At 71.5% G+C, this 55,501-nt stretch carries 55 protein-coding genes (1 of these 55 running past the window's edge); 33 read left to right on the top strand and 22 right to left on the bottom strand.

Going from position 1 to position 55,501, the window contains the following annotated elements:
* The 6 genes from ACZ66S_RS06430 to ACZ66S_RS06405 all read left to right on the top strand — a co-directional run.
* Window positions 1-988, top strand: the 3' portion of a protein-coding gene (locus ACZ66S_RS06430) for an ABC transporter ATP-binding protein (RefSeq protein ID WP_469900072.1). It extends 143 nt beyond the left edge of the window; 988 of the gene's 1,131 nt are visible here — the last part of the coding sequence; its start codon lies off the left edge, out of view; the stop codon is at window positions 986-988.
* 201 nt (window positions 989-1,189) lie between these two features.
* On the top strand, window positions 1,190-2,833 hold the full coding sequence (locus tag ACZ66S_RS06425) for a peptide ABC transporter substrate-binding protein (RefSeq protein ID WP_469900071.1): 1,644 nt from the start codon (window positions 1,190-1,192) through the stop codon (window positions 2,831-2,833).
* Window positions 2,834-2,840: 7 nt separating this feature from the next.
* Window positions 2,841-3,764, top strand: coding sequence for an ABC transporter permease (locus ACZ66S_RS06420; protein WP_469900070.1), 924 nt, complete (start codon window positions 2,841-2,843; stop codon window positions 3,762-3,764).
* Window positions 3,757-4,725, top strand: coding sequence for an ABC transporter permease (locus tag ACZ66S_RS06415; protein WP_469900068.1), 969 nt, complete (start codon window positions 3,757-3,759; stop codon window positions 4,723-4,725). Before ACZ66S_RS06420 ends, ACZ66S_RS06415 begins: the two co-directional genes overlap by 8 nt.
* Window positions 4,726-4,731: 6 nt before the next feature.
* Window positions 4,732-5,706 (top strand): ABC transporter ATP-binding protein, encoded by a 975-nt coding sequence (locus tag ACZ66S_RS06410; RefSeq protein WP_469900067.1) that lies wholly within the window; start codon window positions 4,732-4,734, stop codon window positions 5,704-5,706.
* Window positions 5,699-6,736: an ABC transporter ATP-binding protein gene (locus tag ACZ66S_RS06405; RefSeq protein WP_469900066.1), complete on the top strand. Its 1,038-nt coding sequence runs from the start codon at window positions 5,699-5,701 to the stop codon at window positions 6,734-6,736. The genes ACZ66S_RS06410 and ACZ66S_RS06405 overlap by 8 nt, the downstream gene beginning before the upstream one ends.
* A 122-nt stretch (window positions 6,737-6,858) precedes the next feature.
* Here the strand turns inward: ACZ66S_RS06405 and ACZ66S_RS06400 are convergent, their stop codons facing one another.
* Window positions 6,859-8,979, bottom strand: a complete 2,121-nt coding sequence (locus ACZ66S_RS06400; protein WP_469900065.1) for a S9 family peptidase — start codon at window positions 8,977-8,979, stop codon at window positions 6,859-6,861.
* A 188-nt stretch (window positions 8,980-9,167) separates the two neighbouring features.
* Between ACZ66S_RS06400 and ACZ66S_RS06395 the strand changes: the two genes are divergently transcribed.
* From ACZ66S_RS06395 to ACZ66S_RS06360, 8 genes are all read left to right on the top strand, one after another.
* Window positions 9,168-9,362 carry a hypothetical protein gene (locus ACZ66S_RS06395; RefSeq protein WP_031041890.1) on the top strand — a complete coding sequence of 65 codons (195 nt, stop codon included), beginning with the start codon at window positions 9,168-9,170 and terminating at the stop codon, window positions 9,360-9,362.
* A 46-nt stretch (window positions 9,363-9,408) separates the two neighbouring features.
* Window positions 9,409-10,266, top strand: a complete 858-nt coding sequence (gene mshB / locus ACZ66S_RS06390) for an N-acetyl-1-D-myo-inositol-2-amino-2-deoxy-alpha-D-glucopyranoside deacetylase (protein ID WP_469900063.1) — start codon at window positions 9,409-9,411, stop codon at window positions 10,264-10,266.
* Window positions 10,263-10,673: a DUF6113 family protein gene (locus tag ACZ66S_RS06385; protein ID WP_469900062.1), complete on the top strand. Its 411-nt coding sequence runs from the start codon at window positions 10,263-10,265 to the stop codon at window positions 10,671-10,673. The genes mshB and ACZ66S_RS06385 overlap by 4 nt, the downstream gene beginning before the upstream one ends.
* A gap of 158 nt (window positions 10,674-10,831) precedes the next feature.
* On the top strand, window positions 10,832-13,210 hold the full coding sequence (locus tag ACZ66S_RS06380; protein ID WP_469900061.1) for a hypothetical protein: 2,379 nt from the start codon (window positions 10,832-10,834) through the stop codon (window positions 13,208-13,210).
* Window positions 13,211-13,313: 103 nt separating this feature from the next.
* Window positions 13,314-14,225, top strand: a complete 912-nt coding sequence (locus tag ACZ66S_RS06375) for an ABC transporter ATP-binding protein (RefSeq protein ID WP_469900059.1) — start codon at window positions 13,314-13,316, stop codon at window positions 14,223-14,225.
* On the top strand, window positions 14,222-14,977 hold the full coding sequence (locus tag ACZ66S_RS06370; RefSeq protein WP_469900058.1) for an ABC transporter permease: 756 nt from the start codon (window positions 14,222-14,224) through the stop codon (window positions 14,975-14,977). Before ACZ66S_RS06375 ends, ACZ66S_RS06370 begins: the two co-directional genes overlap by 4 nt.
* Window positions 14,974-16,140 carry a sensor histidine kinase gene (locus ACZ66S_RS06365; protein ID WP_469900057.1) on the top strand — a complete coding sequence of 389 codons (1,167 nt, stop codon included), beginning with the start codon at window positions 14,974-14,976 and terminating at the stop codon, window positions 16,138-16,140. The genes ACZ66S_RS06370 and ACZ66S_RS06365 overlap by 4 nt, the downstream gene beginning before the upstream one ends.
* Window positions 16,137-16,754 (top strand): response regulator, encoded by a 618-nt coding sequence (locus tag ACZ66S_RS06360; RefSeq protein ID WP_469900055.1) that lies wholly within the window; start codon window positions 16,137-16,139, stop codon window positions 16,752-16,754. Before ACZ66S_RS06365 ends, ACZ66S_RS06360 begins: the two co-directional genes overlap by 4 nt.
* Before the next feature lie 72 nt (window positions 16,755-16,826).
* Here ACZ66S_RS06360 and ACZ66S_RS06355 read toward each other — a convergent pair whose 3' ends face one another.
* Window positions 16,827-17,678, bottom strand: a complete 852-nt coding sequence (locus ACZ66S_RS06355; protein WP_469900054.1) for a transglutaminase-like and tetratricopeptide repeat-containing protein — start codon at window positions 17,676-17,678, stop codon at window positions 16,827-16,829.
* Window positions 17,679-17,710: 32 nt separating this feature from the next.
* The gene (locus ACZ66S_RS06350) at window positions 17,711-18,718 is read right to left on the bottom strand and encodes a GNAT family N-acetyltransferase (RefSeq protein WP_469900052.1); all 1,008 of its coding nucleotides are present in this window, start codon (window positions 18,716-18,718) and stop codon (window positions 17,711-17,713) included.
* Window positions 18,719-18,858: 140 nt separating this feature from the next.
* On the opposite strand from ACZ66S_RS06350, the gene fdxA reads away from it, so the two are divergent.
* Both fdxA and ACZ66S_RS06340 read left to right on the top strand, forming a co-directional pair.
* Window positions 18,859-19,176 carry a ferredoxin gene (gene fdxA, locus ACZ66S_RS06345; RefSeq protein WP_020136779.1) on the top strand — a complete coding sequence of 106 codons (318 nt, stop codon included), beginning with the start codon at window positions 18,859-18,861 and terminating at the stop codon, window positions 19,174-19,176.
* A 121-nt stretch (window positions 19,177-19,297) separates the two neighbouring features.
* The gene (locus ACZ66S_RS06340; protein WP_469900050.1) at window positions 19,298-20,392 is read left to right on the top strand and encodes a bifunctional succinyldiaminopimelate transaminase/glutamate-prephenate aminotransferase; all 1,095 of its coding nucleotides are present in this window, start codon (window positions 19,298-19,300) and stop codon (window positions 20,390-20,392) included.
* A 66-nt stretch (window positions 20,393-20,458) separates the two neighbouring features.
* Here ACZ66S_RS06340 and ACZ66S_RS06335 read toward each other — a convergent pair whose 3' ends face one another.
* Window positions 20,459-20,914, bottom strand: coding sequence for an ATP-binding protein (locus tag ACZ66S_RS06335; RefSeq protein ID WP_280849497.1), 456 nt, complete (start codon window positions 20,912-20,914; stop codon window positions 20,459-20,461).
* Between the two features lie 274 nt (window positions 20,915-21,188).
* Window positions 21,189-22,154, bottom strand: a complete 966-nt coding sequence (locus ACZ66S_RS06330) for a VldE C-terminal domain-containing protein (protein ID WP_469900049.1) — start codon at window positions 22,152-22,154, stop codon at window positions 21,189-21,191.
* An 84-nt stretch (window positions 22,155-22,238) separates the two neighbouring features.
* Between ACZ66S_RS06330 and dapE the strand changes: the two genes are divergently transcribed.
* Both dapE and ACZ66S_RS06320 read left to right on the top strand, forming a co-directional pair.
* A complete protein-coding gene (gene dapE / locus ACZ66S_RS06325) occupies window positions 22,239-23,318 on the top strand; it encodes a succinyl-diaminopimelate desuccinylase (RefSeq protein ID WP_469900048.1) in 1,080 nt (359 codons plus the stop codon).
* Window positions 23,319-23,427: 109 nt separating this feature from the next.
* Complete coding sequence (locus tag ACZ66S_RS06320; protein WP_053850239.1) at window positions 23,428-24,186, top strand: LOG family protein; 759 nt, start codon at window positions 23,428-23,430, stop codon at window positions 24,184-24,186.
* Between the two features lie 155 nt (window positions 24,187-24,341).
* On the opposite strand, the gene folP is transcribed toward ACZ66S_RS06320, so the two are convergent.
* Window positions 24,342-25,202, bottom strand: coding sequence for a dihydropteroate synthase (folP, locus tag ACZ66S_RS06315; protein ID WP_469900047.1), 861 nt, complete (start codon window positions 25,200-25,202; stop codon window positions 24,342-24,344).
* 152 nt (window positions 25,203-25,354) lie between these two features.
* Between folP and ACZ66S_RS06310 the strand changes: the two genes are divergently transcribed.
* Window positions 25,355-25,708 carry a DivIVA domain-containing protein gene (locus ACZ66S_RS06310; RefSeq protein ID WP_469900866.1) on the top strand — a complete coding sequence of 118 codons (354 nt, stop codon included), beginning with the start codon at window positions 25,355-25,357 and terminating at the stop codon, window positions 25,706-25,708.
* Complete coding sequence (locus tag ACZ66S_RS06305; protein ID WP_469900045.1) at window positions 25,705-26,283, top strand: DNA-3-methyladenine glycosylase I; 579 nt, start codon at window positions 25,705-25,707, stop codon at window positions 26,281-26,283. The genes ACZ66S_RS06310 and ACZ66S_RS06305 overlap by 4 nt, the downstream gene beginning before the upstream one ends.
* Before the next feature lie 3 nt (window positions 26,284-26,286).
* Here ACZ66S_RS06305 and chcB read toward each other — a convergent pair whose 3' ends face one another.
* The gene (gene chcB / locus ACZ66S_RS06300) at window positions 26,287-27,078 is read right to left on the bottom strand and encodes a 2-cyclohexenylcarbonyl CoA isomerase (protein WP_469900043.1); all 792 of its coding nucleotides are present in this window, start codon (window positions 27,076-27,078) and stop codon (window positions 26,287-26,289) included.
* Window positions 27,079-27,436: 358 nt separating this feature from the next.
* Between chcB and ACZ66S_RS06295 the strand changes: the two genes are divergently transcribed.
* Window positions 27,437-27,604, top strand: coding sequence for a DUF3117 domain-containing protein (locus tag ACZ66S_RS06295; RefSeq protein WP_003966491.1), 168 nt, complete (start codon window positions 27,437-27,439; stop codon window positions 27,602-27,604).
* 143 nt (window positions 27,605-27,747) lie between these two features.
* Here the strand turns inward: ACZ66S_RS06295 and ACZ66S_RS06290 are convergent, their stop codons facing one another.
* On the bottom strand, window positions 27,748-28,446 hold the full coding sequence (locus ACZ66S_RS06290; protein WP_469900865.1) for an O-methyltransferase: 699 nt from the start codon (window positions 28,444-28,446) through the stop codon (window positions 27,748-27,750).
* 235 nt (window positions 28,447-28,681) lie between these two features.
* Here ACZ66S_RS06290 and sigE point away from each other — a divergent pair, with 235 nt between their 5' ends.
* From sigE to ACZ66S_RS06270, 4 genes are all read left to right on the top strand, one after another.
* Window positions 28,682-29,380 (top strand): RNA polymerase sigma factor SigE, encoded by a 699-nt coding sequence (sigE, locus tag ACZ66S_RS06285; protein ID WP_125194850.1) that lies wholly within the window; start codon window positions 28,682-28,684, stop codon window positions 29,378-29,380.
* The gene (locus ACZ66S_RS06280; RefSeq protein WP_469900042.1) at window positions 29,377-30,336 is read left to right on the top strand and encodes an anti-sigma factor family protein; all 960 of its coding nucleotides are present in this window, start codon (window positions 29,377-29,379) and stop codon (window positions 30,334-30,336) included. Before sigE ends, ACZ66S_RS06280 begins: the two co-directional genes overlap by 4 nt.
* Window positions 30,337-30,646: 310 nt before the next feature.
* Window positions 30,647-31,075, top strand: a complete 429-nt coding sequence (locus ACZ66S_RS06275) for a sec-independent translocase (protein ID WP_469900040.1) — start codon at window positions 30,647-30,649, stop codon at window positions 31,073-31,075.
* Between the two features lie 282 nt (window positions 31,076-31,357).
* Window positions 31,358-32,023, top strand: a complete 666-nt coding sequence (locus ACZ66S_RS06270) for a hypothetical protein (protein WP_280895678.1) — start codon at window positions 31,358-31,360, stop codon at window positions 32,021-32,023.
* Between the two features lie 53 nt (window positions 32,024-32,076).
* Here ACZ66S_RS06270 and ACZ66S_RS06265 read toward each other — a convergent pair whose 3' ends face one another.
* From ACZ66S_RS06265 to ACZ66S_RS06250, 4 genes are read right to left on the bottom strand one after another with little or no spacing between them, the layout of a single operon-like run.
* Complete coding sequence (locus tag ACZ66S_RS06265; RefSeq protein WP_469900039.1) at window positions 32,077-34,008, bottom strand: glycosyltransferase family 2 protein; 1,932 nt, start codon at window positions 34,006-34,008, stop codon at window positions 32,077-32,079.
* Between the two features lie 48 nt (window positions 34,009-34,056).
* Window positions 34,057-35,190, bottom strand: coding sequence for an Mrp/NBP35 family ATP-binding protein (locus tag ACZ66S_RS06260; RefSeq protein WP_469900038.1), 1,134 nt, complete (start codon window positions 35,188-35,190; stop codon window positions 34,057-34,059).
* Between the two features lie 43 nt (window positions 35,191-35,233).
* Window positions 35,234-35,857: a DUF1003 domain-containing protein gene (locus tag ACZ66S_RS06255; protein ID WP_469900037.1), complete on the bottom strand. Its 624-nt coding sequence runs from the start codon at window positions 35,855-35,857 to the stop codon at window positions 35,234-35,236.
* Window positions 35,847-37,133 (bottom strand): magnesium transporter MgtE N-terminal domain-containing protein, encoded by a 1,287-nt coding sequence (locus tag ACZ66S_RS06250; RefSeq protein ID WP_469900036.1) that lies wholly within the window; start codon window positions 37,131-37,133, stop codon window positions 35,847-35,849. The genes ACZ66S_RS06255 and ACZ66S_RS06250 overlap by 11 nt, the downstream gene beginning before the upstream one ends.
* Window positions 37,134-37,371: 238 nt before the next feature.
* Here ACZ66S_RS06250 and ACZ66S_RS06245 point away from each other — a divergent pair, with 238 nt between their 5' ends.
* A complete protein-coding gene (locus ACZ66S_RS06245) occupies window positions 37,372-38,115 on the top strand; it encodes a hypothetical protein (protein ID WP_469900034.1) in 744 nt (247 codons plus the stop codon).
* On the opposite strand, the gene ACZ66S_RS06240 is transcribed toward ACZ66S_RS06245, so the two are convergent.
* Both ACZ66S_RS06240 and ACZ66S_RS06235 read right to left on the bottom strand, forming a co-directional pair.
* Window positions 38,112-38,621, bottom strand: a complete 510-nt coding sequence (locus tag ACZ66S_RS06240) for a hypothetical protein (RefSeq protein WP_469900033.1) — start codon at window positions 38,619-38,621, stop codon at window positions 38,112-38,114. The genes ACZ66S_RS06245 and ACZ66S_RS06240 overlap by 4 nt on opposite strands.
* A 10-nt stretch (window positions 38,622-38,631) precedes the next feature.
* Window positions 38,632-39,750 (bottom strand): magnesium and cobalt transport protein CorA, encoded by a 1,119-nt coding sequence (locus tag ACZ66S_RS06235; RefSeq protein ID WP_469900031.1) that lies wholly within the window; start codon window positions 39,748-39,750, stop codon window positions 38,632-38,634.
* Window positions 39,751-40,263: 513 nt separating this feature from the next.
* Here ACZ66S_RS06235 and ACZ66S_RS06230 point away from each other — a divergent pair.
* Window positions 40,264-40,848, top strand: a complete 585-nt coding sequence (locus ACZ66S_RS06230) for a suppressor of fused domain protein (RefSeq protein ID WP_469900030.1) — start codon at window positions 40,264-40,266, stop codon at window positions 40,846-40,848.
* A gap of 41 nt (window positions 40,849-40,889) precedes the next feature.
* On the opposite strand, the gene ACZ66S_RS06225 is transcribed toward ACZ66S_RS06230, so the two are convergent.
* Complete coding sequence (locus tag ACZ66S_RS06225; protein ID WP_469900028.1) at window positions 40,890-42,113, bottom strand: MFS transporter; 1,224 nt, start codon at window positions 42,111-42,113, stop codon at window positions 40,890-40,892.
* A 172-nt stretch (window positions 42,114-42,285) separates the two neighbouring features.
* On the opposite strand from ACZ66S_RS06225, the gene ACZ66S_RS06220 reads away from it, so the two are divergent.
* The 3 genes from ACZ66S_RS06220 (at window position 42,286) to ACZ66S_RS06210 (ending at window position 44,616) form a co-directional block, all read left to right on the top strand.
* Window positions 42,286-42,927 carry a DUF6758 family protein gene (locus ACZ66S_RS06220; RefSeq protein ID WP_469900027.1) on the top strand — a complete coding sequence of 214 codons (642 nt, stop codon included), beginning with the start codon at window positions 42,286-42,288 and terminating at the stop codon, window positions 42,925-42,927.
* Between the two features lie 135 nt (window positions 42,928-43,062).
* Window positions 43,063-43,920 (top strand): PHP domain-containing protein, encoded by an 858-nt coding sequence (locus tag ACZ66S_RS06215; RefSeq protein ID WP_469900025.1) that lies wholly within the window; start codon window positions 43,063-43,065, stop codon window positions 43,918-43,920.
* 90 nt (window positions 43,921-44,010) lie between these two features.
* Window positions 44,011-44,616 carry a MarC family protein gene (locus ACZ66S_RS06210; protein WP_053851370.1) on the top strand — a complete coding sequence of 202 codons (606 nt, stop codon included), beginning with the start codon at window positions 44,011-44,013 and terminating at the stop codon, window positions 44,614-44,616.
* A gap of 97 nt (window positions 44,617-44,713) precedes the next feature.
* Here the strand turns inward: ACZ66S_RS06210 and ACZ66S_RS06205 are convergent, their stop codons facing one another.
* Window positions 44,714-44,866 carry a hypothetical protein gene (locus ACZ66S_RS06205; protein ID WP_007384531.1) on the bottom strand — a complete coding sequence of 51 codons (153 nt, stop codon included), beginning with the start codon at window positions 44,864-44,866 and terminating at the stop codon, window positions 44,714-44,716.
* Window positions 44,867-45,061: 195 nt separating this feature from the next.
* On the opposite strand from ACZ66S_RS06205, the gene ACZ66S_RS06200 reads away from it, so the two are divergent.
* Window positions 45,062-45,955: an NYN domain-containing protein gene (locus ACZ66S_RS06200; RefSeq protein ID WP_469900023.1), complete on the top strand. Its 894-nt coding sequence runs from the start codon at window positions 45,062-45,064 to the stop codon at window positions 45,953-45,955.
* Between the two features lie 22 nt (window positions 45,956-45,977).
* Here the strand turns inward: ACZ66S_RS06200 and ACZ66S_RS06195 are convergent, their stop codons facing one another.
* Together ACZ66S_RS06195 and ACZ66S_RS06190 are read right to left on the bottom strand one after the other, a co-directional pair.
* Window positions 45,978-46,847 (bottom strand): alpha/beta fold hydrolase, encoded by an 870-nt coding sequence (locus ACZ66S_RS06195; RefSeq protein WP_469900021.1) that lies wholly within the window; start codon window positions 46,845-46,847, stop codon window positions 45,978-45,980.
* Window positions 46,848-47,045: 198 nt separating this feature from the next.
* Complete coding sequence (locus ACZ66S_RS06190; RefSeq protein WP_469900020.1) at window positions 47,046-49,514, bottom strand: DEAD/DEAH box helicase; 2,469 nt, start codon at window positions 49,512-49,514, stop codon at window positions 47,046-47,048.
* Between the two features lie 486 nt (window positions 49,515-50,000).
* On the opposite strand from ACZ66S_RS06190, the gene ACZ66S_RS06185 reads away from it, so the two are divergent.
* Window positions 50,001-50,768, top strand: a complete 768-nt coding sequence (locus tag ACZ66S_RS06185; protein WP_053852936.1) for a ferritin-like fold-containing protein — start codon at window positions 50,001-50,003, stop codon at window positions 50,766-50,768.
* A 615-nt stretch (window positions 50,769-51,383) separates the two neighbouring features.
* Here the strand turns inward: ACZ66S_RS06185 and ACZ66S_RS06180 are convergent.
* The 4 genes from ACZ66S_RS06180 to ACZ66S_RS06165 all read right to left on the bottom strand — a co-directional run bounded on the left by ACZ66S_RS06180 (window position 51,384) and on the right by ACZ66S_RS06165 (window position 53,378).
* Entirely contained in the window at window positions 51,384-51,650 is a 267-nt protein-coding gene (locus ACZ66S_RS06180; protein ID WP_037720124.1) for a hypothetical protein, read from the bottom strand.
* A 184-nt stretch (window positions 51,651-51,834) separates the two neighbouring features.
* Window positions 51,835-52,062, bottom strand: coding sequence for a DUF3107 domain-containing protein (locus ACZ66S_RS06175; RefSeq protein WP_020119766.1), 228 nt, complete (start codon window positions 52,060-52,062; stop codon window positions 51,835-51,837).
* Window positions 52,063-52,246: 184 nt separating this feature from the next.
* A complete protein-coding gene (locus ACZ66S_RS06170) occupies window positions 52,247-52,888 on the bottom strand; it encodes a TetR/AcrR family transcriptional regulator (RefSeq protein ID WP_053852937.1) in 642 nt (213 codons plus the stop codon).
* A 256-nt stretch (window positions 52,889-53,144) separates the two neighbouring features.
* Window positions 53,145-53,378, bottom strand: coding sequence for a hypothetical protein (locus ACZ66S_RS06165; RefSeq protein ID WP_469900018.1), 234 nt, complete (start codon window positions 53,376-53,378; stop codon window positions 53,145-53,147).
* Between the two features lie 203 nt (window positions 53,379-53,581).
* Between ACZ66S_RS06165 and ACZ66S_RS06160 the strand changes: the two genes are divergently transcribed.
* Window positions 53,582-54,664, top strand: coding sequence for an alpha/beta fold hydrolase (locus ACZ66S_RS06160; RefSeq protein WP_469900017.1), 1,083 nt, complete (start codon window positions 53,582-53,584; stop codon window positions 54,662-54,664).
* Window positions 54,665-55,501 lie beyond the last annotated feature (837 nt).

Genomic DNA, 55,501 nt, shown 5'->3' with positions numbered 1-55,501 from the left:
GGTCGACGGTGTGGACCTGTCGGTCGGCGTCGCCGAGAGCGTCGGCCTGGTCGGCGAGTCCGGCTGCGGCAAGTCGACGACCGGCCGGCTGATCACGCGGCTCCTGGAGCCCACGGCCGGCAGGATCACGTACTCCGGCCAGGACATCACGCACGCCTCGCGCCGGCAGTTGGCGCCGGTGCGGTCCGAGATCCAGATGATCTTCCAGGACCCGTACTCCTCGCTCAACCCGCGGCAGACCGTCGGCGCGATCATCAAGTCGCCGATGGAGGTCAACGGGATCGAGCCGCAGGGCGGCCGGGAGAAGAAGGTCCGGGAGCTGCTGGAGCTCGTCGGCCTCAACCCGGAGCACTACAACCGCTTCCCGCACGAGTTCTCCGGCGGTCAGCGCCAGCGCATCGGCGTGGCCCGCGCGCTCGCCCTGAACCCGAAGCTGATCGTGGCCGACGAGCCGGTCTCCGCGCTCGACGTGTCCATCCAGGCGCAGGTCGTCAACCTGCTCAAGAAGGTCCAGGACGAGCTCGGCATCGCGTTCCTGTTCATCGCCCACGACCTCGCCGTCGTGCGGCACTTCTCGCAGCGTGTCGCGGTGATGTACCTCGGCAAGGTGGTCGAGGTCGGCGACCGGGACTCGATCTACAACCGGCCGCGGCACCCGTACACCCACGCCCTGCTCTCCGCGGTCCCCGAGGTCGAGCTGGACGAGGAGGGCGAGGGCCGGGAGCGGATCCGGCTCTCCGGTGACGTCCCCTCGCCGATCCACCCGCCGTCCGGCTGCCGCTTCCGCACCCGCTGCTGGAAGGCGCAGGACAAGTGCGCCACGGACGAGCCGCCGCTGGTCCAGATCTCCGGCAACAAGGTGGGCCACCTGACGGCCTGCCACTTCCCGGAGGACCCGACCACGGAGGCCCGCGACGAGGACGTGATCATGGATCCCGCCCTGAAGGCCCTGGAGGACGCGGCGGAAGCGACGCCCGACAAGCTCTGACGATCGTCGTACCACCCCCGACCGGGGGCGGAGGCTCTTCGCCTCCGCCCCCGGTCGTCGTGTGCGGCGGGTCCTTCCGGCCGGCGCCTCGGGGCTGGGCCGTTCGGCCCGCCCCCTCACCCGAAGGCCTGCCCAGGCGTGCGGAATGTCTCCCTTGAAACGATATTGGCCGGTAACGGATCAGTCTTGAGGAGGCACTCCATGCGCGGAGCCACGCACGCCAAATGGGCCGCATGCGCGGCGGCGGTAGCCCTCGCGGCGACGGCCTGCGGCGGTGGGGACAGCGGCAGCGACAGCGGCGGCAGCAGTGACGGCAGTGCCGTGCTGAGCTCGTCCTGGGGTGACCCGCAGAACCCGCTGGAACCGGCCAACACCAACGAGGTGCAGGGCGGCAAGGTCCTCGACATGATCTTCCGCAGCCTGAAGAAGTACAACCCGGAGACGGGCAAGGCCGAGGACATGCTCGCCGAGAAGATCGACACGAGCGACTCGCAGAACTTCACCATCACCGTCAAGGACGGCTGGACCTTCAGCAACGGCGAGAAGGTCACCGCCAAGTCCTTCGTGGACGCGTGGAACTACGGGGCCAGCCTCAAGAACAACCAGAAGAACGCCTACTTCTTCGGTTACATCGACGGCTACGACAAGACGCACCCCGAGGACGGCAGCAAGCAGACCGCCGACACCCTCTCCGGACTGAAGGTCACCGGCACCAACACCTTCACCGTCAGGCTCAACCAGAAGTTCTCGACCTTCCCGGACACCCTCGGCTACCCCGCCTACGCCCCGCTCCCGCAGGCCTTCTTCACCGACCACGCGGCCTGGCTGAAGAAGCCGGTCGGGAACGGGCCGTACACCATCGAGTCGTACACCAAGGGCTCGCAGATGGCCCTGAAGAAGTGGGACGGCTACAAGGGCACGGACAAGGCCCAGAACGGCGGGGTGACCCTCAAGGTCTACACCGACAACAACACCGCCTACACCGACCTGATGGCCGGGAACCTCGACCTGGTCGACGACATCCCCGCAGCCCAGCTCAAGAACGTCAAGAACGACCTGGGCGACCGCTACATCAACACCCCCGCCGGCATCATCCAGACCCTCGCCTTCCCGTTCTACGACAAGAACTGGAACAAGGCCGGCATGGAGAAGGTCCGCACCGGTCTGTCCCGCGCGATCAACCGGGACCAGATCACCGAGACCATCTTCCAGAAGACCCGCACCCCCGCCACCGACTGGACCTCCCCGGTCCTCGGCAAGGAGGGCGGCTTCCAGGACGGCCTGTGCGGGGACGCCTGCGACTACGACCCCGCCGCGGCCAAGAAACTCATCCAGGAGGGCGGCGGCCTCCCCGGCGGCCGCATCAAGATCACGTACAACGCGGACACCGGTTCCCACAAGCAGTGGGTCGACGCCGTCTGCAACTCCATCAACAACGCGCTCGACAACGACAAGGCCTGCGTCGGCAACCCGGTCGGCACCTTCGCCGACTTCCGCAGCCAGATCACCGCGAAGAAGATGAGCGGCCCCTTCCGGGCGGGCTGGCAGATGGACTACCCGCTCATCCAGAACTTCCTCCAGCCGCTCTACTACACCAACGCCTCCTCCAACGACGGCAAGTGGTCCAACAAGGACTTCGACAAGCTCGTCAACGAGGCCAACGCCGAGACCGACACCACCAAGGCCGTCGAGAAGTTCCAGCAGGCCGAGGAGGTCGTACGGGACAACATGGCCGCCATCCCGCTCTGGTACCAGAACGGCAGCGCGGGCTACTCCGAGCGGCTCTCGAACGTGAAGCTCAACCCGTTCAGCGTCCCCGTCTACAACGAGATCAAGGTCGGCTGACCCCGCCATGGGACGGTACGTCGTCCGGCGCCTGCTCCAGATGATCCCGGTGTTCGTCGGGTCCACCCTGCTGATCTTCCTCATGGTGAACGTGATGGGCGACCCCATCGCGGGCCTGTGCGGCGACAAGCAGTGCGACGCGGCGACGGCCGCCCAGCTCAAGCGGGAGTTCGGCCTCGACAAGCCCGTCTGGCAGCAGTACCTGACCTACATGGGGAACGTCTTCACCGGCGACTTCGGCACCGCGTTCAACGGCCAGAAGGTCACCGAGCTGATGGCGACGGCGTTCCCCGTGACGATCCGGCTGACCATCGTCGCAATCCTCATCGAGATCGTCATCGGCATCACCCTCGGTGTCGTCACCGGCCTCAAGCGCGGGCGGCCCGTCGACACCTCGGTCCTGCTGCTCACCCTCGTCGTGATCTCGATCCCCACCTTCGTCACCGGCCTGCTGCTCCAACTGCTCCTCGGCGTCGAGTGGGGCTGGATCAAACCGTCGGTCTCCACCGATGCCACCTTCAGCGAGCTGATCGTGCCGGGCCTGGTCCTCGCGTCCGTGTCACTGGCGTACGTCACCCGCCTGACCCGCACGTCCATCGCGGAGAACCGGCGCTCCGACTACGTCCGCACCGCGGTCGCGAAGGGCCTGCCCCGGCAGCGGGTCATCGTGCGGCACCTGCTGCGCAACTCGCTGATCCCCGTCGTCACCTTCATCGGCACCGACATCGGGGCCCTGATGGGCGGTGCGATCGTCACCGAGCGCATCTTCAACATCCACGGCGTCGGCTACCAGCTCTACCAGGGCATCCTGCGCCAGAACACCCAGACCGTGGTCGGCTTCGTCACCGTCCTGGTCCTGGTCTTCCTGGTCGCCAACCTGCTCGTCGACCTCCTGTACGCCGTTCTCGACCCCAGGATCCGCTATGCCTGAGCCCCAGGAACCAGAGGGCGCGATCGCCGCGACCGGAATGGGCGGCGCGATGGATCTCGCCGTCAGCGAGGCGAACACCCTGGAGAAGGGCCCCGACGGCGCGGGCCCCCAGGACCGGGCCCGCTCCCTGTGGTCCGACGCCTGGCGCGACCTGCGCCGCAACCCCGTCTTCATCATCTCCGCCCTGGTGATCCTCTTCCTCGTCGTCATCTCCCTGTGGCCGTCGCTGATCGCCTCGGGCAACCCCCTCAAGTGCGACCTCGCCAAGGCCCAGGAGGGCTCCCAGCCGGGCCATCCCTTCGGCTACGACGGCCAGGGCTGCGACGTCTACACGCGCACGGTCTACGGCGCCCGTACGTCCGTGACGGTCGGCGTCTGCGCCACCCTGGGCGTCGCGATCCTCGGGTCGATCCTCGGCGGCCTGGCCGGCTTCTTCGGCGGGGTGTGGGACTCGATCCTGTCGAGGATCACCGACATCTTCTTCGCGATCCCCGTGGTCCTCGGCGGCCTGGTGCTCCTGTCGGTCGTCACCAGCAGCACGGTGTGGCCGGTCATCGGCTTCATGGTGCTGCTGGGCTGGCCGCAGATCTCCCGGATCGCGCGCGGCTCGGTGATCACCGCCAAGCAGCACGACTACGTGCAGGCGGCCAGGGCGCTGGGCGCCTCCAACTCCCGTCTGCTGCTGCGGCACATCACCCCGAACGCGGTCGCCCCGGTGATCGTGGTGGCGACCATCGCCCTCGGCACGTACATCTCGCTGGAGGCGACCCTGTCGTACCTCGGCGTGGGCCTCAAGCCCCCCACGGTGAGCTGGGGCATCGACATCTCGGCGGCCTCGGCCTACATCCGCAACGCCCCCCACATGCTCCTCTGGCCGGCCGGAGCCCTCGCGATCACGGTCCTCGCCTTCATCATGCTCGGCGACGCGGTCCGCGACGCCCTCGACCCGAAGCTGAGGTGAGTCGTCGTGCTGCTCGAAGTGCGTGACCTGCACGTGGAGTTCAGGACCCGGGACGGCGTGGCCAAGGCGGTCAACGGGGTCGACTACGGGGTGGACGCGGGGGAGACCCTCGCGGTGCTCGGGGAGTCCGGGTCGGGGAAGTCGGTGACCGCGCAGGCGATCATGGGGATCCTCGACATGCCGCCGGGCAGGATCACCGGGGGCGAGATCGTCTTCCAGGGGCAGGACCTGCTGAAGCTGAAGGAGGACGACCGGCGCAAGGTCCGCGGCGCCGAGATGGCGATGATCTTCCAGGACGCGCTGTCCTCCCTCAACCCCGTGCTCTCCGTCGGCGACCAGCTCGGCGAGATGTTCGTCGTGCACCGGGGCATGTCGAAGAAGGACGCGCGGGCCAGGGCCGTCGAGCTGATGGACCGGGTGCGCATCCCGGCCGCCAAGGACCGGGTGAAGGACTACCCGCACCAGTTCTCCGGCGGTATGCGCCAACGCATCATGATCGCGATGGCGCTCGCCCTCGAACCCGCCCTGATCATCGCCGACGAGCCGACCACCGCCCTCGACGTCACCGTCCAGGCCCAGGTCATGGACCTGCTCGCCGAGCTCCAGCGCGAGTACAACATGGGGCTCATCCTCATCACCCACGACCTCGGGGTCGTCGCGGACGTCGCCGACCGGATCGCCGTGATGTACGCGGGCCGGATCGTCGAGCAGGCGCCCGTGCACGACATCTACAAGGCGCCGGCCCACCCCTACACGCGCGGACTCCTCGACTCCATCCCCCGTCTCGACCAGAAGGGCCAGGAGCTGTACGCGATCAAGGGGCTGCCGCCCAACCTGATGAACATCCCGCCGGGTTGCGCGTTCAACCCCCGCTGCCCGATGGCCCGGGACGTGTGCCGCACCGACGTACCCCCTCTGTACGACGTCGACGACAGACGGACGAGTGCCTGCCACTTCTGGACGGAGTGCCTCAATGGTTGAGCCGATCCTGGAAGTGGGTGGACTGGTCAAGCACTACCCGTTGACCCAGGGCGTCGTGTTCAAGAAGCACGTCGGTGCCGTCAAGGCCGTGGACGGCGTGGACTTCGCGCTCCACAAGGGGGAGACCCTCGGCATCGTGGGGGAGTCCGGCTGCGGCAAGTCGACCGTCGCCAAGATGCTCGTCCATCTGGAGCGGCCCACCGAAGGGTTGATCAAGTACAAGGGCGAGGACATCACCAAGCTCTCCGGCAAGGCGCTCAAGTCGGTCCGCCGCAACATCCAGATGGTCTTCCAGGACCCGTACACCTCGCTCAACCCCCGGATGACGGTCGGCGACATCATCGGGGAGCCGTACGACATCCACCCCGAGGTGGCCCCCAAGGGCGACCGGCGCAGAAAGGTCCAGGACCTGCTGGACGTCGTCGGCCTCAACCCCGAGTACATCAACCGCTATCCGCACCAGTTCTCGGGCGGCCAGCGCCAGCGCATCGGCATCGCGCGCGGGCTCGCCCTGCGCCCCGAGGTGATCGTCGCCGACGAGCCGGTCTCCGCCCTCGACGTCTCCGTCCAGGCCCAGGTGATCAACCTCCTCGACCGGCTCCAGAGCGAGTTCGAGCTGTCGTACCTCTTCATCGCGCACGACCTGTCGATCGTCCGGCACATCTCGGACCGGGTCGGGGTGATGTACCTCGGGCGGATCGTGGAGATCGGCACGGACACCGAGATCTACGAGCATCCGACCCACCCCTACACCCAGGCGCTGCTGTCCGCCGTGCCGGTGCCCGACCCGGAGGCCCGGGAGCACCGCGAGCGGATCATCCTGGCCGGTGACGTCCCGTCCCCGACGAACGTCCCGTCCGGGTGCCGCTTCCGCACCCGTTGCTGGAAGGCCCGGGAGCGCTGCGCGCTGGAGGTGCCGGCGCTCGCGGTGCCGGCGGAGTTCCGGCTCCTGGGCGGCCCGGCCGCGCACGAGTCGGCGTGCCACTTCGCGGAGGAGAAGCAGGTGGTGCCGCCGGAGGGGACGGAGTAACACGGAGGCAACCCGGCCGACCCTGTTCCGATATACGGACGCGGCAGTCTCTGTGACGTACGGCCGTGCGGGTGCCGTGAGCGGGCCGGGACGCGCCATGTCGTCCCGGCCCGTTGCCGTGCCTACGCCATCCCCAACGACCGCTTCAGGAAGGCGAGCTGAAGCCGCAGCAGGTTCTCCGCGACCGTCTCCTGCGGGGTCATGTGGGTCACGCCGGACAGCGGCAGCACCTCGTGCGGGCGGCCCGCGGCCAGCAGGGCCGAGGACAGGCGCAGCGAGTGGGCGACCACCACGTTGTCGTCCGCGAGTCCGTGGATGATCATCATCGGGCGGTGCGGCTCGGCCGCGTCGACCAGACCCTCGTCGTCCACCAGCGAGTTGCGCCGGTAGACCTCCGGCTGCTCGTCCGGGTGGCCGAGGTAGCGCTCCTGGTAGTGGGTGTCGTACAGGCGCAGATCGGTGACCGGGGCGCCCACCACCGCCGCGTGGAAGACGTCCGGGCGGCGCAGCGCCCCGAGGGCCGCCAGGTAGCCGCCGAAGGACCAGCCGCGGATCGCGACCCGGGACAGGTCCAGCGGGAAGTCCTCGGCGAGCGCCTGGAGCGCGTCGACCTGGTCCTGCAGGACGACCGCCGCGAGGTCGTCCCGGACCGCCTTCTCCCAGGCGGGGGAGCGTCCCGGGGTGCCCCGGCCGTCGGCCACGACCACCGCGAAGCCCTGGTCGGCGAACCACTGCGAGGTCAGGTGCGGATGGTGCGCGGCGACCACCCGCTGGCCGTGCGGACCCCCGTACGGGTCCAGCAAAACCGGAAGGGGGCTGTCACCGGCGTAGTCCTGCGGCATAAGCACGGCGCACGGGATCTTCCGTGCGCCCCCCTCGGTGAGCGTCACGCGCGGGGTCAAACCGGGATCTTCCGCGTACGACAGGACAGTCGCCGTCTCCTTGCCGTCGCGCAGTACCCGGGCACGGGCACCCGGCCGGTCCAGGGTCGCCGACACCAGCACGGTCACGCCCCCGGCGCGTACCGCCGAGTGCACGCCGGGCTCCTGCGACAAGCGCTCCACGCCGAGCTCGTTCACCCGGTAGACGTGCACCTCGCCGGTCTCCGGGGACTCCGCCTCCGTGCCGGCCGACGCCGAGACCAGCACGTCGTCCCCGGCCACGTCCAGCACCGCGCGGACGTGCAACTGCGGTCCGGTCAGCGGCCGTTCACCGACCGCGAGCACCCGCGCGCCCCCCTCGTCGGCGATCCGCACGAGCTGTCCCGAAGGACTCCAGCAGGGCACCCCGGGGAAAAGATCCAGCCAAGTTGGATCTTCGTCCGCGTGCACCATCCGGGTCGCGCCGGACTCCGGGTCCACCGCCAGATAGAGCTGACTGCGCTGGTCGCGCGCCTGTACGAGCAGCAGCGGAGCACCCGCGGCTGACCAGTGCACATGGGCCAGATACGGATAGCGCCGCCGGTCCCAGGAGACCTCCGTGCGCGCTCCGTCCAGGGCGACCACGAACAGCCGTACGTCCGCGTTGGCGGTGCCCGCGGCCGGGTACGGGACGTGTTGTGGATCACGGTCCGGGTGGGCCGGGTCGGAGATCCACCAGCGCCGTACCGGCGTGTCGTCCACTCGCGCGACCAGCAGCCGGTCCGACTGCGGCGACCACCAGAAGCCCCGTGACCGGCCCATCTCCTCGGCCGCGACGAACTCCGCGAGACCGTAGGTGACGTGGTCCGACTCCGGGGCGGCGAGCACCCGGTCGTCCCCGCCCTCGGCACCCACCACCCGCAGGGAGCCCTGGGCGACGTACGCGACGTGCCGTCCGTCGGGGGCCGGGCGGGGGTCGATCACCGGTCCGGGGACGGGCAGTTCACGTGCCGTGCCGGCCCGCAGCTCCGCCGTGAAAAGCCGCCCTGACAAGGCGAAAGACGCCAACTCGACGGCGGTGTCGGTGGCGTAGCCGACGATGCCGGCACCGCCCTCGCGGCTGCGTTCGCGGCGCGCCCGCTCCTCGGGCGACAGGCGCTCCTCGGTGCCGCCGAGGAGGGCGCGCGGGTCGGCCGCCACGCGCTCCCCGCCGTCCGCCAGGTCGAGCACCCACAGCGAATTGGCCCGGTCCGTGCCGGAGTTCGAGCGCAGGAACACGACACGCGATCCGTCGGGCGCCACCGTGAACGCGCGCGGCGCGCCGAGGGTGAAGCGCTGGGTACGGGCGTGCCGGCGGGGAAAGGAGTCAGGCTCGGTCGTCATGCCCCGACCATATTGGCCATGCGCCCCCTTGTGCGGCCGTGCGCCGACGGATGCGCAGGCACGGATAGTTATGATCACTACCGCATAGTGGGTATGAATCCGCTGGCTGCTGTATGGATTTATCTGCCCCCATAGTTCCGTTCCCGTCCGACCCCCCACGTCCCTGGGTTCTTTGGAGGTGAGCCGCCGTGGCACTCTCGATTTCGGCGGTGGTGCTGCTGGCGATCATCGTCTTCTTGTTGATCAAGAAGTCGGGCTTGAAGGGCGGTCATGCGGTCGTGTGCATCCTGCTCGGCTTCTATCTCGCCGCTTCCTCGATCGCCCCGACGATCAGTGAGCTGACGACGAACATCGCGGGCATGATCGGCAGTATCAAGTTCTGAGACCGGCTGAGCGGGACTGTCCGTGGCTCCTCGTAGGGTGGGGGCCATGACGGAACAGCCCGCTCGGCGTCTTCTCCTGGTGCACGCGCACCCGGACGACGAGTCGATCAACAACGGCGCGACCATGGCCAGGTACGCGGCCGAGGGGACCCGGGTGACCCTGGTCACCTGCACCCTCGGCGAGCGTGGCGAGGTCATCCCGCCGCAGCTCCGGCACCTGACCGGCGCCGCCCTCGCGGAGGAACGCGAGCGCGAGCTGGCGGCGGCCATGGAGCGGCTGGGCGTCGAGGACTTCCGTTTCCTCGGCGGCCGCGGCCGGTACCAGGACTCCGGGATGATGGGCACCGCCGACAACGACGACCCGCGCTGCTTCTGGCGCGCCGACGTCGACGAGGCGGCCGGGCATCTCGTCCAGGTGATCCTGGAGACCCGCCCCCAGGTCCTCGTCACCTACGACGACCACGGCGGGTACGGCCACCCCGACCACATCCAGGCCCACCGCGTCGCCATGCGCGCGGCCGAGCTCGCCGCCGACGCCGGCTGGCGGATCCCGAAGGTGTACTGGAACCGCGTACCGCGCGCGGTCGGCGAGCAGGCCTTCGCCCGGCTCCACGCCGACCTGCCCGGCCTCCCCTTCACCGCGACCGCCGTCCTCGACGACGTACCGGGTGTGGTGGAGGACGAGCGGATCACCACCGAGATCGACGGCACGGCGTACGCGGCCGCAAAGAGCGCCGCGATGACCTCCCACGCGACCCAGATCGACGTGTCCGGGGCGTACTTCGCACTCTCGAACGAACTCGCGCAACCTCTCTTCACCACCGAGTACTACGAACTGGTCGGCGGGGCATACGGAAAGAACAGGGAGACCGACCTGTTCTCCGGGATCGAGGGCGCGTCATGAGCGACCGTACGTCGATGCTTGCCCAGCCCCTGCAGCGTCCCTCCGCCGGACGGGCCGCCGCGTACATGGGCCTTCTCGTGCTCGGAGCGGTGGTGGGGATCGCCGGAGCGCTGGTGCAGGGCGGCTGGTTCCCGGGCGGACTGCTGCTCGCGCTGCTCGGCGAGGCCGGACTGCTGCTCGGCGGGGCCAGGGCCACCGGCAGTCGCGCCGGAGCCGTCGCGCCCGCCGGCGGCTGGATGCTCGCCGTCATCTTCCTCACCACCAGCCGTCCGGAAGGCGACTTCGTCTTCGCCGCGGGAAGCGGCTCCTACCTCTTCCTGCTCGGTGGTATGGCTGTGGCTGTGATCTGCGCCACCCTTGGACAGGGGCGGCAACCGGACGGCGACGCCGTCCGACTTGGCAAGTGACGTACCACTTCTCCGCATCGCGCGCGTGCGAGTCCGGTGTGGGTTTCCCCAGCGGTCGTGGGATACCGGCCAGAAGTGGCCAGTATGGTGGTGCGCGCCGCCGACGCCCGAAGCAGTGAGGTCGAAACGGGCGGCGGAGCCAACCGGGAGAACCTGCCTTGAGTCGTGAAACTGACAGTCCGTCCTCCGGGCCCAACGGGCGCGGCGGAGCCGCCTACCCCTCGGGCACGCCGCCGTACGGGACGCCCATGGCTTCCGACGGCGGTCCGGACGCGGGCCGTTCGGCCACGCAGCCGGAGGAACGCAAGACCGAGACCACGCTGACGACCCGGATCCGGATCAACATCCCCGGTTCGCGGCCCATTCCGCCGGTCGTGGTGCGTCAGCCCGTCGCGGAGACGGAGAGTTCCGGCGACAGCGGTCCCGAGACCGAGGCGCCGACGCCGAGCTCCTCGTCGACCACCGGCACGGTCGAACTGCCCGCCGAACCGGCTCCGCCCGCCGAGGAGAAGGCGAGCGACTGGTTCGCGCCCCGCAAGTCCGGCCCCGCCAAGCCCCCTCAGGGCGGCGGCGCGGGCAATGGACCCGCTCTGCCGAGCGGTTCGGGCGGGGGCGCACCGGCTGCGGCCGGTCCCCGGCCCGGTGGTGCGGGTGCGTCCGGCGGCGCACGTCCCGGGGCCGGGCGCCCCGGCGGTGTGGTCGGTTCCATGAGCGTGCCGGGCGGTTCCCGTCCCGGCGCCACCAACGGTGCCGGACTCCCGGGTGCCACGGGCGGCCCGGTCGCGCCGGGCCACGGCGGCGGCACCGGCTCCTTCGACGTCACCGAGGCGCTCAACGGCGGCCAGCGCGGCCCCGAACCCCGCCGCGACGAGCTGCCGTACTTCGCGGAGAACGGCAACGGCACCGGCTCCCCGGCCGCGGAGCACGCGCAGGGCGGCCCGAACGGCCAGGGCGGCTTCGGCGCGCAGGGCGGCGGCCCGGGCGGCCCCGCCGGTCCCGGCGGACAGAACGGCCAGATCGACTACGGCGGCCAGGGCGGCCAGATCGACTACGGCGGCGGCTTCGGCGGCCCGCAGGGTCCCGGCGGCCAGGGCGGCTCCCAGGGGCCCGCGGGCCCGACGGGCGGCCCGGTCACCGGCGACGGCCCGGTCGTGCCGCCCGCCGGACCGGACCCCTTCGCCCGGCACGAGTCCTTCGGCGGCGAGTCCTTCACCGGCCCCGACACCTTCGGCGGCCAGGGCGGCCCCGGGGGCCCGGGCGGCCCGGGCAACGGCTCGCGCGGTCCCGGCAACCCGGGCGCGCCCGGCATCTCCGGCGGTCTCGCGGGCCCCGGCGCCCCGGCCGGCCCCGGCGGCGGGCTGAGCGACGACACCGCGATCCTCACCCCGCAGAAGCCGGCCCCCGAACCGGGCGCTCCCGGCTACGGCGCCCCGGACAACGTCTCCGGACACACCGTCACCAGCGGCATGCCGGTCGTGCCGTCGGGCGCCCAGAACGCCCCCTTCGGCCAGGCCACCGACGGCCGTACGCCCCCGAAGCTGCCCGACACCGCGGCGCAGGCGGCCCCGGCAGCCTCGTCGAAGAAGAAAAAGAAGAAGGGCCGCAGCAAGCTGGCGATGGTCGGCGGCACCGTGGTCCTCCTGGGCGTCTGTGCCTACGGCGCGGGTCTCCTGATGAACCGCTCCGACGTCCCCAAGGGCACCACCGTGCTCGGCGTGGACATCGGCGGCGGCACCCGCGACGACGCCGTCAAGAAGCTCGACGACTCCCTCGGCAGCCGGGTCAACGCGCCGCTGAAGCTGTCGGTCGGCGGCGACATCGTCTCCCTCAAGCCGGACCAGGCCGGGCTCCAGCTCGACGAGCAGGCCACGGTCGCCGCGGCCGCCAAGAGCGACTACAACCCGGTCTCCGTCATCGGCTCCCTCTTCGGCAACCACCGGGTCGTCGACCCGGTCATGCCGGTCGACGAGGAGAAGCTCCAGGCGGCCCTGGAGGACGCCTCGGGCGGCGCCGGCTCGGCGACCGACGGCACGATCAAGTTCCAGAACGGCAAGGCCGTCGCCGTGTACGGCAAGGCGGGCAAGGGCATCGACGTCGGGTCCTCGACCGCCGCGGTGGAGGACGCGTACCGCACCCAGGTGGAGACCGGCACCGCGGGCAAGGTGACGCTGCCGACGACCACCAAGCAGCCGACGATCTCGAACGCCGAGGTCGACCGGGTGATGAAGGAGTTCGCGGAGCCCGCGATGTCCGACCGCGTCACCATCCAGACCGACGCGGCGCACAGCATCCAGTTCGGCTCGCTGTCCCTGCCGAAGATCCTCGGGTTCAAGGCGGTCAACGGCAAGCTCGTGGAGACGTACGACCTCGAAGCGCTCAAGGAGGCGTACGGCACCACCTTCGTCGGGGTGCAGATCAACGGCGCGAGCGGCAAGCGCGACGTGCTGCCCGAGGACGTGGCCTCCGCCCTCCGCAAGGCGCTGCGCGGCAAGACGGCGGCGGAGCGCGTCGGGGTCATCGACACCGACCCGAGCTGACCGCGCGCGCACTGCGCGCCGGAGTGCCGCATGACAGATGTCATGCGGCACTCCGGACGGCCGACACTGCCCGCCACCGCACCCGCGGGGCCAGCATGGCCGTATGACAACGACAGCCCCGGTGGTCGCCTTCGACCAGGTGAGCAAGGCCTACGGCGAGGTACGCGCCGTGGACGGACTGACCCTGACCCTGCGGCCGGGGGAGACCGTCGCGCTGCTCGGCCCCAACGGCGCCGGCAAGTCGACCACCCTCGATCTCCTGCTCGGCCTCAAGCAGCCCGACAGCGGCAGCGTCCGGCTCCTCGGCAGCACCCCGCGCGAGGCGATCGTCGCCGGACGCGTGGGCGCCATGCTGCAGAGCGGCGGCCTGATGGACGAGGTCACGGTCGCCGAACTGGTCCGGCTCGCCTGTGACCTGCACCCGAGGCCGTACCGGCCCTCCGAGGTGCTGTCCCGCGCGGGCATCGCACAGATCGCCGACCGCAAGGTCAACAAGCTCTCCGGCGGCCAGGCCCAGCGGGTCCGCTTCGCCCTCGCGACCGCCGGCGACAGCGACCTGATCGTCCTGGACGAACCGACGACCGGCATGGACGTCACCACCCGCCAGGCCTTCTGGGCCACCATGCGCGAGCAGGCCGACCAGGGCCGTACGGTCCTCTTCGCCACCCACTACCTCGAAGAGGCCGACGCCATCGCCGACCGGGTGCTGGTCCTGCACCGCGGCCGTCTCCTCGCCGACGGCACCGCCGCCGAGATCAAGGCCAAGGCGGGCGCCCGCAGGATCGCCTTCGACCTGGAGGGCACGATCGACGAGGCCCCCCTGCGCGCGCTGCCGTTCCTGAGCGCCATCGACGTGTCCGGCCACACCGTCCGCATCCAGTCCACCGACGCCGACGCGACCGTCCACGCCCTCTACGGCCTCGGCGTCTACCCCCGCAACCTCGAAGTCGCCGGGCTCGGTCTGGAGCAGGCCTTCGTCGCCATCACCACCGCCGAGGAGGCCAAGCAGTCATGAACACGTTCGCTTCGCGGGGTCTGATCAGACTGGAGCTCGTCCGCGCCCTGCGCAACCGCAAGTTCCTGTTCTTCTCGGTGCTGTACCCGTCGCTGCTGTTCCTGATCATCGCGGGCGGCTCCGGGACCACCGACAAGGTCGACGGCACCGGCCTGACGGTCGCGACCTACATGATGGTCTCGATGGCCTCCTTCGGCGCCCTGACCGCCGTCCTGATGGGCAACAGCGAGCGCATCGCGAAGGAGCGGGAGGGCGGCTGGGTACGGCAGTTGAGGCTGACGACCCTGCCGGGGCACGGCTACGTCCTCGCCAAGACGGCCAGCGCGGCCGTGGTGAGCCTGCCCTCGATCGTGGTCGTCTTCGCCGTCGCCGCGATCGTCAAGGACGTACGCCTGGACGCCTGGCAGTGGCTCGCCCTCACCGGCGCGATCTGGGCCGGGAGCCTCGTCTTCGCCGCGCTCGGCGTCGCCATCGGCTACCTCGCCACCGGCGACGCGGTCCGCCCGATCACCATGATCACCTACTTCGGACTGTCGCTGCTGGGCGGCCTGTGGATGCCCACGACGACCTTCCCGCAGTGGCTCCAGGACATCGCCGAGTGGCTGCCCACGCACGCGTACGCTGCCCTCGGGCAGGCCATCGAGCAGAGCCGTGCCCCGCACGCACAGGACATCGCCATCCTGGCCGTCTCCTTCGCCCTGTTCGCGGGCGGCGCGGCCTGGCTGTACCGGAAGGACACGTTGAAGGCGTGAGCGGCACCGGCGTCGGGATCGGGCAGCGCCCGGAGACCCGCAAGCAGATGATGGTCAAGATGCTGTGGACGGGCATCTGGCTGGTCTATCTGAGCGCACCCGTCTCGGACCTCCTGCACGGCGGCCACAGCGCCCTGGCCACCGTGCTCGGCTGGCTCGGCCTCGCGGGCTTCGTCGCCTGGTACCTGGCCCTGCTGTTCAGGACGGGCCGCCGCAACGCCCTGGAGTTCGTGTTCGCCTCCCTCGCGGTCCTCTCGGCCGAGTCGGCCCTGCTCGTCCTCACCCTGGGCCGCGAGTGGCTGGTCCTGTTCGTGTACGTGTCGATCGCGTCCGGCGCGGCCCTGCCGCTGCGGCTCGCCCGCTGGACCGTCCCCGCCGCGTCCGCGCTGATGGCGGCCCTCGCCCTGGTCGTCACCGATGGCACGGAGTACATCGGCGCGCTGCTCATCCCGGCCCTGCTCGGCGGCTTCGCGATGACCGGCGTCCGCGAACTCGTGCGGACGACCATCGAGTTGCGGGAGGCGCGGGCCCGGGTCGCCCAGCTCGCCGCCAACGAGGAGCGGCTGCGCCTGGCCAGGGACCTGCACGACCTCCTCGGCCACTCCCTGTCCCTGATCACCCTGAAGAGCGAACTGGCGGGCCGGATGCTCCCCGCCCACCCCGACAAGGCGGCCCAGCAGGTCGCCGACATCGAACAGGTCAGCCGGCAGGCCCTGGTGGACGTCCGCGAGGCCGTCTCCGGCTACCGGCGCGCCCGCCTCGCCGCGGAACTGGCGGGCGCCCAGGTCGCGTTGGCGGCTGCCGGAGTGAGCGCCACCCTGCCCGCCGAGCCCGACCTCACGGGCGTCCCCGAGGAGAGCGAGTCCGCCCTGGCCTGGGCGCTGCGCGAGGCGGTCACCAACGTCGTACGGCACAGCGGTGCCCGCGGCTGCACGGTGGAGCTGCTGCACCGCCAGACCCTAAACGGGCCGCGGCTCGAACTCACCGTCGAGGACGACGGTTCGGGCGGCTCGGGCGACGGCCCCGGCAACGGCCTCGCCGGGCTGACCGAGCGCCTGGAGAAGGCCGGCGGCACCCTGGAGGCCGGCGGCACCCGGCGCGGCTTCCGGCTGGTCGCCCGCGTGCCCGCGGGGTCCGCGGCCGACATAGGATCCGCTATATGACGAGCCGCACGATCAAGGTCCTGCTCGCCGAGGACCAGTCGATGGTCCGCGAGGCCCTGGCCGCCCTGCTCGGCCTGGAGGACGACATCGAGGTCGTTGCCCAAGTGGCCCGCGGCGACGAGGTCCTGGCGGCGGCCCGCGCCCACGACATCGACGTGGCCCTCATGGACATCGAGATGCCCGGCGCCACGGGCATAGAGGCGGCGGCCCGGCTCCACAAGGAACTCCCGGCGGTCAAGCTCGTCATCCTCACGACCTTCGGCCGCCCCGGCTACCTGCGCAGCGCGATGGAGTCGGGCGCCGACGCCTTCCTGGTCAAGGACGCGCCCGCGGCCCAACTGGCCGAAGCGGTACGCAAGGTGCTGGCGGGGGAGCGGGTCATCGACCCCACCCTCGCGGCGGCGGCCCTGGCGGAGGGCGCGAACCCCCTGACGGACAGGGAGCGAGAGGTCCTGCGAGCGGCGGCGGACGGTTCCACCAATGCCGAACTGGCCAAGGAACTCCACCTCTCCCAGGGCACGGTCCGCAACTACCTCTCGACGGCGATCCAGAAACTGGCGGTCCGGAATCGGGCGGAGGCAGTCCGGATCGCAAGGGAGAAGGGCTGGCTGTGAGGGCCTTTTGCTTTTAGGGGCGCGGGGAACTGCGCGACAAGCCCCCACCGGGCCGCAGACGCCACACAACCGTCAGTTCAACATCGCTCGAGCGGAATGGGCCTGCTGCCGAATCCGAGCCGCCGCCGCCTCGTCCACCGCCGCCACCACCCCCGCGTACGCCTCCAACTCCCCGGCCCCCTCGACGAAGTCACCCCGCTGCACGAGCAACTGCGCCCGCTCGTACCGCAGTCGCGCCGGGTGCGAGGGCAGCAGCAGGGCCAGCTCCACGGCCCACAGCCCCACGTCTGACCGCTCGGGACGGGCCGCGGCCCACGCCCGCACGTTGTTCAGGATCCGCTGCACCACCTCCAGCGGATTCGCCGGTCCCAGCATCGACGGATCCAGCGAGCCCCCGGTCGCCCCGGCGACCAGCACCTCCGCGTCGCCCCCGCTCAACACCCGCCCCCCGTCGAAGGGATCGGCCAGCACCTGCTCCTCCGGCGCCCCGAACCCCACGACGAAGTGCCCCGGCAGAGCGACCCCGTGCACGGGAGCCCCCGCCCGCCGGGCCACCTCCATCCACACCACCGACAGCAGGATCGGCAGCCCGCGCCGCCGCACCAGCACCTCGTGCAGCAACGACGACTCCAGTCGCTGGTAGTCCCCGGCGGAACCGCGGAACCCGCACCGGTCGCCCAGCAGCTCCCGCAACGCCACCGCCCACGAGCGCGGTCCGCCCGGCCGGAACGGCAACCGCCCGGCCAGCGCGTCGAGTTCGATCTGGGCCGCGTCGATGCCGGCCTCGTCGAGCGCCCCGTCCGCCTGCGCGCCCACGAGCAGGCACAGCGCGGACAGATCGGGCCGCTCGGACCGCGCCTCTTCGGCGAACCGCCTCCGGAGCTCGGCGGAACGTTCGGGCGGGGGCGGAAACGGGGGACGCATAGCTGGCTCGTGCCCTTTCGCGGCGATCGCTACTACCGCGCCCCGCCGGAGACGTCCGGCTCGCGGTAGTGGTGGTAGGCGTGGTGCGCGGTGAAGCCCATCCGCTCGTACAGGGCCCGCGCACCGGCGTTGTCCGACTCGACCTGGAGCCACGCGGCCGACGCCCCCTCGTCCAGGGCCCGCCGCGCCAGGGCCGCCATCACGGCCGAGGCCAGGCCACGCCGCCGCAGCGCGGGATCCACCTCGACCGCGGCGAACCCGGCCCACCGGCCGTCCACGACACACCGCCCGATCGCGGCCGGTGCCCCCGCGCCGGGGACGGTGGCGAACCACACCGACGGGCCGCTGCCGAGCACCCGCAGCGCCACCTCGTCCACCCCCTTGCGCTGGTAGCGGGCCAGCCAGTCCGCGCCGGCCTCCCGGGACAGGACCACGTCCTCGCCGGACGGCCGGTCCGCGACCGGTGCCAGTGCCCCGGTCCACAACTCCGCCGTCACCTCCCGCGTCCACCCGCGCGCCTCCAGCTCCGCGCACAGCACCTCCTGGGTGCCTGCGGCGCCGGTCGCCGTCTGGACGTACGCGGGCAGGCCGCGGTCGCCGTACCAGCGTCGTACGGCGGCCAGGGCCTCGTCGAGCGGCAGGCCCGGGTCGCCGAGCGGCAGCACCGAGTTGGCGCGGCGGGTGAACCCGGAGGCGGCGCGCAGCTCCCACTCGCCGAGCCACTCGCTCTCGACGGGCCGCCAGCCGCGCGCGGTGATCCGGGCCAGCTCCTCGTAGGAGGCGGCGGGACCCCTGCGGCGGGCCGGCTCGGCGGGCACGACCTTGCCCGCGACCAGCGTGGATTCCGCGATGCGGACGCTTTCGCCATCCCGGCGCGTGATCATCAGCACACCGTCGTCCCATGATGTGAGAACACCCACCGTGTCGGTGAACTTCTGCCCGGCGCCACCGGCGTCGTCCAGGCACCGCACGGAGACCCGTTTGCCCACGTCAACTGCGGAGATACGGACGACGAGGCGTCCCGCGGCGGAGATTTCCACAGGTCAGTTCACCCCTCCTGTTCGGATCATGCCCAAGAACGGAGATACTAGGGGCGGGCATCGACGACGCCGCGCTCCCGCGCGCCAGGCGGCGGAGCCTGAGGAGGCCCGCCAGCGCCCTATCGAGGAGGAACGACAGCGTGACCTACGTCATCGCGCAGCCTTGTGTCGACGTGAAGGACAAGGCCTGCATCGAGGAGTGCCCGGTCGACTGCATCTACGAGGGCTCCCGGTCCTTGTACATCCACCCGGACGAATGCGTCGACTGTGGTGCCTGTGAGCCGGTCTGCCCGGTCGAGGCGATCTTCTACGAGGACGACACCCCGGACGAGTGGAAGGACTACTACAAGGCGAACGTCGAGTTCTTCGACGATCTCGGCTCGCCCGGCGGCGCCAGCAAGCTCGGTCTGATCGAGCGGGACCACCCGTTCATCGCCGCGCTGCCGCCGCAGGCATAGTCATCCGCATCAGCGGCCCGCACCTCGTGCCGCCTCGGTCCCGTACGGCCTGATCGCCTCCGAGCGCGGCCGTGCGGGACCGAGGCGTTTGCCGTACGACCCGAAAGTGAGCGCCACAGCCGTGTCCGCAGTCTCCGACCGCCTTCCCGCCTTCCCCTGGGACCGACTGGAGCCGTACAAGAAGACGGCTCAAGAGCATCCGGGCGGCATCGTCGACCTGTCCGTCGGCACCCCGGTCGACCCGGTCCCCGATCTCGTCCAGAAGGCCCTGATCGACGCGGCGGACTCCCCGGGCTACCCGACGGTGTGGGGCACCCCGGCCCTGCGCGACGCGATCACCGGCTGGGTCGAGCGGCGCCTGGGCGCCCGTGAGGTCACCCACCGCCACGTCCTGCCGATCGTCGGCTCCAAGGAACTCGTCGCCTGGCTCCCGACCCAGCTCGGCCTGGGCCCGGGCGACCGGGTCGCGTACCCGCGGCTCGCCTATCCGACGTACGAGGTCGGCGCCCGCCTGGCCCGCGCCGAGTACGAGGTCTACGACGACCCGACCGAGCTGGACCCGGCGGGCCTGAAGCTCCTGTGGCTCAACTCCCCGTCGAACCCGACCGGCAAGGTGCTCGCCAAGGACGAGCTGACGAGGATCGTCGCCTGGGCCAGGTCCCACGGCATCCTGGTCTTCTCCGACGAGTGCTACCTGGAGCTGGGCTGGGAGGCCGACCCGGTCTCGGTCCTGCACCCGGACGTCAACGGCGGCTCCTACGACGGCATCGTGGCCGTCCACTCGCTGTCGAAGCGGTCGAACCTCGCCGGCTACCGGGCGGCCTTCCTCGCGGGCGACCCGGCCGTCCTGGCGCCCCTGCTGGAGATCCGCAAGCACGGCGGCATGATGACCTCGGCGCCCACCCAGGCCGCCGTGGTGGCGGCCCTGGGCGACGACACCCACGTGCGGGAGCAGCGCGAGCGCTACGCGGCCCGCAGGACGCTGCTGCGCGAGGCCCTCCTCGGCCACGGCTTCCGGATCGAGCACAGCGAGGCCAGCCTCTACCTGTGGGCGACCAGGGACGAGTCCTGCTGGACGACCGTCGGGCATCTGGCCGACCTCGGCATCCTGGCGGCCCCCGGCGACTTCTACGGCACGGCGGGCGAGAAGTTCGTACGGGTCGCGCTGACGGCGACGGACGAGCGGGTGCGTGCGGCGGTCGAGCGACTGGCGTGACGCCCCCCGAACGCGCCGAAGGGGCCCAGGGAGTTCCCCGGGCCCCTTCGCCGTAGCCGCGGGGTACTAGCCGAGCGGGAGGCTCTTCACCGGGAGGGTGTCCGCCGACGGCAGGCCGCCGCCCTTGGCGAGGGAGTCGGTCGGCAGACCGCCCTTCGTCGCCGTCGACGTCGTGTCGCCGAGGACGCCCCCGGCGGAGCCCGCGGCGTCGCCCGCCGTCTTCTGCGCCACCGGCGCCGCCTTCTTCACGGCCTTGCCGCCGGCCTTGCCCGCGGACGGCACCGCCTTCTCGACGGCCTTGCCGCCGGTCTTGCCCGCGGTCCCGGTCAGGTTCTGCGTCGCGCCGTCCACCGTGTTGCCGACGTGCGCCCCGTCCAGAGCGGTCAGCCCGCCGAGGTTCGGAGTGGCGGGCAGCGCGGCGGGGGCCGCACTGGCGGAGCCGGCCGCACCGACCCCGGCGGCCGCTCCGGCAGCGACGAGCAGCGCGGCACGGGCGATCCTGCGGGTCAGGGGGAGGGACATGTTGCTCCTTCGACGGAGGAAACGTTGCTAGGACGCCGTGACTACCGCTCGAGGCCGACGAAGGTTGCGGACGCGCAACGTAAAGAGTTGGCAATGCGTCGCATTATCACCTGCGGATAAAAACGGGCAAAAACCTTCCGGTCCGAAAGTCCTTCGAATCCCCGCAGCCCTTTGTTCTCAAGGGATTTCGCGGATGCGGGGGTGAGGTCACGAAAACCTGCGCACCCCCGCCGCGGCGACGGCCGGACGCGACCCTTCCAGGTGATCTTCCGAACTACCGTGCCGTCAGTATCCGCACCGAGCCGGTGCCGTCCTCGCCGCCTGCCGCCCGCCACTCGCTCGCGGTGTTCCCGGCCGTCCACTGCCGACCGGCGTACGTGACCCGCTCGATGCGCAGCGCCGAGGCGTTGGCGACCGCCCAGTGGGCGAGCTGCCAGCCGCGCTCGGTGACGCTGCGGTGGTCGCCCGCGCCGGTCTCCGCGCGCACCGGGAGGGTCACGGTGCGCGCGTCCGCGGTGGGCGCCGGGCTCGGCTCGGCCCTGTCGCCCACCTCGGCGGCGGCCGTCTCCAGCGCGTCGCGCCCGAAGTCCCGCACGAGGGCCGAGCGCACCGCGTCCGGGCCGGTGGCGGCGGCCTGCGCGGCCCCACCGCTCTCCTGGCGGCCGTCACAGGTGAGGGTGGCCGCCGAGGTGCCGGTGAGGGCGGCGGCCAGCAGCCGGGCGTCCGGCTCGTGCTTGGCGTACGCCTCCGGATAGCCGCTGCGCTGCACGCGCTGGGCGGCGACGGTCAGCGGGAGGTCCTGGTAGCCGCGCACCTTGACCAGGTGCTTGTAGAACTCGCCCGCCGCGTACGTCGGGTCCAGGATCTCCTCCGGGGTGCCCCAGCCCTGCGAGGGACGCTGCTGGAACAGGCCGAGGGAGTCGCGGTCGCCGTGCGAGATGTTGCGCAGCCCCGACTCCTGGAGCGCGGTGGCGAGCGCGACGGTCACGGCCCGCTCCGGCAGCCCGCGCCCGGTGCCGACGGCGGTGATCGTCGCCGCGTTCACCGCCTGCTCGGGCGTGAACTCGTACGACGGCCCGCCCGCCTTGCCGGAGACGACCCGGCAGGTCGGCCCGTCGGTGCCGCCGGTGACGTACTGCACCACGAGATAACCGGCGACCGCGCACAGGACCACGAGGGCCGCCCCGAAGCGGAGGAGACGGCCACGGCGCTTGCGAGTAGGGGGCAACGGCTCTGGCATCCGGACAAGATACTGGAGAGTACTGAGACACCTGTGCCGGACGGGAGAGTCAGTGCGCGCAGCGGGGGAGTTAGGGTCGGGAGCATGGCCGACACCCCGCTTGACCTATCGCTGGACGCCGCCCGGCTCACCGCGCAGCTCGTCGACTTCCCCTCCGAGAGCGGCACCGAGAAGCCCCTCGCGGACGCGATCGAGAGCGCCCTGCGCGCCCTGCCGCACCTGACGGTCGACCGCCACGGCAACAACGTCGTCGCCCGCACGAACCTCGGCCGTCCGGAACGCGTCATCCTCGCCGGCCACATCGACACCGTCCCCATCGCGGGCAACGTCCCCTCCCGCCTCGACGACGAGGGCTACCTGTGGGGCTGCGGCACCTGCGACATGAAGTCCGGGGTCGCGGTCCAGTTGCGCATCGCCGCGACGCTCCCCGAGCCCAACCGCGACCTCACCTTCATCTTCTACGACAACGAAGAGGTCGCGGCCCACCTCAACGGCCTGGGACATGTGGCCGAGGCCCATCCCGAGTGGCTGGAGGGAGACTTCGCGGTCCTCCTGGAGCCGACGGACAACCAGGTCGAGGGCGGCTGCCAGGGAACCCTGCGCGTCCTGCTGACGTTCAAGGGCGAGCGGGCGCACTCCGCGCGCGCGTGGATGGGGTCCAACGCGATCCACAAGGCCGCCCCCGCCCTCGCCAGGCTGGCGGCCTACGAGCCGCGCAAGCCGGTGGTGGACGGACTGGAGTTCCACGAGGGGCTCAACGCCGTGCGGGTGGAGGGCGGCGTGGCGACCAACGTCATCCCCGACTCCTGCACGCTGACGGTCAACTTCCGTTACGCCCCGGACCGCAGCGAGGCCGAGGCGGAGGCCTTCGTGAGGGATTTCTTCGCGGACTGCGGGGTCGACGAGTTCACCGTCGACGACCACACCGGCGGCGCCCGCCCCGGCCTGACCCACCCCGTCGCCCAGGCCTTCATGGCCGCGGTCGGGGGCGTGGCCCGCCCCAAGTTCGGCTGGACGGACGTGTCCCGCTTCAGCGCGCTCGGCGTGCCCGCGGTGAACTACAGTCCAGGTCAGCCGCTGCTCGCGCACAAGGTGGACGAGCGGGTGAAGGCGTCGCTGATCCCGCAGGCGGAGGAGAAGCTGCGGGCCTGGCTGACGTCGTGACGAGGCGGTGCGCCGGTGGCGCTTCATGGCGGACACGCGTACGTCCCCCCTCCGTAACCCGCATAGATCTACGCTGAGACGGAACACCAGGCAAGCGGAGGGAGCGCACATGGCTACCGGGAACCCCGAGGGCAAGAAGCAGCCGCCGGAGGAGCAGCGCCTGGGACCCGTCCTCCGCAGGCGGGGACAGGTCACGGCGAGCACCACCGACCAGCGCCTGCTGGACGCGGGCGGCCCCTCGGACTGGGTCCACACCGACCCCTGGCGCGTACTGCGCATCCAGTCGGAGTTCATCGAGGGCTTCGGCACCCTCGCCGAACTCCCGCCCGCGATCAGCGTGTTCGGCTCGGCCCGGACACCGGCGGACTCCCCCGAGTACGAGGCGGGCGTACGGCTCGGCCGGGGTCTGGTGGAGGCCGGCTTCGCCGTGATCACCGGCGGCGGGCCCGGCGCGATGGAGGCCGCCAACAAGGGCGCCTGCGAGGCCAAGGGCACCTCCGTCGGCCTCGGCATCGAGCTCCCCTTCGAGCAGGGGCTCAACCCCTACGTCGACATCGGCCTCAACTTCCGCTACTTCTTCGTCCGCAAGATGATGTTCGTGAAGTACGCGCAGGGGTTCGTGGTCCTGCCGGGCGGCCTCGGCACCCTCGACGAGCTCTTCGAGGCCCTGACCCTCGTCCAGACCCAGAAGGTCACCCGCTTCCCGATCGTCCTTTTTGGCACCGAGTACTGGGGCGGCCTGGTCGACTGGCTCACCAACACGCTCGTCGCCCAGGGCAAGGCCTCGGAGAAGGACCTGCTGCTGTTCCACGTGACGGACGACGTGGACGAGGCGGTGGCGCTGGTGTCCAAGGAGGCGGGGCGGTAGTCCCTGCGGGCCTCGCAACGCCGGAGGGGCTGGACGTCAGCCCCTCCGGCGTTTGAGGAGCGGGGGTCCGGGGGCTGGCCCCCGAGTCGGGGGTCGAAGGGGGCAGCGCCCCCTGGAGGACGGGACGGGTAGGGGCGGCGGGGGCGAGAGAGGCCCTACGCCAGCCCCCGACGCGCGACCGCCGGCGGCCGGTGCCCCGCGATCGACGCCACCATGTCCAGCACCTGCCGCGTCTCCGCCACCTCGTGCACCCGGTACACCTGCGCCCCCAGCCACGCGGACACGGCCGTCGTCGCCAAGGTGCCGACCACCCGCTCCTTCACCGGCTTGTCCAGGGTCTCGCCCACGAAGTCCTTGTTGGACAACGACACCAGCACCGGCCACCCCGTCCCGACCATCTCGCCGAGCCGCCGGGTCGCCTCCAGGCTGTGCCGTGTGTTCTTCCCGAAGTCGTGCCCGGGATCGATCAGCACCGACTCCCGGGGCACCCCGAGCGCGACCGCCCGCTCGGCCAGACCCACGGTCACCCGCAGGATGTCGGCCATGACGTCGTCGTACGTCACCCGATGCGGCCGGGTCCGCGGCTCGGCGCCCCCGGCGTGCGTGCACACGAGGCCCACCTCGTACCGCGCGGCGACCTCGGCGAGTCCCGGGTCGACCCCGCCCCACGCGTCGTTCAGCAGATCGGCCCCGGCCTCGCACACCGCCTCGCCGACGGACGCCCGCCAGGTGTCGACGCTGATCACCACGTCGGGGAACCGCCGCCGCACCTCGGCCACGAACCCGACGGTCCGCCGGGCCTCCTCCGCCGCGGACACCTCTTCGCCCGGGCCGGCCTTGACCCCGCCGATGTCGATGATGGCGGCCCCCTCGGCCACCGCCTGCTCCACGCGCGCGAGGGCGGGCTCGTCGAGGAACGTGGCGCCCTGGTCGTAGAAGGAGTCGGGGGTCCGGTTCACGATCGCCATGATCACCGGCTCGTGCGCGTGGAATTCACGCCTGCCCAGCCTGAGCATCCCCTGTGACCTCACTTCGTACGTCTGTGTGTTCGGCCTCTGCGGCCGCCTGCGACCCTAACTGTCAGACTCGCATGGCACGATCGGAGCCTGACACATTCGACGCCGGTGGCCGGACACCGGCAGGGACCCTGGGGACCTCAGCGATGGTTATGTTCTTGTTCCTGGTCATCGCGCTCGCGGTCGTGGTCGCCGCGGTGACGCTCGCCGTGGTGGGCGGCGGCGACAGCGACGGCCCGCTGCCCGACGTGACCCCCGAGCGGCTCCAGGACCCGCTGCCGCCCGACCGGCCGGTGAACCGTACGGACATCGACAACCTGCGCTTCCCGCTGACCGCCCGCGGCTACCGCATGGCGGACGTCGACGACGCGCTCGGCCGGCTCGGTGCCGAGCTCGCCGAGCGGGACGCCCGGATCGCCGACCTGGAGTCCGCGCTGGCCGGCGCCCGGGCCGCGGCCCACGGTGCCCTGCACAAGCCGGAGCACAGCCCCGGGGAGCAGCAGTGAGCGAGGGCGGCGCCCTGGTCGGCCCGGACGGCGCACCCCGCTGCCCCTGGGCCCTGTCCACGCCGGACTACGTGACGTACCACGACGAGGAGTGGGGCCGCCCGGTCCACGGCGACGACGCCCTCTACGAACGCCTCAGCCTGGAGGCCTTCCAGTCCGGTCTGTCCTGGATCACCATCCTGCGGCGCCGGGAGGGTTTCCGTGCCGCCTTCGCGGGCTTCGAGATCGCCAAGGTGGCCGCGTTCGGCGAGGCCGACCGCGACCGCCTGCTCCTCGACCCGGGGATCATCCGCAACCGCGCCAAGATCGACGCGACACTGGCCAACGCGCGCGTGCTGGCCGACTGGGCCCCGGGCGAGCTGGACGAGCTGATCTGGTCCCACGCCCCGGACACGCACGCGGTCCCCCGGACCCTCGCGGACGTGCCCGCGGTCACCCCGGAGTCGACGGCCCTGTCCAAGGCGCTGAAGAAGCGCGGCCTGCGCTTCGTGGGCCCCACGACGGCGTACGCGCTGATGCAGGCCTGCGGACTGGTCGACGACCACCTGGAGACCTGCGTCGCGAGGAGCGGCTGAGCCCTAGCGGCCCAGGTACTTGGGCGTCTCCTTGTTCACGAAGGCCCGCACGGCGATCGCGTGGTCCTCGGAGGCCCCGGCCCGGGTCTGGAGCTCGTCCTCCTTCTCCAGCGTCTCCGCCAGGGTGTGCGACAGCGCGTACGCGAGGGACTCCTTGATCGCGCCGTACGCCACCGTCGGCCCCTCGGCCAGGGCCCGCGCCACCTTCTCGGCCTCGGCGGGCAGGTCGGTGGAGGGCACGAGACGGTTGACGATCCCCAGGTCGTGCGCGTCCCGGGCCGACATGGTCCGCGGGAAGAGCAGAAGGTCGGCGGCGCGCCCCGGCCCCACCACGCGCGGCAGCGTCCACGAGATCCCGGAGTCCGCGGTCAGCGCCACCCCCGCGAACGACGTGTTGAACGCGGCCGTGTCCGCCGCCACCCGGTAGTCCGCCGCGAGCACGAGCCCGAAGCCGGCGCCGGCCGCGACCCCGTTCACACCGGCCACGACCGGCTTCGGCATCTCCGTCAGCGCCCGCACGATCGGGTTGTAGTGCTCCTTGACCGTGCTCATGACCTTCGTCGAGCCCTCGGCGAGCAGCCCGATGTGCTCCTTGAGGTCCTGGCCCACGCAGAACGCCCGCTCCCCGGCGGCGGTCAGCAGCACGGTCCGTACGGCGTCGTCCGAGGCCGCCGACTCCACGGCCTCCCGCAGCGCGACCTTGGTGGCGATGTTCAGCGCGTTCATCGCCTCCGGCCGGTTCAGCGTGATCGTCGCGAGCCCGTCGTGCACCTCGTAGAGCACGGTGTCGGCCATGGCGTATCCCCTCCGGTGTGTCCGCTGCATCCGATGTCCGAAGGACAGCATGGCGGAGATCGCCGTCCGGGGACCGGACCGGACGTGTGACCTGCGTCAAACAAATCCGCGGCGCCGGTGACCGGCCGGGATCGACGCGGTGGCGGAGTATCGCAGCCACATCGCCGAATTGAGTGGTTTTGCTCGCGCGCGTTGCCCAAGCGATGCCGACTGATGTTGGTCATCGGGTCCTGAGATGCGGGATAATGGCTTGGAAGCAATGTGTTCGATGCCGGTGTCACGTGTCCCACTTGGACGCGCGTGCCCTCCCAGGGCCGTCGGCTACGACGATGAGCTGGTTTCAGGAAGGGGAACGAGCATGGCGGCCATGAAGCCGCGAACGGGTGATGGCCCGCTCGAGGTGACCAAGGAGGGGCGGGGCATCGTCATGCGCGTTCCGCTCGAAGGCGGCGGTCGGCTCGTCGTCGAGCTGACCCCTGACGAGGCCGACGCGCTCGGCGACGCCCTCAAGAAGGTCGTCGGCTGACGCGGAAGCGACCATACCCTTTCGGCTGCCCCGGCATCTCCTGAGGTGCCGGGGCAGCGGTTTGCCCGGGCGGCTCCACGAATGGCCGTACGGCACTCACCGGGTCACGGGGCACCGGGCGGACGCCGCACCGGGCCGCCGGTTCAGCGCTTGACCGCGCAGAGCAGTCCGTCGCCCACCGGCAGCAGCGACGGCACCAGGTCCGGGCTCTCCCGGACGGCCCGCAGCAGCTCCCGCAGGCGCAGCACCTCCGTCGGCTGCGGCCCCGAGTCCACCGTGCGGCCGTTGGCGAAGACGCCCTCGAACACCACCAGGCCACCCGGCCGCAGCAGGCGCAACGATTCAGCGAGGTAGTCCATGACCTCCTGCCGGTCACCGTCGCAGAAGACGAGGTCGTAGCCGGCGTCGGCGAGGCGGGGCAGGACGTCCAGGGCGCGGCCCGGGATGAACCGGGCCCGGTTGCTGGCGAAACCGCAGGCACGGAACGCCTGGCGGGCGAACTGCTGGTGTTCCGGCTCGGGGTCGACGGTGGTCAGCACCCCGTCCGGGCGCATGCCGTGCAACAGATGGATGCCGGAGACCCCGGTTCCGGTGCCGATCTCGGCGACGGCCTTGGCATCCACGGAGGCGGCCAGCAGACGCAGCGCCGCGCCCGCGCCGGGCGACACCGAGCGCAGCCCCGCCTCACGGGCCCGGTCCCGGGCCCAGCTCAGGACTTCGTCCTCGGCGACGTAGGCGTCGGCGAACGCCCAGCTCGTCTGCCGGTTGCCGGTAATGACCCTCTCCTTGCCCCGTGGTTGCCTGGGCGTGACTGTATCCGTTGCCGCCGGGAACCCGCAGATGGGACCGGGCGTTTAGAGGGGTGGAGACGCACCCGGGGGGACACAGTTGGATCACGAAGCCGAGCGGGCCCTCGAGCAACTGCTGACGCAGGGGACCGAGTGGTATCAGCCCAGATCAAATTCTCGTAAAACCGCTTATCCGGAGCTAACGGGCGAGGTGGCTATGGTAGGGGCTCCACTGGAGACAACCAGAGCCGACAGGGGAGGTGCGGCCGCACCTGGAGATCGTGGGGGAGTGCTGCGGCGCTTCCTCGGATCGGCGGGCAGGCCGAAATCCGTGAACGACACCGCTGACCACAGCCACGCCGGCGACTACGCCCAGACCGCGACCTTCGCCACCGACGCGGACGGGCAGGCGTGGACTCCGCCCACCTGGGAGGAGATCGTCAGCACGCACAGCGGCCGCGTCTACCGCCTCGCGTACCGCCTCACCGGTAACCAGCACGACGCCGAGGACCTCACGCAGGAGGTCTTCGTCCGCGTCTTCCGCTCGCTGTCCACGTACACACCGGGCACCTTCGAGGGCTGGCTGCACCGCATCACCACCAACCTCTTCCTGGACATGGTCCGCCGCAAGCAGCGCATCCGCTTCGACGCCCTCGGCGAGGACGCGGCCGAGCGCCTGCCCAGCCGCGAGCCGTCGCCCCAGCAGGTCTTCAACGACGCGCACTTCGACGCGGACGTCCAGCAGGCCCTCGACACCCTCGCCCCGGAGTTCCGCGCCGCGGTCGTCCTGTGCGACATCGAGGGACTGTCGTACGAGGAGATCGCCGCGACCCTGGGCGTCAAGCTCGGCACCGTCCGCTCGCGGATCCACCGCGGCCGTTCCCAGTTGCGCAAGGCCCTCGCCCACCGCTCACCCGAGGCCCGTGCCGAGCGCCGCTCGTTCATGGCCCGGGTTCCCGCGCTGGGGGGAGGGGGCGCGTCCGCGTGAGTGGATCACTGCCCAAACCCGGCGAGGGGAGCCTCGCGGAACAGCATCTGGGAGACCGACTCGCCGCCCTGGTGGACGGCGAGCTCGGTCATGCGACGCGCGAGCGTGTCCTCGCGCATCTCGCCACCTGTCCGAAGTGCAAGGCGGAGGCGGACGCCCAGCGCCGCCTGAAGAACGTCTTCGCGGAGGCCGCGCCGCCCCCGCCCTCAGAGAGTTTCCTGGCCCGCCTCCAGGGCCTGCCGGGAGGTGATCCGGAGGACGGCGACAGCTCGCCGTTCGACGGGGCGGGATTCGGCGGACTGTCGGGAAGACCCGCCGCCGGAGCCTTCGGCGTGCGACGTGGCGAGCGCTTCGCGTTCGACTACGTCCCCGCCCGCCCGCACGCCCCGGTGCTCCCGCCCCCCGCCGGCCGGGGCTTCCGCATCCATGACGTCAGCCGTCACGACGCCGACCGCTCGGCCTCGCGCGGCATGCGGTTCGCGGTCGTCGCCGCCGGAGCGGTCTCGCTGGCCGCGATCGCGCTGGGCGGCGTCACCACGGGCGTGCCCGGCGACACCGACGCGCGCGGCGCCGGCAGCAACGTGACCCCGGCGCGCACACCCGGCACCGGAGCCGTCGTGCCGGAGAACCAGCGCCGCCGCGGCACGGCTCCGCTGCTCGCGCAGGGACAGGGACAGCGGATGCCGGGCGACACCCCGGTCGCTTCGATCACGGCCTCCGCGCCCCTGCTGCCGGGCATCCCCGCCCAGGTGCAGGAGGCGGCCCTGCACACGCTCACGGCACCCGTGGTCGCCGGAGCCGCCGCGATGTCCCCTCTCATACGTCCGCTCAGCGCCACCCCGCCGCTCACCCTGACCTCCCTGTCCAAGACGCCGGACCTCACCGCCTCCGGCCTCCTCGCCGCACCCGTCCCCTCCACCACGTCAGCGCCCACGCCGCCCGGCGCCACCCGCTGACCGCGTCCTCCTCGACTCCCCGGCCCGTGTCCCCGGGCCGCGGCTGCGTCATGCCGTCGACCCCGGTGACGCCGTCACCCACCTGGCGCCCCGCCCCGCGGACCGATTAACAGAAACCTCACAGAGACGCCCTCGAACCCTGGTCCAGCGGGCAAACAACCCGGAAAACCGCCCGTCCGCCGGTACTCCAGGGCCCCGGGAAGGTACCGGTCGAACGGCATCCCCAGGTACCGTGGACCCGGCCCGGACCACGGAAGACCCGCACAGACCACCGAGGGCCGAGGACCGAGGACATCGCAAGGAGCTTCAGGTGTTCAATGACATAGGACCGCTCGAGCTGATCACGCTCGTTGTCCTCGCCGTGCTCGTCTTCGGTCCGGACAAGCTCCCGAAGGTCATCCAGGACGTCATGCGGACCGTGCGCAAGATCCGCGAGTTCTCCGAGAGCGCCAAGCAGGACATCCGGCAGGAGCTGGGCCCGGAGTTCAAGGACTTCGAGTTCGAGGACCTCAACCCCAAGACCTTCATCCGCAAGCAGCTCGACAACGACGAGCTGGGTCTCAAGGAGATCCGCAACGGCTTCGACCTGAAGAAGGAGATGGCCGAGGTCACCGACGCCGTGCACAGCACGGACGCCTCGCCGTCCTCGTCCTCCTCGGGTGGCCGGATCGACATGACCAAGAAGGCCGAGGAGCCCGGCAAGGACGAGCGCCCGCCCTTCGACGCGGACGCCACCTGAGCCGTACGCCCCATCGGAAGGCGCCTGCCGAGCAGTTGAGCTCGAGGGCGCCTTCCGTCGTCGTACGTGACGCGTCTCATATCCCGCCCGCACCTTCTGCCCCCCTCGTACGGCCGGAAGCCACCCTCCGTGCGCCCCGCGCGCCGGGCGGTTTCCGCGCAGCTCGGAGCGGTGTGGCTATGCTGCCGAGTTGTTGTGCGGGCCGTACGCGAACCAGCGACGCCGCCCGAAGGGGGGCGGGCCGGTCCGGTCCGACGAGAGCTAGTAGGAGGCGTCCGGCACATGGAGACGACGAGTGGGGCAGTCGCGCAGGCGCCGGCCGCGGAGGGTGGCCAGCAGGTTCCCTCCGCCCGGCGCACGGTCGACGGCTACCTTCAGGCGCCCTTCCCCTGGTACGGCCTCGACGAGGCGTTCACGGGGCCGCGCTGGCTGATGCAGGTCGGCACGTCGGCCGACGGGGCCGTCGAGCACGGCTCGATCGGGCACGGTGACGAGCCCTCGGTGAAGAACGAGGCGGGCTCCACGGGGGAGCCGAAGGAGAAGTTCGCGGTCGTGGTCACGGTCGCCGCGAACCCGTCCCGCAGAAGCGCGGACGGCACGGGGCTGCTGGAGGCCACGTCGGTCTCCTCCGCCGCCTGGCTGGCCGGGGTGGGGCTGCTGTCGTTCACCTGGCCCGGCCAGATGGACCACTCCCTGCGCGACGACTGGCTGGACCAGCAGACCGAGACGGCCTGGGTCCTGGCGGACGACCTCGACGGACCCGACTGGTCCACCCTGTCCCTCCCGGTGGACGGCGTGCCCACGCCCTTCCACTACCGGGAGTCGGAGTTCGGCTGGGTCCTCGCCGGCTCCACCCAGGAGGGGGTGCACGTGGGGGCGTACGGGAGAGGCATGAGCGCGTACGGCCTCGGATTCGCGATGATCAAGGACATCTCGGCGTACGCGTGACGCACGGCGGGGCACCGGCCTCCGTGCGGTGCCCCACCTGCCGCTCTGCCGCCTTATCGGCCGAGCCGCCGCCGTACCCGCCGGACCTGGCGGTTGTCCGCGACCGCGTCGAGGAGCCGGCGTCCGGTGCCGGTCTCGTGGGCCGGGCCCTCCAGCCGCAGCAGGGTGCCGTCACGGACGACGGCGTGGGCGACGGGGGCGTCGGTCCTCGGCAGGCCGACCGGGTGACGCCCGTCCGGCAGCTTGAGCCGAGCGGGCAGCCGCAGGACGGCGGTCGCCCCGCGGTCGCCGGGAACCAGCTCGGCGTCCACCGTCAGCGCGGACACGGTGACCTTGAGGCGAGCCGTGCCGCCGGCCGCCGTCGCCGCCACGTAGGGCAGCGGAAGCGACCGCTCCCCGCGCCCGGAGTTGGCCGCGGCGGCACCGGCGGTGTCGGGACCGAGCCTGCGCTGGCGCTGGTCCACGTCGAGGGCGAGCTGACCGCTGCCGGTCCAGTACGGCAGCGCGAGCCGCCCACCGGTCAGCGCCGGGCCCGCCGCCGGGGCCCCCGGGGTGCCGTCCCCGGTGAGGCGGACCATCCGGTCGACGCCCAGCAGTTGCACGTACGCCCACACGTCGTGCACCCCGCGCTCCAACGGCCGCCCGCCCGCGAGCCGTTCGGGGTCGAGGAGCAGCCGCCCGGACGCGACGAGCCGCGAGCGCCCCGCGCCCGCGGGTTCGAGCCGCACCTCCAGGTCGCCCTCCGGGTACCACCAGTCCTCGTGGTCCCGGTCCTTGACGACCAGTTCGGCGTACGCCAGCCGGAACGGGTCGCGGACCTCCCAGCCGTCCTCGGTCCCCGGCACCCCGGCCAGCAGCTCGGGGTCCAGCCACCGCTTGCCGTCCCGCTCGACGAGCACCAACGGCTCGCCGTCCCCGCGCAGCAGGTCCAGCGTGACGTCGGCGACCAGCCGGCCGTCCTCCCAGCGCGGCCCGCCGACGACGCTGCGGGCCTTGACCTGACGCACCCGCTCGGCGAGGGCGACGGCGCCGTCGAAGTCGCTGCGTTCCAGGAGCTCGGCGCGCAGCCGGGACACGGTGGGAAGGCCGTCGCGCACGGCGGGCGGGAACTCCTCGACAGCCAGCTTCCGGGCCGCCGCGAACCGCTCACGCTGCTCGGCGGGGTCCTCGCGGAGGATCTCGGGTTCGCGGGTGCGGGAGAGGATTTCGACGTGGTAGAGGCGGTGCAGGAGACGGTTCTGCAGCGCGTCGACGTCGTCGGAGGAGGGCGTGCCGTCCTTGATCTGACCCACGATGGTGCGGCAGTTGTCCCAGAAGCCGTGGCGCGGGTTGAAGCGGTGCTGGGTGTTGTTGCCGCCGTCGTCCCGCTTCATCCAGTAGTAGCAGGGGTAGTCGGCGAGCACCGAGATCCGCTCGGCCTTCAGGTAGGCGGCGCTGACGAAGGCCAGATCCTCCAGGATCCAGGGGCCCTCGGGGAACCGCAGACCGTGCTCCTCGACGAAGGCGCGCCGGAACATCTTGTGCGGCGACATGCTCTGCATGAGCTCGTCGTTCTCGATCGTGCAGGCGTCCACCGTGTGCCGGAACAGCCGCCGGGGCCGCACCATCGTGCTGGACATCTTGCCGAGCACCACGTCGGCGTCGTTGCGCTTCGCGTGCTCGTACAGTCGCTCAAGGGCCTCGGACCCGAGCATGTCGTCGTGGTCGACGAACTGGATGTACTCGCCCTGCGCGTGCCGCATGCCGAGGTTGCGCGGTGCGCCCGGCCACCCGGAGTTCGGCCGGGTGTGCACCTGGACGTTCGGGTGCGCGGCGGCGATCTTCTCCAGCCGGGCCAGCGTGTCGTCCGTCGAGCCGTCGTCGACGTAGATGACCTCGTACTCGTCGGCGGGCAGACTCTGCCCGAGCAGCGACGGGGCGCACTCGTCGACGTACTTCCCGGTGTTGTAGACGGGAACGATGACGCTGACTTTGACTCTCGGCATTCCACGGACCTTACCCGGCCCGTGGAATGCCGCTTCAGGGCGTGCGCCTCAGAACTTGTTCCTCGGCGTGATCCCCAACGACAACCCCGAAAGCCCCCGCTGCCGCCCCCCGAGCTTCCCCGCGATCCCCCGCAGCGCGGCCCCCGCCGGGGAGTCCGGGTCGGTCAGGACGACCGGCCTGCCGTCGTCGCCGCCCTCGCGGAGGCGGACGTCGATCGGGATGGAGCCGAGGACCGGGACCGTGGCCCCCGTCGTGCGGGTCAGGCCGTCCGCGACCGTCTGGCCGCCGCCCGTGCCGAAGACGTCGACCATCTCGCCGCAGTGCGGGCAGGGCAGGCCGGCCATGTTCTCGACCACGCCGACGATCTTCTGGTGGGTCTGGACGGCGATGGAGCCCGCGCGCTCGGCCACCTCGGCCGCGGCCTGCTGCGGGGTCGTCACGACCAGGATCTCCGCGTTCGGGACGAGCTGGGCGACGGAGATCGCGATGTCGCCGGTGCCGGGCGGGAGGTCCAGGAGGAGGACGTCCAGGTCGCCCCAGTACACGTCCGCCAGGAACTGCTGCAGGGCCCGGTGGAGCATCGGACCGCGCCAGACCACCGGGGCGTTGCCCGGGGTGAACATGCCGATGGAGATGACCTTCACGCCGTTCGCCGACGGCGGCATGATCATATTCTCGACCTGGGTCGGGGTGCCGTCCGCGCCGAGCATGCGCGGCACCGAGTGGCCGTAGATGTCGGCGTCGACCACGCCCACCTTGAGGCCGTCGGCCGCCATCGCCGCCGCCAGGTTCACGGTGACCGAGGATTTGCCGACGCCGCCCTTGCCGGAGGCGACCGCGTAGACGCGGGTCAGCGACCCGGGCTTCGCGAACGGGACCTCGCGCTCGGTCTGGCCGCCCCGCAGGGCCGTCGCCAGCTCCTTGCGCTGCTCGTCGCTCATCACGTCGAGCGTGACGTCGACGCGCGTGACGCCCTCCACGGCCGCGACCGCGTCCGTCACGCGCTGCGTGATCGTCTCGCGCATCGGACAGCCGGAGACCGTCAGGTACACGGTGACCGCGACCGCTCCGTCCGCGCCGATGTCGACCGACTTGACCATCCCGAGCTCCGTGATGGGGCGGTTGATCTCGGGGTCGTTCACCGTCGCCAGTGCCTCGCGCACCGCGTCTTCGCTAGCCATACAGACGATGGTACGGCGCCGTACAGGGGGCCCTGTACGGCTCTCAACGGTCTTCTACGTCACGTCCCGACGGCCGATCCGACCGTTCTGCCGGGAATACGGCATGCCCGTCGTGCTGCCGTGCCTCCAGTTCCTTCATCAGGTCCTGAAGCTCCGAGCGGATCCAGTCACGCGTGGCCACCTCGCCGAGACCGATGCGCAGGGCGGCGATCTCGCGGGTCAGGTACTCCGTGTCCGCGATCGACCGCTCGTTCTGCTTGCGGTCCTGTTCGAGGTTGACCCGGTCCCGGTCGTCCTGCCGGTTCTGCGCGAGCAGGATCAGCGGGGCGGCGTAGGAGGCCTGGAGGGACAGCATCAGGGTGAGGAAGATGAACGGGTAGTTGTCGAAGCGCAGGTCGCCGGGGGCGAAGATGTTCCACAGCACCCACGCGATGATGACGATCGTCATCCAGACGATGAACCGCCCGGTGCCCAGGAAGCGGGCGATCCGCTCCGACAGGCGGCCGAACGCCTCCGGGTCCCACTCGGGCAGCAGCCTGCGCCGCGGCGGGCGCGGCTGGTCGAGGCGGGCACGGGGACGGCCGGTCGCCGTGACTCCGGCGGGGGTGCGCTCGCGGCCACCGGACGGCCCGCGCTCGCGGCCCGGGTTCTCGCGCTCAGGCGTCATGGTGGGCCACCCCCTCCGCCCCCTCCGCGTCGAACTCCGTCTCGCGCCAGTCCTCGGGCAGCATGTGGTCGAGGACGTCGTCCACGGTCACCGCGCCGAGCAGCGAGCCCGAGTCGTCGACCACGGGCGCCGCGACCATGTCGTACGTCGCGAAGAACCCGGCGATCACCGGTAGCGTCGCGTCCGGGTCGAGGGCCTGGAGGTCGTCGTCGACGAGCGAGCTGACGAGGGTGTATGGGGGATCGCGCAGCAGCCGCTGGAAGTGGACCGTGCCGAGGTACTTGCCGGTCGGTGTCTCGTCGGGTGCCCGGCACACGTACACCTGGGCGGCGAGCGCGGGGGAGAGGTCGGGGTTGCGGACGCGGGCGAGCGCGTCGGCGACGGTGGCGTCCGGGCGCAGGACGATCGGCTCCGTCGTCATGAGACCGCCGGCCGTGTGCTCCTCGTACGCCATCAGGCGCCGCATGTCGGCCGCGTCGCCGGGCTGCATCAGGCTCAGCAGGCGTTCCTGCTCCTCGGTGGGGAGCTCGGAGAGCAGGTCGGCCGCGTCGTCGGGGTCCATGGCCTCCAGAACGTCGGCGGCCCGCTCCTCCTTCAGCTTGCCGAGGATCTCGATCTGGTCGTCCTCGGGCAGCTCCTCCAGGACGTCGGCCAGGCGGTCGTCGTCGAGCGCGGCCGCCACCTCCGCGCGCCGCTTGGGGGAGAGGTGGTGCAGGACGTTGGCGAGGTCGGCCGCGCGCAACTGCTCGAAGGTGGCCAGGAGGCTCTCCGCGCCCTGTCCGTGCTCCTCCAGGGTGAAGCCGGTGACGGCGGACCACTCGACGGTCAGCGCCTCGCCCTTGCGCCGGAACGCCCCGCCCTTGCCGCCCTTGCGGACGAAGACCCGGTCGATCTCCCAGTCCCGGCGGGCCGGCAGTTGCTGCACCGAGATGTCCAGCACGGTGACCTGCTCGCCGCTCTCCACGAGGGTCACGCGCCGGTCCAGCAGCTCGCCGAAGACGAGGCGCTCGGTGGGCCGTTGCTCGAAGCGGCGGACGTTGAGCACACCGGTGGTGATGACCTGGCCGGACTCGATGCTCGTCACCCGGGTCATGGGCAGGAAGATGCGGCGCCGGGTGGACAGTTCGACGACCAGCCCGAGCACCCGGGGCGGCCTGCGCCCCACGCGCAGTACGACGACCAGGTCGCGTACGCGCCCCACCTGGTCGCCGCTGGGGTCGAAGACGGCGACACCGGCGAGGTGCGAGACGAAGATCCGGGGGGCTCCCGCTGCCATGGCTGTGCTTCCTTTGCCTACGAGCCTGTGTTCGAGGCCGCGTACGGGGGTGCGTACGAGGTGTTTCGTTCGTCGTTCGTTGTCCGGATTGCCCGCTCGGGAGGGCTTAAGGCTAGCCCGTACCGATCGGATACGCCCTGGTGAGAAGTCCGGACGGACTGGCTCCGCCCGGCGGTCGGAGCCCCGGTACGCTGCCGTACGCCGCTGAAGGACCCTCGTCGGAAAGGCAGCCCCACCTGTGACCGCGATTCCCCAGGGCCGTGCCCGCAGGACCGTTGTGGTGGGCGCGATGTGCGCCCTGGTCGTGACGGGAACGGGACTGACGGGCTGCAGCGAGGACCCCGACGCGGGCACCAACGGGGTCGGCAAACTGTCCGCCGAGCAGATCCAGTCGAAGACGCGGGCGGCCGCCGAGTCCGCCGGCGCGCTGCGTCTGTCGGGGAACGTGGTCACCAGCGGACGCACGTACAAACTCGACATGCGCCTGAATTCCGACGGGGGCATCGGCTCGGTCACCGCCGAGGGCACCACTTTCCAGCTCCTGCGGATCGGCGAGGAGCTGTACCTGAAGGCCGACGCGGGCTTCTGGACCCAGGCCGACGGCAAGGGCGACGACTCGGACGCGGCCGACAAGCTCGACGGCAAGTACGTGAAGGTGCCGTCGGGCGACCCGGCGTACCGGAAGTTCAGCGGTTTCACGGACAAGGACGTTCTCCTCGACGGACTTCTGACGCTGCACGGCAGCCTCGACACCGACGGCCACCACGAGCAGGCGGGTACCCGCACGATCCGCATCACGGGTGACAAGGGGGACGGCGGCACACTGGACGTCTCCCTGGAGGGCCGGCCGTACCCGCTGCGCCTGGCACGGGCGGGCGGCGCGGGCACCCTGACCTTCTCGGCCTGGGGCAAGGACTTCCCCCTGACCGAGCCGAAGAAGGACGAGACCGTGGACTACGGCAAGCAGCTACCGGCGTCCTAGCGTTTGCGGCGTTTCACCAGCAGCCGCGGCAGGCCCGCGGGGACCGGCTCACGGGTGGTCGCCGGTGTCGGCAGCGGCGGCGCCGCCAGGTCGCCCTCGGGGAGCGCGCCCGTGACCCCGGTCGGTTCGAGCCGGAGGACCCGGCACTCGCGGGACCAGCGCCCGGTCATCGCCTCGCCGTCGGGGGCGTTCAGCCGCTTGCCCTTCAGCTCGGCGACCGCCGCCTCCCACGCCTCGGACCCGGGCGCCAGCTCGACGACCCTCGCCGCCCAGGAGACCAGCCGGCCCCCCTTGTCCTTGCTGCGGACGGTCACCTCGGCGGTGTCCCCGTCGGCCAGTCCCGGCAGCGGCTGCTCGCCGGGCCCGTCGCCGACCAGGCACGCGGCGCCTTCGTGCCACACGTGCCACAGGGCGCGGGCCGGGCCGCCGGTTCCCCGGACCCAGACGAGGCCGGACTTCTTCGTGGCCTCCTCGACGAGGGCCCGGTCGAGCAGCTCACTTGTCATGGGGCCCACCCTAGAGCCAGCCGTTGCGCTTGAGGGTGCGGTGGATGCCCATGCAGATGACTCCGGTGATCGCCATGATCACCGGGTAGCCGAACCGCCAGTGGGTCTCCGGCATGTAGTCGAAGTTCATGCCGTAGACCCCGCACACCATCGTCGGTACGGCGATGATCGCGGCCCAGGACGTGATCTTCCGCATGTCCTCGTTCTGCGCGACGGACGCCTGCGCGAGGTTGGCCTGGAGGATCGAGTTGAGCAGTTCGTCGAAGCCGAGGACCTGCTCCTGGACCCGGGCGAGGTGGTCGGCGACGTCCCGGAAGTACTTCTGGATGTCGGGGTCCACCAGCCGCATCGGCCGCTCGCTGAGCAACTGCATGGGGCGCAGCAGCGGGGCGACGGCCCGCTTGAACTCCAGTACCTCACGCTTGAGCTGGTAGATCCGCGCCGAGTCGACACCGCGCGAGACCTTGCCGCCGCGTCCCGGGGTGAACACCTCGGTCTCCACCTCGTCGATGTCGTCCTGCACCGCGTCGGCGACCGCGACATAGCCGTCGACGACATGGTCGGCGATCGCGTGCAGCACCGCCGAGGGGCCCTTGGCGAGCAGTTCGGGGTCGTCCTGGAGCCGGTGCCGCAGCGCCCTGAGCGAGCCCTGGCCGCCGTGCCGGACGGTGATGAAGAAGTCCCGGCCGGTGAAGCACATGACCTCGCCGGTCTCGACGATCTCGCTGTTGGCGGTGAGTTCGTCGTGCTCGACGTAGTGGATGGTCTTGAAGACGGTGAACAGGGTGTCGTCGTAGCGCTCCAGCTTGGGCCGCTGGTGGGCCTGGACGGCGTCCTCGACGGCGAGCGGGTGGAGCCCGAACTCCGCGGCGATGCCGGAGAATTCGGCCTCGCTCGGCTCGTGCAGACCGATCCACACGAACCCGCCGTCGCGGCGGACCTGGCGCATCGCCTCGTGCGGGCTCGTCTGCTGGTCGGTCGGCACGCGCCGGCCGTCGCGGTAGACGGCGCAGTCGACGACGGCGGAGGGCGTCGAGGGGTCGCGCGTCGCGTCGTACGCGCCGGTGTCCTTGCGCAGCGAGGGACGCGACGGGCGCACGGCGGCACGCAGGTCACGGATCATCGACATGGCAGGCTCCTTCGTGACGGGCAACAAAGGGCGCCGGCGAGGGCTGGAACTACCCGGAATGGGGACGTCCTGCAAGGGGTATCCCCGCCCGTGAGGCAGGGGAAGGGTGTTTGGCACGTCCACAAAGCGGGGAGCACCGCACCATCGCGGTGGCGAGCTTCGCTACTGATTCAGCTACTGCTGGCGATCAGACAGATCAGGCAAAACGAACGAAGTGCTCTTCCGCACGAAGACGCGAACGTGAGAGGCGGCGGTTGCCGAAAGTCACAGAGCTGCATCAGCGGCCGGAAGAACGAGTGGTACTACCAGGTCGACTTCGATCCATGACAGCCCCACCTCCTCCGGCCGGTCCCTCGTAAGGGACGATCCATTCCCGTAAGGGAGTCTCACAAGGCGTCGGGACTCGATACGCGACGCTTCAGCGTGCTGCCCCGACGACCGGGCCAGAGTACCAGCAGGCCGAAGTGTCAAGGCGCTGCTTTGCCCGGTACTGACGAGTTCTATGCTCGCCGCATGGCAGATGTTCTTCCTCTGGTCGAGGCCCGGTTGCGCAGTGCGCTGGGCGAGCCGGACGCGCGCGCGGCGGTCACCTTCCTCGGCACGGACCGCATCGAGGTGCTCCGCTTCACCGACGGGGACGTCGTCCGCTACGCCAGTCTCGGCATGTCCGCCCAGCCGATGGGCGACCCCACCGCGATGCTCGCCGACCCGGTCAGGGGCCCGCGCGCCGAACTGCTCATCTCCGTACGGGCAGGGCTCGCCGACACCGACAAGGTGCTCCGCCCGCTCGCCGTGCTCGCCGCGTCCCCGCAGGTCGAGGGCGTGGTCGTGGCGCCGGGCGCCTCGCTCGACGTGGGTGAACCCCTGTGGCCCGGCGCTCCGTTCACCTCGGTCCTGGTCGCCGAGCCGGGCGGACTGGTCGAGGACCTGGAGCTCGACGAGCCCCTGGACCCGGTCCGCTTCCTGCCGTTGCTCCCCATGACGCCGAACGAGGCCGCCTGGAAGCGCGTCCACGGTGCCCCGGCCCTCCAGGAACGCTGGTTGACGAACGGGACGGACCTGAGGGATCCGTCCCGTAAATCCGTCCCGCTGGACTGAGCCTCGCGTGAGCAAGGTCACCAAGTGGTGGCCGGGAAGCGTCAGTTGGCGAAGACGGTGACGCCGTCCTCGGTCGCGTGCCGCGGCTCCAGCTCCTCGGCGTCGTGCGTGAGCGCCTTGCGCCGTACGACGACCACGAGCGCGCCCAGCACCGCGGTCACCGCGGCCACCACGAACGGGACGTGGATGTCGGTCCACTCCTCGATCTTCGGCGCGAAGTAGGGCGCCGCGGCCGCCGCGAACCAGCGCACGAAGTTGTAGCCCGCGCTCGCCACCGGGCGCGGGGCGTCCGACACGCCGAGCGCCAGCTCCGTGTAGACCGTGTTGTTCACGCCGATGAAGGCGCCGGACAGGATCGTGCACACGACGGCCGCGGTGTGGCCGCCGTAGCCGAGGACGAGCACGTCGAGCGCGAGCAGGACCAGCGAACCGCCGAGCACCTTCAGGGAGCCGAACCGCTCCTGCAGGCGCGGTGCGACGAACACCGAGAAGACGGCGAGCAGGACACCCCAGGCGAAGAACACGGCACCCGACTTGTACGGGGTCATGTCCAGCACGAACGGGGTGAAGGCCAGCACGGTGAAGAACGTGTAGTTGTAGAAGAACGAGGAGACCGCGGCCGAGGCGAGGCCGCCGTGGCCGAGGGCCTTGAGCGGGTCGAGCAGGGAGGTCTTGCGGGCCGGCTTCGGCTGCTCCTTCAGGAACGCCGTGATGCACAGGAAGCCGACGGCCATCAGGAAGGCCGTACCGAAGAACGGGTAGCGCCAGCTCGCGTCACCGAGCAGGGCGCCGAGCAGCGGGCCGCACGCCATGCCGAGGCCGAGGGCGGACTCGTACAGCAGGATCGCCGCCGCGCTGCCGCCGGCCGCCGCGCCGACGATGACGGCGAGGGCCGTGGAGACGAACAGGGCGTTGCCGAGACCCCAGCCGGCGCGGAAGCCGACCAGTTCGCCGACCGAGCCCGAGGTGCCCGCGAGCCCCGCGAAGACCACGACGAGGGCGAGGCCGAGCAGCAGGGTCTTCTTGCCGCCGATGCGGCTGGAGACGAACCCGGTCACCAGCATCGCGATCGCGGTGATCAGGAAGTACGAGGTGAACAGGAGGGAGACCTGGCTCGCCGTGGCGTCCAGGCCCTTCGCGATCGACGGCAGGATCGGGTCCACGAGTCCGATGCCCATGAAGGCGACGACGGACGCGCCCGCCGTCGCCCACACGGCCTTCGGCTGGCGCAGGATGCCGCCGGCTCCCGCATCGAAGGGGTCCATGGTCGTTCCTCCACTCCTCACGGAGATAGTTGGTATATGCATATAGTAAGTTAGCTCGGCTAATTAATGCAAGCTACATCTAGTTCTCCCTGGTGGGGCCTGGGTAACCCGTTCCGTCCGGACGGGTGATCGTCCTTGACGTGGCGGAGCGAGGGTAGGACCGTGGGGCCCTATGAGGGGCGAACCCAGTTGCCCGAAGTGTGGTGGCCGGGTCAGGGCTCCCGGACTCTTCGCCGATTCCTGGCAGTGCGACGTGCACGGGACGGTGCATCCGCTGCAGCCCGTGATCCCGCCCAGCGTCGAGGCCCTCGGTGTCGTGGTGCATCGCACGCAGGTGCCGGTGTGGATGCCGTGGCCCCTGCCGGTCGGCTGGCTGTTCACGGGCGTGGCCTGCGCCGGTGACGACCGCAGCGGCGGTCGTGCCACCGCGGTGGCCTGCACCGGACCCGGGCCGCTCGGCGGCGTCGGTGAGCTGATCCTGGTCGCCGAGGAACTCGGCGTCGGACTCGGGGCACGCTACGCCGGGATGGACGGCCCGGACCCCGGCCCCTACATGAGCGTGGAGAAGCCGCCGCAGGTGAAGGTCCTCGCCGCCGGCCGGCCGACGCCGCTGTGGCATGTCTCCGGAGCGCCGGAGGACCGGGCGGTCTTCGCGGGGGAGGCGCTGGGGCTGTGGCTGTGGGCCGTGGTGTGGCCCGAGCAGTCCGGACTGCTGATGTACGACGAGCTGGTGCTGACGGACCTGCGGGACGCGGGGGCGGAAGTGGAACTGGTGCCCTGCGGGGCGTTGTCGCCGCGCTTGCTGAAGCCGTAGCGCGTCAGGAACAGGGGTTGCGGTTCGGTGGCGGCCGCGCGCTCGTCGTGGCTGGGCGCGCAGTTCCCCGCGACCCTGGGGGGGTTACCCTTGGGTGTCCTTTTCTGTCCCCCCGGCCCGGTGGAGTTCCTCGTCGTGCGTATCGACCTGCACTGCCACTCCACGGCGTCCGACGGGACCGACACGCCCGCCGAGCTGGTGCGCAACGCCGCCGCTGCCGGGCTGGACGTCGTCGCCCTCACCGACCACGACACGACCCGCGGATACGCCGAGGCCGTCGCCGCCCTGCCCGCCGGGCTGACCCTCGTCACCGGGGCCGAGCTGTCCTGCCGGATCGACGGGGTGTCCCTGCACATGTTGGCCTACCTGTTCGACCCCGAGGAGCCGGAGCTGCTCGCCGAGCGGGAGCTCGTGCGGGACGACCGGGTGCCCCGGGCGCGCGGGATGGTGGCCAGGCTCCAGGAGCTGGGTGTGCCGGTCACCTGGGAGCAGGTGGCGCGGATCGCCGGAGACGGTTCGGTCGGGCGGCCGCACGTCGCCACCGCCCTCGTCGAGCTCGGGGTCGTACCGAGCGTGAACGACGCCTTCACCGGGGACTGGCTGGCCGACGGCGGTCGCGCCCATGTGGAGAAGCACGAGACCGACCCCTTCGAGGCGATCCGGCTGGTCAAGGGGGCCGGCGGGGTCACCGTGTTCGCTCACCCCGGCGCCAGCAAGCGCGGGCGCACCGTCCCGGAGTCCGCGATCGCCGAGATGGCCGCCGCCGGCCTCGACGGCATCGAGGTCGACCACATGGACCATGACGCGGAGACGCGCGTACGGCTGCGGGGGCTGGCCGCCGACCTGGGGCTGCTCGTCACCGGGTCCAGCGACTACCACGGCAGCCGCAAGACGGTCGCCCTCGGCGAGTACACGACGGACCCCGAGGTCTACGGGGAGATCACGCGGCGGGCGACGGGTGCGTTCCCCGTCCCCGGGACCGGCGGAATCTGAGGTCCGGCTCCGCTTCCCACCACCCGGCGCCGCCGGCCGTTCCCGTGCCCGGCGCCGTGTTCCACCTCTTTCCGTAAGGCCAGTTCCACCATGTTCGACGTCGCCGTCTTCGGCTCGCTCTTCCTCACCCTGTTCGTCATCATGGATCCCCCCGGGATCACCCCGATCTTCCTCGCGCTGACCGCAGGCCGGCCCGGCAAGGTGCAGAAGCGGATGGCCTTCCAGGCCGTCTGCGTGGCGGGCGGTGTCATCGCCGTCTTCGGGCTCCTGGGCCACCAGATCCTGAACTACCTGCATGTTTCCGTGCCCGCGCTGATGATCGCGGGCGGGCTGCTGCTCCTGCTGATCGCGCTCGACCTGCTCACCGGCAAGACCGACGAGCCGAAGCAGACCAAGGACGTCAACGTGGCGCTCGTGCCCCTCGGCATGCCCTTGCTGGCCGGGCCGGGTGCGATCGTCTCCGTCATCCTCGCCGTGCAGAAGGCCCACAGCGTCGCCACCCAGGTCTCGGTGTGGACGGCGATCCTGGCCATCCACGTCGTGCTGTGGCTGGTGATGCGGTACTCCCTGCTGATCATCCGGGTCATCAAGGACGGCGGGGTGGTGCTGGTGACCCGGCTCGCGGGCATGATGCTCTCCGCGATCGCCGTGCAGCAGATCATCAACGGGATCACCCAGGTGATCCAGGGGAGCTGAAGGTCCCGGACATGCGCAGAGCCCTCGCCGGGCGTGCATACCCGGCGGGGGCTCCGAAGCTTCAGCGGTGATCCGCGTCTGTGCTGTTCGGGTCAGGTCACGAGGCCGAGGTGTCGGCCGGTCGGATCCAGAGTCGCTGTCCTATGGCGGCGGCCTGCTGCACGATCCGGTTGACGGAGGCGGCGTCCACGACAGTGCTGTCCACGGGCGTGCCGTCGACGTCGTCGAGTCGCATGATTTCGAAGCGCATGGGCTTCTCCCTTCGTCTGGTCATCCTCCTGCGGAGAATTACTGCGTACGTGAGTAGTCAACGGGGTGCGTGTTACAAACATTCCCTACGCTAAAGAAATTTTTCGAACAACTAACTACTGACCGGTAAGCGAGTTTTCGGAGACTCCTTGGGACCGGTTGTGTTCGCAGCGTGACCGCCGGGACAATGGAGGCGATGAACGACGACCTGGCGCCACTGAGCGCCCGCATCGACCGCACCAACGAGCTGCTCACCCGCATGCTCGCCGAGGTCGCGAAGACGCCCTCGACGCATGCGATCTTTGTCGATGCGGGCTACCTCTACGCGGCCGCGGGACGACTCGTCACCGGCACCGAGGACCGTCGCGCCTTCGACCTCGACGCCGAGGGCCTGATCGAGGCCCTCATCGACCGGGCCCGCACCATCTTCGCGGACAGCCGACTGCTCAGGGTGTACTGGTACGACGGCGCGAGACGCCGCATCCACACGGCGGAGCAGCAGACCATCGCCGAACTCCCCGACGTCAAGGTCCGGTTGGGCAACCTCAACGCCAACAACCAGCAGAAGGGCGTCGACTCGCTGATCCGCTCCGACCTGGAGTCCCTGGCCCGTCACCGGGCGATCAGCGACGCGGCGCTCCTGGGCGGCGACGAGGACCTGGTCTCGGCGGTCGAGGCGGCCCAGGGCTACGGCGCCCGCGTCCACCTGTGGGGCATCGAGGCACCGGAGGGCCGCAACCAGGCGGAACCCCTCCTGTGGGAGGTCGACAGCCAGCGCACCCTCGACCTCGACTTCTTCAAGCCGTACGTCTCCCGGCGGGCCGCGGTCCCCTACGAGGCGACGGCCACCCGGCCCGCCCGAGAGGACGTCCGTTTCGTGGGCGCGCAGATCGCCGCGAAGTGGCTCGCGGAGCGCGGGCGGGCGGCGCTCCAGGAGCTCCTGCCCGGGCATCCCTATCTGCCGGGCTCGGTGGACCAGGACCTGCTGGTGGAGGCGGAGGGGCTGCTCCAGTACTCCCTGCGCGGGCAGGCCGACCTGCGGCGGGCGCTGCGCGACGGCTTCTGGGAGCACCTCCAGGGACAGTACTGACGGCTCCGGCCCCGCGGGGTGCTCAGATGCCGAGGCTGTCCCAGAAGTCGGCCAGGGCTTGGGCCGTGGGGAGGGGCTCGTCGGCGTTGGGGGAGTGGTCGGCGCCCGCGATCACCGTGCGCCGGGCGCGCAGCCGTGCGGCCATGTCGTCGAGGAGAGGCACCGGCCAGGTGTCGTCCTGCGAACCGGACAGCACGTGGAACGGCAGCGGGACGGCGGCGAGTTCGCCCACGAGATCCGGTTCCGTGCACAACTGGCGCCCGGTCGCGAGGAGTTGGGCGGGCTTGTTGCCGAGCCAGCGGCGGCGGAGCTGTACGACGTCCCCGATGCCCTGCGCGGGACCGCCGACCTCCTCCGGCGGGCCCATGGCCAGGATCGCGTCCCACACCTCGGCCATCGTCATCACGCCGAGCGCGTCCCGCAGCAGTTTCACGCGCTGCTGCTGGGAGTCGGAGATCTGCGCCGGGCCGGAGGAGACGAGGGTGAAGGAGAGGAAGGGGGAGTGGTCGAGCAGTACGGCGGCGCGCGCGATCTGGCCGCCCAGTGAGTGCCCGACCAGGTGCACGGGGGTGTCCAGGGCGGCGGTCTGGGCGAGCACGTCCCGCGCCAACTCACCGCGCGTATAGGCGGATTCGTCGGTCTCCGGCCCGTCCGACTCGAACTGGCCCCGCCCGTCCACGGCCACGACCCGGTAGCCGCGCGCGGTGAGCGGTTCGTGGAGCAGCGTGAAGTCCTCCTTGCTCCCCGTGAACCCGGGAAGCAGCAGCGCCGTGCCCTTCGCGGAGACACCGGGGGGCACGGCCGAGTCCACGACCGCGAACTCACCGCGGGCGGTACGCAGGGGGTAGGCGCGGGCGCCGGGCGGCGGGGTGAAGACGGCTCGGGTGCTCACGGGGTGAGGGTATCGGGCGGGGGTGACGGGGCGGGGCCGGCGGGTGCGTCGCGGGTTGCGCGTTCCCGCCGCCCCCTGGTGGGCCCCGGCGACGCGGACGGCGCGGGTTCGTCGTGAGTCCGCGCGTCCCCTTGATCGGTCCCGGTAACGCCGACGGCCCGGCCCCCTGAGTGAGGGGACCGGGCCGTCGGTGTCGGATCAGCTCTCCGCGGGCTCCGCGGCGGCCGTCTTGCGGGTTCGGCGACGCGGGGCGGCAGCCTTGGGCTCCTGGTCCGCCTGGGCCGGGATCTCGGCGGTCACCGCGGGCTCGGCGGCCTTGCGGGTGGTGCGCCGACGGGGCTTGGCCTCGGTGGCCTCGGCCGTGTCCACGGCCGCCTCGGCGGTGGTGGTGGCCTTGGCGGCGGTCTTGCGGGTCCGGCGGGGCTTGGCCTCCACGGCTTCCGCCGTGTCGACGGCCGCCTCGGCGACGGGCGCGGCCGCGGCCTTGCGGGTGCGGCGCGGCTTGGTGACCGTGCCCTCCGCGGTGTCCACGGCCGCCTCGGCGGCCTTCTCAGCGCTCGCCGCTTTCGCGGTGCTCGCCGTCTTCCGCGTCCGCCGGGGCTTGGCCGCCTCGGCCGTCTCCGGCTCCGCGACCGGCTGGGCCGGGATCTCGGCGGTCACCGTGGGCTCGGCGGCCTTGCGGGTGGTGCGCCGACGGGGCTTGGCCTCGGTGGCCTCGGCCGTGTCCACGGCCGCCTCGGCGGTGGTGGTGGCCTTGGTCGCGGTCTTGCGGGTGCGGCGCGGCTTGGTGACCGTGCCCTCCGCGGTGTCCACGGCGGCTTCGGCCGCGGGTGCGGCGGCGGCCTTGCGGGTGCGGCGCGGCTTGGTCTCCGTGGCCTCGGCCGTGTCCACCGCGGCCTCGGCGGGAGCCGCCGCAGCCGTCTTGCGGGTACGACGCGGCTTCGTGGCCGGGGCCTCGGCCGCCGGAGCGGTCTCGGCGACGGGGGCTGCTTCCGTGACCGGAGCTGCCTCCGTGACCTGCGCGGCCTCGACGACGGTCTCCACCGCGGCCGGCGTCTCCGCGGACTTGCGGGTCCGGCGGCGGCGCGGCTTGGCCGAGGTCTCGGCGTCGAGGGCCGGGCCCTCCGCCGTGGCGACGACGGACTCCGCGGTCTCGGACACGGCCGGCTCGACCGGCGCCGCTGCCGTGGTCGCGGTGGTCGTGACCGGTGCCGAGTCGGACGCTCCGCTACGGGTGCGGCGACGGCGACGCGGGGTGCGGGTCGCCGTTGCGTCCTCGACAGCGGTGGTCTCCGACGGGGCGACGGCCTCGACGGGGGCACTCGCGTCCAGCGAGGTTCCGCCACGGGTACGACGGCGACGGCGCGGCGTACGCTCCGAGCGCTCACGGTCGGCGGAGCGGGACTCGTCCCGGCCACCTCGTCCGCGACCCCGGTCACGGTCACGGTCGCCACGACCGCGGGCCCCGCGTCCGCCCGGCTCGCCCAGGTCCTCGAGCTCCTCCGCGTCGAGCCCGGCGCGCGTGCGCTCGGTCCGCGGCAGGACACCCTTGGTGCCCGCGGGGATGCCCAGGTCCTCGTAGAAGTGCGGGGAGGTGGAGTACGTCTCCGGCGGGTCGTTGAAGTCGAGCTCCAGCGCCTTGTTGATGAGCTGCCAGCGCGGGATGTCGTCCCAGTCGACGAGGGTGATCGCGATGCCCTTGGCACCCGCGCGGCCGGTCCGGCCGATGCGGTGCAGGTACGTCTTCTCCTCTTCGGGGGACTGGTAGTTGATGACGTGCGTGACGCCCTCGACGTCGATACCGCGCGCGGCGACGTCGGTGCAGACGAGGACGTCCACCTTGCCGTTGCGGAAGGCGCGCAGCGCCTGCTCGCGGGCGCCCTGGCCCAGGTCGCCGTGGACCGCGCCGGCGGCGAAGCCGCGCTGCTTGAGCTGGTCGGCGAGGTCGGCCGCGGTGCGCTTGGTACGGCAGAAGACCATGGCCAGTCCCCGGCCGTCGGCCTGCAGGATGCGCGCGACCATCTCGGGCTTGTCCATGTTGTGCGCGCGGTACACGTGCTGCTTGGTGTTCGCGACCGTCCTGCCCGCGTCGTCGGGCGAGGTGGCGTTGATGTGCGTGGGCTGCGACATGTAGCGGCGCGCGAGACTGATGACGGCGCCCGGCATGGTCGCCGAGAACAGCATCGTCTGGCGGCGGGCCGGCAGCATGTTGATGATCTTCTCGACGTCGGGCAGGAAGCCCAGGTCGAGCATCTCGTCGGCCTCGTCGAGGACGAGCGCCTTGATGTGGCCGAGGTTGAGCTTCTTCTGGCCCGCGAGGTCCAGGAGCCGGCCCGGGGTGCCGACGACGACGTCGACGCCCTTCTTCAGGGCCTCGACCTGGGGCTCGTAGGCGCGGCCGCCGTAGATGGCGAGAACGCGGACGTTGCGTACCTTGCCCGCCGTCTGGAGGTCGTTGGTGACCTGCGTGCACAGCTCGCGCGTGGGGACCACGACGAGCGCCTGCGGGGCGTCGGTCAACGCCTCGGGCTTGGCCCGGCCGGCCTCGACGTCGGCGGGGACGGTGACGCGCTCGAGGAGCGGGAGGCCGAAGCCCAGCGTCTTGCCGGTGCCGGTCTTGGCCTGGCCGATGACGTCGGAGCCGGAAAGGGCGACCGGGAGCGTCATCTCCTGGATGGGGAAGGGGGTGATGATGCCGACGGCCTCGAGGGCCTCGGCCGTCTCGTTCAGAATCCCGAGATCGCGGAAAGTCGTAGTCAGGGTGCTGCCTCTTCTGTGTGCGCGGTGCGAGGCGAGCGCGGGGGGTCGTCTACCGTGCTGGGGACGTCGGCTGCCTTACGGGTTGAGCCGTAATGGCACGGGACCACTGCCGACGCTCTAGCGCTCGTACCGCTGAGGGTCCCCCTCCGAACTCCGTACGCACAGTGCCGTACGGGCGAGGAGGGCTGTCGGGTCGGAGCCGATCGGGCCACCGACCGGGCATCCTCATACGTGCGGCCTGTCGAGGTACGGCACACTCACGAAGTGCCGTCGTACCAGCAGGCGCATTACCACCATACCTCGGAATCGCGCACATGTGATGGCCGATTTGGTCACGTAGTCGTCGTCACACTGATTGACCAGGGCCTTCCGACGTCCGGAGAGCGGGCTATTGTGCGCTTCATGACGACCTCTGACAAGCCCGACAACGCCTCCGAGACCCCTGCCGAACCCACCGTCGAGCACACCGGTGTCGCCGCCCAGGACTGGACGAAGGCCGCCGCCGACCCGCAGTACCGAGCCGCGGTCGTCGACCTGCTCGGCGCGCTCGCGTACGGCGAGCTCGCGGCCTTCGAGCGGCTCGCGGAGGACGCCAAGCTGGCGCCGACGCTGGCGGACAAGGCGGAGCTGGCGAAGATGGCGTCGGCGGAGTTCCACCACTACGAGAAGCTGCGGGACCGGCTGACGGAGATCGGCGAGGAGCCGACGCTGGCGATGGAGCCGTTCGTCGCGGCCCTCGACGGCTTCCACCGGCAGACGGCGCCCTCGGACTGGCTGGAAGGGCTCGTCAAGGCGTACGTCGGCGACTCGATCGCCAGCGACTTCTACCGCGAGGTCGCCGCGCGGCTCGACACCGACTCGCGCGAGCTGGTGCTGGCCGTCCTCGACGACACCGGGCACGCCGGGTTCGCCGTCGAGAAGGTGCGGGCGGCGATCGACGCGGACCCGCGCGTGGGCGGGCGACTCGCCCTGTGGGCACGGCGGTTGATGGGCGAGGCGCTGTCCCAGTCCCAGCGGGTCGTCGCGGACCGGGACGCGCTGTCGACGATGCTCGTCGGGGGCGTCGCGGACGGGTTCGACCTCGCCGAGGTGGGGCGGATGTTCTCCCGGATCACCGAGGCACACACGAAGCGGATGGCGGCGCTGGGGTTGGCGGCGTAGGCGTGCGCGAGGGGGGTGCCGCTCGGGTGTCCTGGGGCTGACGGCTGACGGCTGACGGCTGACGGCTGACGGCTGACGGCTGACGGCTGACGGCTAACGGCTAACGGCCTGGCGGCTGCGGCTGGGGTGCGGCTCGGATTGTGGCTGCCGGTTCGGGTGGGGCCGCTGTGGGCGGGGCCTGTGCCGACTTGCCTCGCGTCGCCTTGGTGTCGCGGGACGCGGGAGGCTTGTGCCGGGGCTCTGCGCGCACTCGAAGCGGATGGCGGTGCCGGGGTTGGCGGCGTAGGCGTGCGCAAGGGGGCTGGGGTCGTGCACGGCTGACGGCTGGCGGCCTGATGGCTGGAGCTGGGGTACGGGTCTGACTGTGGCTGCCGGTTCGGGTGGGCCGCTGTGGGCGGGGCCTGTGCCGACTTGCCTCGCCTCGCTTTGGTGTCGTGGGAGGCCTGTGCCGGGGCTCTGGGCGCGATGCGGAGCCGGGGCCCTGATGCCCGGAGTACTACCGGTGCTGCGTGGCGTTGACGTCGCGTGACCTTGCCGCCGTGCGGCGGCGGAGCCGGGTGGCGTCGAGCCGCCCGCGCGGGCGAGCCGCAGAGGGGCCCTACGGCCGCTTCCCGCTCACGCCGTCGCCGAGCGGCGGAGTCTTCCCGACGGGCGCAGGAGCAGGGACAGGGAGGCGACCGAGACCACGGCCGCGCCCAGGAGGATCAGCAGGATGTTGCCCGGGTCCAGCGCGGTGTGGGTCACGAAGGCGCCGAAGAGGGCTCCCGCGGTGCCCGTCGCGAGGACCAGGGAGCGCGTCGGCAGGCGGTGCGCGAGTCGGTGTGCGGCCACCCCCGCCAGCACCAGACCGAGCAGAGCGGAGCCGAGCGCTTCGATCAACATCATGGGGTCCCTCCCACACGGCCACACTGCGCATTACGGTCGTAGCCCGTCATACCCGTGACCTGCGGAATGCAATCCTCCCGCGGACGCAGTTCGTGCTCCATACGGGGAGGAAAGAACCCGGCCGCCACACGAGAGGGGCCCGGCGACCGTGCGGTCCCCGGGCCCCTCTACATGCGTCTGCCTACAGCGCGCCGAAGCCCACCTTGCGCGGAGCCGGCTCGCCGAGCTCGACGTACGCGAGACGGTCGGCCGGGACGAGGACCTTGCGGCCGTGCTCGTCCACCAGGCTCAGCAGTTGGGACTTGCCGGCCAGGGCCTCCGCCACCGCCCGCTCGACCTCCTCGGCGCTCTGACCGCTCTCCAGAACGATCTCGCGGGGCGCGTGCTGCACGCCGATCTTGACCTCCACGGCTATGTCCCTCCGACGGTCAGTGAAGTGCGCGACCTTCCGCGCCGTACCCAGCACACATTAGCCCGGTGAGGGGACCTGCATGCTCCGCGCGAGAACGCCAACAGCGAACATCGGGCGGGAACAAACGACCCGCACGCGTGCGTGCGGGTCGTTCGTGATCGCGATGTGGTCCCGAGGGCGGCTAGTGGTGCTCCGTGCCGTGCAGCGGGAATCCGGCGATGCCCCGCCACGCCAGTGACGTCAGCAACTGGACCGCCTGGTCGCGCGGGACGCTGCGGTCGCTGTGCAGCCAGGACCGGGCCACCACCTGGGCGAGCCCGCCGAGGCCCGACGCGAGCAGCATCGACTCCGCGCGCGAGAGGCCGGTGTCCTCGGCGATCACGTCGCAGATCGCCTCGGCGCACTCGTTGGTGACCTTGTCGACGCGCTCGCGCACCGCGGGCTCGTTCGTCAGGTCCGACTCGAAGACCAGGCGGAAGGCGCCGCCGTCGTCCTCGACGTATGCGAAATAGGCGTCCATGGTCGCCCGGACGCGCTGCTTGTTGTCGGTCGTCGACGCGAGCGCGGCGCGTACCGCCTGGATCAGGGACTCGCAGTGCTGGTCCAGCAGCGCGAGATAGAGGTCGAGCTTGCCCGGGAAGTGCTGGTAGAGCACCGGCTTGCTGACGCCGGCCCGCTCGGCGATGTCGTCCATCGCGGCCGCGTGGTAGCCCTGTGCCACGAAGACTTCCTGCGCGGCGCCCAGCAACTGGTTCCGTCGGGCCCGGCGCGGCAGGCGCGTCCCTCGCGGGCGTGCCGCCTCTGTCTGCTCGATGGCTGTCACGCCGCCTCCCAATGTCGTCCACATGCGGTGTGCGCCGCGCCGCCATCGTACTTTTCGGTAACCGTGCTGTGCGCGCTGCGAGCGCAGAATTTCACGGACCGGACGGTGACGAAAGCCGCGCAAAGGTTTCAAACGGTCATGCAGCGGGCAAGGGGCCCGCCATCCCCGCTCGGAAATGCCCTGATGAGTGCGCTGCCGACCGCCCCGTGCCGCGGCCGCGCCACCGGCGTCACCGATGCGGCGGCCGTCACCGGCGTCACCGATAGTCGTCCTCGTCGAGCGAGACGATCCGGGCCTGCTCGACGAGGTCGGCCTCGTTGGCCCGGTCGGGGTCGACGCCGGTCAGCGGGTCGTCGCGGTCGGGGGCGATGTCGGTGTGCTGCTCGGCCGCGTCACCCTCGGGGGCCTCGACGTCGAGCTCGACGACGTCGTCCTCCTCGCGTGCCTCCGGGTCGGCGAAGACCTCGGGGTCGGTGGGGTCGTAGGCCATGGTGGGCTCCCTTCCTAGAACGTCCCTGATGTACACAGGGGGCCACATGCGGGTGCCCTGCGTACGAGCCTAGGAGACACACGATCTGGACGCCATGCGATGTACGTGCCGTCATGCGTGCATCGCGGCCCGCCGACCTCGTACATATGGCTTGTGATGGCGAACACATGAACCAGTGCGTGATCGTCTCGTAACATTGCCGCATGTCTTCGACCGAGCTGCCCTTCGTGCCGCCCGCCACCGTTCTTCCCAAAGTGGCACCCGTCAGGGTCGGCGAGGGCGAGCGGCTCAGGTCGGTGCGGCTGCCGGGGATCACGCTGACGGTGCGTTCGAGGCCGCCCGCGCGGGAGGGGCTGCCGCCCGCGTTGTACGTCCACGGCCTCGGCGGTTCCTCGCAGAACTGGTCGGCGCTGATGGAGCAGCTCGAGGGCGATGTCGACGGCGAGGCGGTCGATCTGCCCGGCTTCGGCGACTCCCCGCCGCCGGACGACGGCAACTACTCGATCACCGCCCACGCGCGCGCGGTGATCCGTCATCTCGACGCCTCCGGGCGCGGGCCCGTCCACCTCTTCGGGAACTCCCTCGGGGGCGCGGTGTCGACGCGCGTCGCGGCGGTGCGGCCCGACCTGGTGCGCACCCTCACCCTCGTCTCGCCGGCCCTCCCCGAGCTCCGTGTCCAGCGCAGCGCCGTGCCCACGGGACTGCTGGCGCTGCCCGGTGTGGCCGGCCTGTTCACCCGCCTCAGCAAGGACTGGACGGCCGAGCAGCGCGTCCGCGGCGTCACCGCCCTCTGCTACGGCGACCCCGGGCGGGTCAGTCCGGAGGGCTTCCGGAACGCGGTGGAGGAGATGGAACGGCGGCTGCAACTGCCGTACTTCTGGGACGCGATGGCGCGTTCCGCGCGCGGACTCGTGAACGCGTACACGCTGGGCGGCCAGCACGCGCTGTGGCGCCAGGCCGAGCGCGTCCTCGCCCCCACACTGCTCGTCTACGGCGGCCGCGACCAGCTCGTCGGCTTCCGCATGGCCCAGAAGGCGGCCCGTACCTTCCGCGACTCCCGCCTGCTGACCCTGCCGGAGGCGGGGCACGTGGCGATGATGGAGTACCCGGAGACAGTGGCGGTGGCCTTCCGGGAGTTCGCCGCGGACAAGGCGGCTGCGGGCACTTCCGGCGGTTCCGTGGGAGGCTCTGACCGGCGCGACCGCTCCGCGGGTGCCCCGGGCGACGGGGCGGACGCCGCAACGGCCTCCGGCGACGGGGCCGACACCACCACTCTGGGGAGCTGAGGCGCGGCGTGGGACGCCACAGTCGACGCGGGCCCGCTCCCAAGAAGGGGCCCGACAAAGGCAGTTCGGGAAAAAGCGGTTCGGGCCAGGCGGCCGCCGAGGCGGTGCGGGGCGCGACGGACACGCCGGGCCGCGAACACACTCCGGCTCCTCCCGCCCCGCAAGCTGCCCGGCAGGGGATGCCGGTGGGCCGAGGGCGCGAGTACGGGGCCCCGGGGGCAGGGCCGCCGAGCGGTTCTTCGGGGTACCGGGTGCCGACGCAGGGCACGCCCGGGCCTGGGAGCGGTGCGCCCTGGCGACCTGACGGCGCGTCTGGGCGGGCCTACCAGCAGCCTTCTGACGGGACGTCGCCGTCCGGCTCGGGTCTGCCGCCGATCTCTGACGGGGCGTCGGGGCGGGGGTTTCCGAGGGGACCGGGTGGGGTGGCGTCCGGGGGCGGTTCTCCTCGGGTTCCTGACGGGACGCCCGCGCGTGGCGTGCCCCGGCTTCCTGACGGCACACCTGCGCACGGCTTCCCCCGACTTCCCGACGGCACACCCGCGCGTGGCGTTCCGCGGTTTGCGGAGGGGACGCCCGCGCACGGGATTCCGCGGCTTTCTGACGGGACGCCTGCGGGTGGGATTCCGAGGCTTCCTGACGGCACCCCCGCGCACGGGTTCCCGCGACTTCCTGACGGGACGCCCGCGCATGGTTTCCCCCAGGTTCAGGGCGGGGTGACGCCTGGGCCCGGGAATCCCCGAGTTTCTGGTGGCACGCCTGCGCATGGGGTCCCGCGGCTGCCGGACGGAACGCCCGCGCGGGGCGTTCCCCGGATGCCCGACGGCACTCCCGCGCACG

Source organism: Streptomyces sp. NPDC107471, assembly GCF_055582845.1.
This window is presented reverse-complemented; position numbering and strand designations above follow the sequence as displayed.

Coding starts and splice junctions, on each gene's coding strand:
- ACZ66S_RS06330 (WP_469900049.1), bottom strand. CDS start 22,154: ATGCCAGAGCCGTTGCCCCCTACTCGCAAGCGCCGTGGCCGTCTCCTC.
- dapE (WP_469900048.1), top strand. CDS start 22,239: ATGGCCGACACCCCGCTTGACCTATCGCTGGACGCCGCCCGGCTCACC.
- ACZ66S_RS06160 (WP_469900017.1), top strand. CDS start 53,582: ATGTCTTCGACCGAGCTGCCCTTCGTGCCGCCCGCCACCGTTCTTCCC.
- ACZ66S_RS06420 (WP_469900070.1), top strand. CDS start 2,841: ATGGGACGGTACGTCGTCCGGCGCCTGCTCCAGATGATCCCGGTGTTC.
- ACZ66S_RS06200 (WP_469900023.1), top strand. CDS start 45,062: ATGAACGACGACCTGGCGCCACTGAGCGCCCGCATCGACCGCACCAAC.
- ACZ66S_RS06335 (WP_280849497.1), bottom strand. CDS start 20,914: ATGTCCCTCCCCCTGACCCGCAGGATCGCCCGTGCCGCGCTGCTCGTC.
- ACZ66S_RS06270 (WP_280895678.1), top strand. CDS start 31,358: ATGGAGACGACGAGTGGGGCAGTCGCGCAGGCGCCGGCCGCGGAGGGT.
- ACZ66S_RS06355 (WP_469900054.1), bottom strand. CDS start 17,678: ATGCGTCCCCCGTTTCCGCCCCCGCCCGAACGTTCCGCCGAGCTCCGG.
- ACZ66S_RS06255 (WP_469900037.1), bottom strand. CDS start 35,857: ATGACGCCTGAGCGCGAGAACCCGGGCCGCGAGCGCGGGCCGTCCGGT.
- ACZ66S_RS06295 (WP_003966491.1), top strand. CDS start 27,437: ATGGCGGCCATGAAGCCGCGAACGGGTGATGGCCCGCTCGAGGTGACC.
- ACZ66S_RS06320 (WP_053850239.1), top strand. CDS start 23,428: ATGGCTACCGGGAACCCCGAGGGCAAGAAGCAGCCGCCGGAGGAGCAG.
- ACZ66S_RS06235 (WP_469900031.1), bottom strand. CDS start 39,750: ATGTCGATGATCCGTGACCTGCGTGCCGCCGTGCGCCCGTCGCGTCCC.
- ACZ66S_RS06425 (WP_469900071.1), top strand. CDS start 1,190: ATGCGCGGAGCCACGCACGCCAAATGGGCCGCATGCGCGGCGGCGGTA.
- ACZ66S_RS06310 (WP_469900866.1), top strand. CDS start 25,355: ATGTTCTTGTTCCTGGTCATCGCGCTCGCGGTCGTGGTCGCCGCGGTG.
- ACZ66S_RS06165 (WP_469900018.1), bottom strand. CDS start 53,378: ATGGCCTACGACCCCACCGACCCCGAGGTCTTCGCCGACCCGGAGGCA.
- ACZ66S_RS06240 (WP_469900033.1), bottom strand. CDS start 38,621: ATGACAAGTGAGCTGCTCGACCGGGCCCTCGTCGAGGAGGCCACGAAG.
- ACZ66S_RS06190 (WP_469900020.1), bottom strand. CDS start 49,514: ATGACGCTCCCGGTCGCCCTTTCCGGCTCCGACGTCATCGGCCAGGCC.
- ACZ66S_RS06180 (WP_037720124.1), bottom strand. CDS start 51,650: ATGTTGATCGAAGCGCTCGGCTCCGCTCTGCTCGGTCTGGTGCTGGCG.
- ACZ66S_RS06220 (WP_469900027.1), top strand. CDS start 42,286: ATGAGGGGCGAACCCAGTTGCCCGAAGTGTGGTGGCCGGGTCAGGGCT.
- ACZ66S_RS06400 (WP_469900065.1), bottom strand. CDS start 8,979: ATGACGACCGAGCCTGACTCCTTTCCCCGCCGGCACGCCCGTACCCAG.
- ACZ66S_RS06360 (WP_469900055.1), top strand. CDS start 16,137: ATGACGAGCCGCACGATCAAGGTCCTGCTCGCCGAGGACCAGTCGATG.
- ACZ66S_RS06375 (WP_469900059.1), top strand. CDS start 13,314: ATGACAACGACAGCCCCGGTGGTCGCCTTCGACCAGGTGAGCAAGGCC.
- ACZ66S_RS06225 (WP_469900028.1), bottom strand. CDS start 42,113: ATGGACCCCTTCGATGCGGGAGCCGGCGGCATCCTGCGCCAGCCGAAG.
- ACZ66S_RS06230 (WP_469900030.1), top strand. CDS start 40,264: ATGGCAGATGTTCTTCCTCTGGTCGAGGCCCGGTTGCGCAGTGCGCTG.
- ACZ66S_RS06405 (WP_469900066.1), top strand. CDS start 5,699: ATGGTTGAGCCGATCCTGGAAGTGGGTGGACTGGTCAAGCACTACCCG.
- ACZ66S_RS06260 (WP_469900038.1), bottom strand. CDS start 35,190: ATGGCTAGCGAAGACGCGGTGCGCGAGGCACTGGCGACGGTGAACGAC.
- ACZ66S_RS06370 (WP_469900058.1), top strand. CDS start 14,222: ATGAACACGTTCGCTTCGCGGGGTCTGATCAGACTGGAGCTCGTCCGC.
- ACZ66S_RS06385 (WP_469900062.1), top strand. CDS start 10,263: ATGAGCGACCGTACGTCGATGCTTGCCCAGCCCCTGCAGCGTCCCTCC.
- ACZ66S_RS06205 (WP_007384531.1), bottom strand. CDS start 44,866: ATGCGCTTCGAAATCATGCGACTCGACGACGTCGACGGCACGCCCGTG.
- folP (WP_469900047.1), bottom strand. CDS start 25,202: ATGCTCAGGCTGGGCAGGCGTGAATTCCACGCGCACGAGCCGGTGATC.
- ACZ66S_RS06415 (WP_469900068.1), top strand. CDS start 3,757: ATGCCTGAGCCCCAGGAACCAGAGGGCGCGATCGCCGCGACCGGAATG.
- ACZ66S_RS06265 (WP_469900039.1), bottom strand. CDS start 34,008: ATGCCGAGAGTCAAAGTCAGCGTCATCGTTCCCGTCTACAACACCGGG.
- ACZ66S_RS06250 (WP_469900036.1), bottom strand. CDS start 37,133: ATGGCAGCGGGAGCCCCCCGGATCTTCGTCTCGCACCTCGCCGGTGTC.
- ACZ66S_RS06210 (WP_053851370.1), top strand. CDS start 44,011: ATGTTCGACGTCGCCGTCTTCGGCTCGCTCTTCCTCACCCTGTTCGTC.
- chcB (WP_469900043.1), bottom strand. CDS start 27,078: ATGGCCGACACCGTGCTCTACGAGGTGCACGACGGGCTCGCGACGATC.
- mshB (WP_469900063.1), top strand. CDS start 9,409: ATGACGGAACAGCCCGCTCGGCGTCTTCTCCTGGTGCACGCGCACCCG.